Annotated in this window: 51 protein-coding genes and 1 pseudogene (1 of these 52 running past the window's edge); 27 read left to right on the top strand and 25 right to left on the bottom strand. The window is 71.6% G+C overall.

Annotated elements, in window-relative coordinates; all coding sequences use genetic code 11:
• Nucleotides 1-3883, bottom strand: partial view of an MMPL family transporter gene (locus tag AB0C26_RS27455; RefSeq protein ID WP_360253293.1) — the 5' portion only. The gene continues 1013 nt to the left of window position 1, outside the view; only the first 3883 of its 4896 coding nucleotides appear in the window; the start codon lies at nt 3881-3883; its stop codon lies off the left edge, out of view.
• Between the two features lie 61 nt (nt 3884-3944).
• Nucleotides 3945-4841 (bottom strand): hypothetical protein, encoded by an 897-nt coding sequence (locus tag AB0C26_RS27450; protein ID WP_360253291.1) that lies wholly within the window; start codon nt 4839-4841, stop codon nt 3945-3947.
• Nucleotides 4842-5054: 213 nt separating this feature from the next.
• On the opposite strand from AB0C26_RS27450, the gene AB0C26_RS27445 reads away from it, so the two are divergent.
• Nucleotides 5055-5675, top strand: coding sequence for an FKBP-type peptidyl-prolyl cis-trans isomerase (locus tag AB0C26_RS27445; RefSeq protein ID WP_360253289.1), 621 nt, complete (start codon nt 5055-5057; stop codon nt 5673-5675).
• Nucleotides 5676-5820: 145 nt separating this feature from the next.
• On the opposite strand, the gene yaaA is transcribed toward AB0C26_RS27445, so the two are convergent.
• The 3 genes from yaaA to AB0C26_RS27430 form a co-directional block, all read right to left on the bottom strand.
• Complete coding sequence (gene yaaA / locus AB0C26_RS27440) at nt 5821-6609, bottom strand: peroxide stress protein YaaA (RefSeq protein WP_360253287.1); 789 nt, start codon at nt 6607-6609, stop codon at nt 5821-5823.
• Nucleotides 6610-6618: 9 nt separating this feature from the next.
• Nucleotides 6619-6957, bottom strand: coding sequence for an STAS domain-containing protein (locus AB0C26_RS27435; RefSeq protein ID WP_360253285.1), 339 nt, complete (start codon nt 6955-6957; stop codon nt 6619-6621).
• 71 nt (nt 6958-7028) lie between these two features.
• A complete protein-coding gene (locus AB0C26_RS27430) occupies nt 7029-8669 on the bottom strand; it encodes a copper resistance protein CopC (protein WP_360253283.1) in 1641 nt (546 codons plus the stop codon).
• Nucleotides 8670-8789: 120 nt separating this feature from the next.
• Here AB0C26_RS27430 and pgm point away from each other — a divergent pair, with 120 nt between their 5' ends.
• Nucleotides 8790-10427 carry a phosphoglucomutase (alpha-D-glucose-1,6-bisphosphate-dependent) gene (pgm, locus tag AB0C26_RS27425; protein WP_360253281.1) on the top strand — a complete coding sequence of 546 codons (1638 nt, stop codon included), beginning with the start codon at nt 8790-8792 and terminating at the stop codon, nt 10425-10427.
• A gap of 74 nt (nt 10428-10501) precedes the next feature.
• Nucleotides 10502-12817 (top strand): EAL domain-containing protein, encoded by a 2316-nt coding sequence (locus tag AB0C26_RS27420; protein ID WP_360253279.1) that lies wholly within the window; start codon nt 10502-10504, stop codon nt 12815-12817.
• A 106-nt stretch (nt 12818-12923) separates the two neighbouring features.
• Here the strand turns inward: AB0C26_RS27420 and gndA are convergent, their stop codons facing one another.
• Nucleotides 12924-14363, bottom strand: coding sequence for an NADP-dependent phosphogluconate dehydrogenase (gene gndA, locus AB0C26_RS27415; RefSeq protein WP_360253277.1), 1440 nt, complete (start codon nt 14361-14363; stop codon nt 12924-12926).
• Nucleotides 14364-14539: 176 nt separating this feature from the next.
• On the opposite strand from gndA, the gene AB0C26_RS27410 reads away from it, so the two are divergent.
• The 3 genes from AB0C26_RS27410 (at nt 14540) to AB0C26_RS27400 (ending at nt 18730) form a co-directional block, all read left to right on the top strand.
• Nucleotides 14540-14854, top strand: a complete 315-nt coding sequence (locus AB0C26_RS27410; RefSeq protein WP_360253275.1) for a type II toxin-antitoxin system PemK/MazF family toxin — start codon at nt 14540-14542, stop codon at nt 14852-14854.
• Nucleotides 14855-15017: 163 nt separating this feature from the next.
• The gene (locus tag AB0C26_RS27405) at nt 15018-16865 is read left to right on the top strand and encodes a SpoIIE family protein phosphatase (protein ID WP_360253273.1); all 1848 of its coding nucleotides are present in this window, start codon (nt 15018-15020) and stop codon (nt 16863-16865) included.
• A gap of 35 nt (nt 16866-16900) precedes the next feature.
• Nucleotides 16901-18730, top strand: coding sequence for a GGDEF domain-containing protein (locus AB0C26_RS27400; protein WP_360253271.1), 1830 nt, complete (start codon nt 16901-16903; stop codon nt 18728-18730).
• On the opposite strand, the gene AB0C26_RS27395 is transcribed toward AB0C26_RS27400, so the two are convergent.
• The 4 genes from AB0C26_RS27395 to AB0C26_RS27380 all read right to left on the bottom strand — a co-directional run bounded on the left by AB0C26_RS27395 (nt 18731) and on the right by AB0C26_RS27380 (nt 23722).
• Entirely contained in the window at nt 18731-19639 is a 909-nt protein-coding gene (locus AB0C26_RS27395; protein ID WP_360253269.1) for an RICIN domain-containing protein, read from the bottom strand.
• A gap of 65 nt (nt 19640-19704) precedes the next feature.
• Nucleotides 19705-20415, bottom strand: coding sequence for a 3-keto-5-aminohexanoate cleavage protein (locus AB0C26_RS27390; protein ID WP_360253267.1), 711 nt, complete (start codon nt 20413-20415; stop codon nt 19705-19707).
• A gap of 25 nt (nt 20416-20440) precedes the next feature.
• Complete coding sequence (locus AB0C26_RS27385) at nt 20441-23182, bottom strand: AAA family ATPase (protein WP_360253265.1); 2742 nt, start codon at nt 23180-23182, stop codon at nt 20441-20443.
• Nucleotides 23183-23191: 9 nt separating this feature from the next.
• Complete coding sequence (locus AB0C26_RS27380; RefSeq protein WP_360253263.1) at nt 23192-23722, bottom strand: nitroreductase family deazaflavin-dependent oxidoreductase; 531 nt, start codon at nt 23720-23722, stop codon at nt 23192-23194.
• A gap of 182 nt (nt 23723-23904) precedes the next feature.
• On the opposite strand from AB0C26_RS27380, the gene AB0C26_RS27375 reads away from it, so the two are divergent.
• The 3 genes from AB0C26_RS27375 (at nt 23905) to AB0C26_RS27365 (ending at nt 26032) form a co-directional block, all read left to right on the top strand.
• Nucleotides 23905-25158: an erythromycin esterase family protein gene (locus AB0C26_RS27375; RefSeq protein WP_360253261.1), complete on the top strand. Its 1254-nt coding sequence runs from the start codon at nt 23905-23907 to the stop codon at nt 25156-25158.
• An 83-nt stretch (nt 25159-25241) separates the two neighbouring features.
• Nucleotides 25242-25571, top strand: a complete 330-nt coding sequence (locus AB0C26_RS27370; RefSeq protein ID WP_360253259.1) for a metalloregulator ArsR/SmtB family transcription factor — start codon at nt 25242-25244, stop codon at nt 25569-25571.
• The gene (locus AB0C26_RS27365) at nt 25568-26032 is read left to right on the top strand and encodes an SRPBCC family protein (RefSeq protein ID WP_360253257.1); all 465 of its coding nucleotides are present in this window, start codon (nt 25568-25570) and stop codon (nt 26030-26032) included. The genes AB0C26_RS27370 and AB0C26_RS27365 overlap by 4 nt, the downstream gene beginning before the upstream one ends.
• Here AB0C26_RS27365 and AB0C26_RS27360 read toward each other — a convergent pair.
• The 4 genes from AB0C26_RS27360 to AB0C26_RS27345 form a co-directional block, all read right to left on the bottom strand.
• Nucleotides 26019-26405, bottom strand: a complete 387-nt coding sequence (locus AB0C26_RS27360) for a nitroreductase/quinone reductase family protein (protein ID WP_360253255.1) — start codon at nt 26403-26405, stop codon at nt 26019-26021. The two genes, AB0C26_RS27365 and AB0C26_RS27360, sit on opposite strands and share 14 nt — an antisense overlap.
• A 135-nt stretch (nt 26406-26540) precedes the next feature.
• Nucleotides 26541-27314 carry a methyltransferase domain-containing protein gene (locus tag AB0C26_RS27355; RefSeq protein ID WP_360253253.1) on the bottom strand — a complete coding sequence of 258 codons (774 nt, stop codon included), beginning with the start codon at nt 27312-27314 and terminating at the stop codon, nt 26541-26543.
• A 48-nt stretch (nt 27315-27362) separates the two neighbouring features.
• Nucleotides 27363-28754 carry an MFS transporter gene (locus tag AB0C26_RS27350; RefSeq protein WP_360253251.1) on the bottom strand — a complete coding sequence of 464 codons (1392 nt, stop codon included), beginning with the start codon at nt 28752-28754 and terminating at the stop codon, nt 27363-27365.
• 24 nt (nt 28755-28778) lie between these two features.
• Nucleotides 28779-29624 (bottom strand): phosphotransferase, encoded by an 846-nt coding sequence (locus AB0C26_RS27345; protein WP_360253249.1) that lies wholly within the window; start codon nt 29622-29624, stop codon nt 28779-28781.
• 157 nt (nt 29625-29781) lie between these two features.
• Here AB0C26_RS27345 and AB0C26_RS27340 point away from each other — a divergent pair, with 157 nt between their 5' ends.
• From AB0C26_RS27340 to AB0C26_RS27330, 3 genes are read left to right on the top strand one after another with little or no spacing between them, the layout of a single operon-like run.
• Nucleotides 29782-31044: a hypothetical protein gene (locus AB0C26_RS27340; RefSeq protein WP_360253247.1), complete on the top strand. Its 1263-nt coding sequence runs from the start codon at nt 29782-29784 to the stop codon at nt 31042-31044.
• 10 nt (nt 31045-31054) lie between these two features.
• Nucleotides 31055-32104, top strand: a complete 1050-nt coding sequence (gene pstS, locus AB0C26_RS27335) for a phosphate ABC transporter substrate-binding protein PstS (protein WP_360253245.1) — start codon at nt 31055-31057, stop codon at nt 32102-32104.
• 23 nt (nt 32105-32127) lie between these two features.
• Entirely contained in the window at nt 32128-32745 is a 618-nt protein-coding gene (locus AB0C26_RS27330; protein ID WP_360253243.1) for an SMI1/KNR4 family protein, read from the top strand.
• Nucleotides 32746-32787: 42 nt separating this feature from the next.
• Here AB0C26_RS27330 and AB0C26_RS27325 read toward each other — a convergent pair whose 3' ends face one another.
• The 5 genes from AB0C26_RS27325 to AB0C26_RS27305 form a co-directional block, all read right to left on the bottom strand.
• Nucleotides 32788-34458, bottom strand: coding sequence for a helix-hairpin-helix domain-containing protein (locus AB0C26_RS27325; RefSeq protein WP_360253241.1), 1671 nt, complete (start codon nt 34456-34458; stop codon nt 32788-32790).
• Nucleotides 34459-34655: 197 nt separating this feature from the next.
• Nucleotides 34656-35927 (bottom strand): PHB depolymerase family esterase, encoded by a 1272-nt coding sequence (locus AB0C26_RS27320; protein WP_360253239.1) that lies wholly within the window; start codon nt 35925-35927, stop codon nt 34656-34658.
• 29 nt (nt 35928-35956) lie between these two features.
• Nucleotides 35957-37267, bottom strand: a complete 1311-nt coding sequence (locus AB0C26_RS27315; RefSeq protein WP_360253237.1) for an endo-1,4-beta-xylanase — start codon at nt 37265-37267, stop codon at nt 35957-35959.
• An 89-nt stretch (nt 37268-37356) separates the two neighbouring features.
• Nucleotides 37357-38424: a hypothetical protein gene (locus AB0C26_RS27310; protein ID WP_360253235.1), complete on the bottom strand. Its 1068-nt coding sequence runs from the start codon at nt 38422-38424 to the stop codon at nt 37357-37359.
• Nucleotides 38425-38458: 34 nt separating this feature from the next.
• Nucleotides 38459-39232 (bottom strand): IclR family transcriptional regulator C-terminal domain-containing protein, encoded by a 774-nt coding sequence (locus AB0C26_RS27305; protein WP_360253233.1) that lies wholly within the window; start codon nt 39230-39232, stop codon nt 38459-38461.
• A 109-nt stretch (nt 39233-39341) separates the two neighbouring features.
• Between AB0C26_RS27305 and AB0C26_RS27300 the strand changes: the two genes are divergently transcribed.
• From AB0C26_RS27300 to AB0C26_RS27270, 7 genes are all read left to right on the top strand, one after another.
• Nucleotides 39342-40295 (top strand): ABC transporter substrate-binding protein, encoded by a 954-nt coding sequence (locus tag AB0C26_RS27300; protein WP_360253231.1) that lies wholly within the window; start codon nt 39342-39344, stop codon nt 40293-40295.
• Nucleotides 40292-41062, top strand: coding sequence for an ABC transporter permease (locus AB0C26_RS27295; protein WP_360253229.1), 771 nt, complete (start codon nt 40292-40294; stop codon nt 41060-41062). The genes AB0C26_RS27300 and AB0C26_RS27295 overlap by 4 nt, the downstream gene beginning before the upstream one ends.
• On the top strand, nt 41059-41823 hold the full coding sequence (locus AB0C26_RS27290; RefSeq protein WP_360253227.1) for an ABC transporter permease: 765 nt from the start codon (nt 41059-41061) through the stop codon (nt 41821-41823). Before AB0C26_RS27295 ends, AB0C26_RS27290 begins: the two co-directional genes overlap by 4 nt.
• A gap of 9 nt (nt 41824-41832) precedes the next feature.
• Nucleotides 41833-42621, top strand: a complete 789-nt coding sequence (locus AB0C26_RS27285) for an ABC transporter ATP-binding protein (protein WP_360253225.1) — start codon at nt 41833-41835, stop codon at nt 42619-42621.
• 51 nt (nt 42622-42672) lie between these two features.
• The gene (locus AB0C26_RS27280) at nt 42673-42936 is read left to right on the top strand and encodes a GlsB/YeaQ/YmgE family stress response membrane protein (RefSeq protein WP_360253223.1); all 264 of its coding nucleotides are present in this window, start codon (nt 42673-42675) and stop codon (nt 42934-42936) included.
• A gap of 61 nt (nt 42937-42997) precedes the next feature.
• Nucleotides 42998-43369, top strand: coding sequence for a YciI family protein (locus tag AB0C26_RS27275; RefSeq protein WP_360253221.1), 372 nt, complete (start codon nt 42998-43000; stop codon nt 43367-43369).
• Nucleotides 43366-44559: a DUF6596 domain-containing protein gene (locus AB0C26_RS27270; protein ID WP_360253219.1), complete on the top strand. Its 1194-nt coding sequence runs from the start codon at nt 43366-43368 to the stop codon at nt 44557-44559. Before AB0C26_RS27275 ends, AB0C26_RS27270 begins: the two co-directional genes overlap by 4 nt.
• Nucleotides 44560-44732: 173 nt before the next feature.
• Here AB0C26_RS27270 and AB0C26_RS27265 read toward each other — a convergent pair whose 3' ends face one another.
• The 5 genes from AB0C26_RS27265 to AB0C26_RS27245 all read right to left on the bottom strand — a co-directional run bounded on the left by AB0C26_RS27265 (nt 44733) and on the right by AB0C26_RS27245 (nt 49552).
• Nucleotides 44733-45812, bottom strand: coding sequence for a hypothetical protein (locus AB0C26_RS27265; RefSeq protein ID WP_360253217.1), 1080 nt, complete (start codon nt 45810-45812; stop codon nt 44733-44735).
• Complete coding sequence (locus tag AB0C26_RS27260; protein WP_360253215.1) at nt 45809-46513, bottom strand: TIGR03943 family putative permease subunit; 705 nt, start codon at nt 46511-46513, stop codon at nt 45809-45811. Before AB0C26_RS27260 ends, AB0C26_RS27265 begins: the two co-directional genes overlap by 4 nt.
• A complete protein-coding gene (locus tag AB0C26_RS27255) occupies nt 46510-47532 on the bottom strand; it encodes a permease (protein ID WP_360253213.1) in 1023 nt (340 codons plus the stop codon). Before AB0C26_RS27255 ends, AB0C26_RS27260 begins: the two co-directional genes overlap by 4 nt.
• A gap of 79 nt (nt 47533-47611) precedes the next feature.
• Nucleotides 47612-48769, bottom strand: a complete 1158-nt coding sequence (locus AB0C26_RS27250; protein WP_360253211.1) for a 4-hydroxybenzoate 3-monooxygenase — start codon at nt 48767-48769, stop codon at nt 47612-47614.
• A 39-nt stretch (nt 48770-48808) separates the two neighbouring features.
• Entirely contained in the window at nt 48809-49552 is a 744-nt protein-coding gene (locus AB0C26_RS27245) for an IclR family transcriptional regulator (protein WP_360253209.1), read from the bottom strand.
• A 71-nt stretch (nt 49553-49623) separates the two neighbouring features.
• On the opposite strand from AB0C26_RS27245, the gene pcaH reads away from it, so the two are divergent.
• From pcaH to AB0C26_RS27205, 8 genes and pseudogenes are all read left to right on the top strand, one after another.
• Nucleotides 49624-50352: a protocatechuate 3,4-dioxygenase subunit beta gene (gene pcaH, locus AB0C26_RS27240; RefSeq protein WP_360253207.1), complete on the top strand. Its 729-nt coding sequence runs from the start codon at nt 49624-49626 to the stop codon at nt 50350-50352.
• A complete protein-coding gene (gene pcaG, locus AB0C26_RS27235) occupies nt 50349-50870 on the top strand; it encodes a protocatechuate 3,4-dioxygenase subunit alpha (RefSeq protein ID WP_360253205.1) in 522 nt (173 codons plus the stop codon). The genes pcaH and pcaG overlap by 4 nt, the downstream gene beginning before the upstream one ends.
• A complete protein-coding gene (locus tag AB0C26_RS27230; RefSeq protein WP_360253203.1) occupies nt 50867-52018 on the top strand; it encodes a lyase family protein in 1152 nt (383 codons plus the stop codon). Before pcaG ends, AB0C26_RS27230 begins: the two co-directional genes overlap by 4 nt.
• Nucleotides 52012-52710, top strand: a pseudogene (locus tag AB0C26_RS27225) (alpha/beta fold hydrolase); the annotation flags it as partial. The gene AB0C26_RS27230 and the pseudogene AB0C26_RS27225, both read left to right, overlap by 7 nt.
• 93 nt (nt 52711-52803) lie before the next feature.
• On the top strand, nt 52804-53145 hold the full coding sequence (gene pcaC, locus AB0C26_RS27220; RefSeq protein WP_360254014.1) for a 4-carboxymuconolactone decarboxylase: 342 nt from the start codon (nt 52804-52806) through the stop codon (nt 53143-53145).
• Nucleotides 53142-53792, top strand: a complete 651-nt coding sequence (locus tag AB0C26_RS27215) for a 3-oxoacid CoA-transferase subunit A (protein ID WP_360253201.1) — start codon at nt 53142-53144, stop codon at nt 53790-53792. The genes pcaC and AB0C26_RS27215 overlap by 4 nt, the downstream gene beginning before the upstream one ends.
• Complete coding sequence (locus AB0C26_RS27210; protein WP_360253199.1) at nt 53789-54415, top strand: 3-oxoacid CoA-transferase subunit B; 627 nt, start codon at nt 53789-53791, stop codon at nt 54413-54415. Before AB0C26_RS27215 ends, AB0C26_RS27210 begins: the two co-directional genes overlap by 4 nt.
• A gap of 142 nt (nt 54416-54557) precedes the next feature.
• The gene (locus AB0C26_RS27205; RefSeq protein WP_360253197.1) at nt 54558-55403 is read left to right on the top strand and encodes a phosphatase PAP2 family protein; all 846 of its coding nucleotides are present in this window, start codon (nt 54558-54560) and stop codon (nt 55401-55403) included.
• Here AB0C26_RS27205 and AB0C26_RS27200 read toward each other — a convergent pair.
• Nucleotides 55355-56986, bottom strand: coding sequence for an amidohydrolase family protein (locus tag AB0C26_RS27200; RefSeq protein WP_360253195.1), 1632 nt, complete (start codon nt 56984-56986; stop codon nt 55355-55357). The genes AB0C26_RS27205 and AB0C26_RS27200 overlap by 49 nt on opposite strands.
• Nucleotides 56987-57272 lie beyond the last annotated feature (286 nt).

The raw sequence follows: 57272 nt of genomic DNA, 5'->3' as shown, positions 1-57272 counted from the left end.
GCGCCTCGACCGGGGTCACCGAAGGTGTCTCGGCGGCCAGTGGCGTCTCGGCCCCGGCCACCGAAGGTGTCTCGGCCGCGAGAGGCGTCCCGGCCGGGCTCATCGACGGCGTTCCGGCGGCGAGTGGCGGCCGGGTGGGGGTCGTCGTGGGCGTTCCGGTCGCGGATGGCGCCTGGGCCGTAGTGACCGAAGGTGTTTCGGCGGCGACAGGCGTCTCGGTCGGGGCTACCGATGGCGGAGTCGGTGCGGGGGCCGTGGGTGAGGCTTCGGCCGCGGGTGTGGGCTCTGGGTCGGGGAGAGGCTGGCGGCGCGGCAAAGGGGTGGACAGGGTGGGCGTCGTGGGGGTGGCTTCGGGGGGTGTGGCCGGGCGCTTCGAAAGGAGCGTGGGCTCGGCGGGGGTGGGGTCCTGCGGCCGGGCTTCTTCGATCTGCGCGGCGGGGATGCGGCGGGTCGAGGTCAGGTCGGGGGCGGTGAAGCGGGTTGTCGCTTCGAGGTCGGGGGTTTCGAAGCGGCTGGTGACGTCGAGCCCGGGGTCGTCGGGGGGCGGGGTTGTGGTGCGGGCCGCTTCGAGGTCGGCGGGGGTCAGCGCTCGGGTGCGTTCGAAGTCGGTGCCGGTGCCGGTGGCCGGGGGGATCGGGGGGAGGGCCAGCGGCTCGCGGTAGAAGGTGGGGGCCTCGGGGCGGTCGCCGAAGAACGGGGTGGGCGCTGAGGTCTCCACCGGGTCGGGTTCGGCCGGTAGGGCGAAAGCGCTGGTGAAAGTGCTTGTGGAAGAGGTGAAGAAGAACTCGTCGGGTGCCGAGTAGTCGGTGTAGTTGCTGCTGCTGTAGGTGGAGCCGTTCGAGGGCTCGGACGGCAGGAGGAAGCCGGTCGAGCTGGGGTAGACCGAGCCGTGGGGGAGGTCGTCGTCCTCGATGATCTCGGCGTCGATGATGTCGTCGTCGGGGTCGGAGGTGGTGTCGGTGGTCGACTCGACGGAGACCGGGTCGGGGGCGTGGGCGTAGGCGGCGTCGGCCTCGTCGGCGGCCATCTCGGCCTCGGCGCGTTCGATGCCGGCGCGGACGGCCTCGGCGGCCGCGGCCTCGACCAGCCTGGACTCGACCGAGTCGGCCGAGGGCTGCTCGAGGGCGGTGCCGGCCGGGGCGGGAACCGGGGACGAGGGCGCCTCCTCGACGGCCGACGGGGCCTCGGCCGGTGACGACGCGTCCGCCGAGGGGCCGGCGGCGTCGGACTCGGTAGCGGCGGTGCCGGTGCCGGCTTCGGAGGAAGCGTCGGACGGGGAAGCGTCCGGCCCGGAAGCATCGGACGAGGAAGCATCGGACGAGGAAGCGTCGGACGGGGAAGCGTCAGGCTCGGAAACGTCGGACGGGGAAGGGTCAGGGGAAATGTCGGAAGGGGAGGCGACGCTGCCGGCGCCGATCACCGGGTAGGCGGCCGTGCGGTCGTCCGTGCCGAGGTCGGCGACCACAGCGGTCGCGTCGGACGCGGTGGCGGAGGGCGAAGCGGCGGCCGGTTCGGGCTCGGTGGGCGGGAGGTCGGGGATGATCTCGGCGTCGATGGGCTCGTCGTCGGTGACGCGGGGGAAGACCTGGGTGGCGGCGGCGTCGGTGGAGGTGGAGGTGGGGGTGGAGGGGGCGCCGGACGGGAGCGCGTACGGCGAGGAGGCGCCGGGCAGGGCCCGCGGCTCGTCGAAGAACGGGGTCAGCCAGGTCGGGGCCGGGCCGGCCGGCAGGGCCAGCACCTGGGTGTCGTCCGTCGCGGCGTGGCGGCCCGTCGGGAGTTCGCCCGCGTGTTCGGACAGGCCGGCTCGCTCCTGGAGGCGCTTCAGGGGGCCGGGGGCCCACCAGGCCGCGTTGCCCAGCAGGCCCAGGACGGCCGGCACCAGAAGCATGCGGACGACCGTGGCGTCCAGGACCAGGGCGACGATCATGCCGACGCCGACGAAGCGCATGGTGGTGACCGAGGAGAGGGCGAAGGCGCCGGTGACCACGATCAGCAGCAGGGCGGCGGCGCTGATGACGCGGCCGGTGCGGGCCAGGCCGGTCGTGACCGCCTCCTTCGAGGTCGCCCCCTGGGTGCGGGCCTCGACCATGCGGGAGAGCAGGAAGACCTCGTAGTCGGTGGACAGGCCGAACACCACGGCCGCCATCAGGACCACGATGCCCGCCTCGAGCGGGGCCGGTGTCACGTTCAGCAGGCCGGCCAGGTGGCCGTCCTGGAAGATCCAGACGAGGACGCCGAAGGTGGCGCTCAGGCTGAGCGCGCTCATCAGCACCGCCTTGATCGGCAGCAGGATCGAGCCGAAGGCGAGGAACATCAGGATCAGGGTGGCCCCGACCAGCAGGCCGACCATCAGCGGCAGCTTGTCGGCGGTGGCCTGGAGGCTGTCGATGTTGCGGGCGGTCGTGCCGCCGACCAGCAGCTCCACCCCGGCCGGGACCGGCAGCGCCCGGATGCTGTCGACCACGTCGCGCGACTCGGTGCTGAACGGGTCGGTCGACGACAGGGTGGCCGTGAAGACCGTCGTGTTCTTCGCCCGCTGGGCCGGGGTGAGCTGCGCGATGCCCTGGATCTGGCGGAGCTGGACCGCGAACTTGGAAGTGTCGCCGGTGCCGCGCAGCACGATCTGCACGCCGTCGCCGGCGAACTGCGGGTAGCTGGCCTGGAGGGTTTCGATCGCCTGGCGGGCCGAGTCGCCGGCCGGCAGGGTGCGCTCGTCGGCCTCGCCGAAGCGGACGCCGCCGATCGGCAGGGCGAGCAGCAGCAGACCGGCCAGGATCGGCACCGCGACCACGACCGGGCGGCGCAGCACGCCGGTGGCCAGCCGGGCCCAGAACGACTTGTCGGGATCGCCGCCCGAGAAGGGCAGGCGGACCGGCAGCTTGTCGACGCGCGGCCCGAGCACCGCCAGGACCGCCGGCAGCAGGGTCAGCGACAGGAGCGCGGCCAGGCCGACGGCGGCCAGACCGCCGTACGCCAGGGAATTGAGGAAGCCCTGCGGGAACAGCAGCAGCCCGGCCAGCGCGATCATCAGCAGGGTGGCCGAGAAGAGCACCGTGCGCCCGGCCGTCGCCACCGTGCGCCGCACCGCCTCGGCCGGTGAGCGCCCGGCCGCCTGTTCCTCGCGGAACCGGCCGACCATGAACAGGCCGTAGTCGATGGCCATGCCCAGGCCGAGCAGCGAGGCCACGTTCACCGCGAACGAGTTGACCTCGTGGTGCGCGGCGATGGCGTGCAGGATGCCGAGCGAGCCCAGCACCGCCGCGCCGCCGACCAGCACCGGCAGGGCCGCCGCGACCAGCGAGCCGAAGATGAACAGCAGCAGGATCAGGGTGATCGGCAGCGAGATGGCCTCGGCCTTGCCCAGGTCGGACGTGGAGCGCGTGGTGGACGCGTCGGCCAGCACGGCCGTGCCGGCGAGCTGGACCTTGGCGCCCTCGACGGCGAACTTGTCGTCGATCTCGCGGTACGCGTCGAGCTTGGCCCCGTCGTCGGCGCCGGCCAGGGTGACCACGGCGACGGCGCTGGACTTGTCCTTGGCCGCGTACTGCGGGCTGCGCGTCTGCCAGTACGACGTCGAGCCGGTCACCGCCGACTTGGGCAGCGCGGCCAGCCGCTCGCGGACCCGCTTGCCGAGCGCGGCGTCGTCGATCTTGCCCTTGGTGGGGGTGTAGATCACGACGAGGTCGCCGCCCCGCGCACCGAACGCCTCCGTGACCGCCTCGGCGGCCCGGGAGGACTCACTGTTCGGGTCGTTGTAGCCGCCCTCGGACACCTGCCCGAAGACACCGAGCCCCCAGACGCCCGCACTGATCACCGCGACGAGCGCGACGGCCAGCACCGGCCACCGGAAGCGGGCCACCCACGATCCAAAGCCCGCGAACACCTAGTAACCCCTTTTGTCGCCTACGGCCGGCGCTTCCCGGCCGGCCCGATATGCAAGCACGTCATCGAAGCGTCGCCGCTTCCAGGGCCACCCCGCCGCACCCCTTGCCGTAGGTCGCGTCGGTGGTCCAGCTCAACCGCACCTGCCCGTTCTTCGGTGCGTGGTACGCCACGGTCAGCACCGCCGTCCGCAGCGTTCCGGTGCGCTGATCGAGCACGATAGAGCCGCCGGCCGTGCCCGTGGAGAGCCGGGCGGTCAATTTTCCGCGGGCCGCGAGCGAACCCACGTACAGCCGCAAGGTTCTCGTGTCCGGACCGGCCGGCACCGAGAGGGTGAAGCCGTTGTCCTTTCCGCAGGTGCGGATGCCGGTGTTCGTGCCCGTGCTGGCCGCCACCGGGCTGCCACCGGCCCAGCTGAACCGCTGCGGGCTCAGCTCGTGGCGGAACCGCGGCGCGGTCGGCGCCCCCTCCAGGATCTTGAAGCCGCCCCCGGCCGCCCGTTCCAGGGAGAACGTCCCGTTCAATCCCCAATGCACCCAGTCGGCCGCGCCCTCGGCCGACAGGTCGACCGCCGCCGGCACGTCGGCCTGCGTGATCACGACGCGGCCCGGGTCGGGCGTGGGGCTGCGGAACACCGGCGACTTGGGCGGCGTCGGCGACGGTGACGGCGACGCGCTGCCCAGCGGGATCAGGCCGGGCGAGCCGGCCGAGGGCAGCGTCAGGTCGCCCAGCGCCGGCGCCGGGGGGTCGACCGGCGGCAGCGCCTCGTCCCTGTGCACCATCGCCCGGGTGGCCACGAAGCCGAACCCGATGACCAGCAGCACACCGGCCAGGATCACCGCGGCCGAGGACAGCACCTCCTTGCGGCGCCCGCCGGTGTCGAGACCGTCCAGCGGCGGCGCGTCGTCCCGCCGTCGGGAAACGGCCCGATGGCCCGTCGGGCGTCGGCGCGGGGACAAGCGGAACTCCATCAGGGGGATTGGGGAGGTGCCTTAACAGACGCACACGATCTCACTTCGCCGTGTGACGGTGAAGAGCGGGATGCGTGACCGTCCGGACGGGGGATCACCCCCCTCGGCGGTTCGGAGGAGGTTTCACGCGGCGTGTTCGCGTGAAGCGCGTATCGTGTCCGAAGTTTCCGGACCGGCGTGATACAGGAGAGTCGACGACACATGAGTTCCCAGACCGCTCGCCCCGTCAACACCGACTCGAAGAAACGGCGCAGCCAGGCCATCGGCGGTGCCGTGGCCGGTGTCGCCGTGATCGCGGTGCTCGTCGCCGTCTTCGTGACCGTGCGCTCCGGCGACGACGACAAGAACAGCGCCCAGCCCGCGGCCGCCGCTCCCACCTCGGCGGCCGCGCCGGCGGAGGCCGCGCCCACCGAGGCCGCGCCCACCGAGGCGGCCCCGCCCGCGCCGACCGCCGCTCAGGTCGAGACGCCGGCCGCGCTGGCCAAGGAGCCCGAGGTCAAGGCCGGCGAAGGCAAGCTTTCCAAGCTCAACGTCACCGTGCTGGTCCCCGGCACCGGCCCCGCCGTGAAGAGCGGGCAGACCATCACCGCCAACTACAAGCTGGTCGACTACGCCACCGGTCAGGTGGTCGACTCGTCGTGGTCACGCGGCGCGCCGTTCGACGCGCCGATCGGTGTCGGCCGCGTCATCAAGGGCTGGGACCAGGGCATTCCCGGGCAGAAGGTCGGCAGCCGCATCCAGATCGACGTGCCCAACGCGCTCGCCTACCCCGAGCAGGGCAAGGACCTTCGCTTCGTCGTGGACATCCTCGCGGCGCAATAAGACATTCAGCGATACGGGATCAGCGGGTTCCGTCAAATCCGGGCGGAACCCGCCGTAGCGACCGGCTGGGTGCAACTCACCCTCCTCACCGGCTTCCGGCCGGTTCGCCGGGTCGCGGTCAAGGCAAAGTCACAACCGAGCGCGGTCAGAGCGCCTCGACCACCACGTCGAGTTGGCGGGGCTTCCCGGCCGAAGCTGGGTGCTCCTCGACCCGGTACTTCAGGTCACGGAGCGCTCCGATCAGCTCGCCGGTCGACGCCGGGGTCACGCCGGCCTCGGCCAGGGAGCGGACGATGCGGCCCTTGGTCGCCTTGTTGAAGTGGCTCACCACCGAGCGCTTGGCCACCCCGTCCACCACCCGCTCGTGCAGCACCCGGACCGTCGCCGCGTCGGCCCCCGGGGTCCACATCGCCCCGTACGCGCCCGAGCGCAGGTCCAGAATGGGCCCCGCGAGCGGATCGAGCGCCTTCGGCAGGACCTTCCTCCAGTACGCGGTCAGCCCGCCCACCGACGGCAGCGTCACCCCGACCGAGCAGCGGTAGGCCGGGATCCGGTCGTCCAGGCGCACCACACCCCACAGCCCGGAGAAGACGACCGCCCGCTCGTCGAGCCACGACCGGGCCGCCGGCGCCAGCGACGGGGCGTCCAGAGCCTCGTACAGCACCCCGCTGTAGATCGAGGCCGCCGGCGCCGCCGGTGCCTCCAGCAGCGCCGCGTTCAGCGCGATCTCGGACGTCTGCCCCGCGCTCAGCCCCAGCGTGGCCAGGGACTCGGCCACCGACCGGGCGCTCGTCCGCTTGCACATCGCCACCAGCCGCGACAGCACCCGCTTGCGGGCCGGCGCCAGCGACGGCAGCCAGTGCCCGGACGGGTCGACGGGAGAACCGGAGGTGGCGGGGGTCTTGCCCTCGGACGGCGGCAGGAGGATCAGCACGCAGGAAGGTTAGTCCGGGTTGCGGTCGGCCAGCGCGTCGGCCACTGTCGGATAGACCGAGATGCGCGGGGTCAGCCCGACCGTCTCCAGCAGCCGCCCGAGGAATTCACTGGGCGCGGCCAGCCGCAGCCAGCCGCCGTCGGCCCGGGCCCGGTTGTGGCCGACGACCAGCGCGCTCAGCCCGGTCGAGTCGCAGAATCCGACCCCGGACAGGTCGACGATCACCATCGGGGCCGGCCGGTCGAGCACCTGGTCGAGTGTGGTGGTCAGGACGGTGTTGCTGTCGATGTCGAGATCTCCCCGCACGGTGATGACCACCGACTCGTCGGAGTTATCCACCACGGACACATGCACTGGTTCCTCCCCGCTTCCGGCCGCTGAGGGCGTAGCCGAGGTACTGCCCAATCAGCGCGTGAAAGTCACCTGGACGCGGGAACGGAACCGGCCGGAACGGCGACAGTCGTCTTCACCGTCGCTTGGTCGAGCTCACCGATACGGACGGTGAACTTGATCTCGTACGTGCCCGGGAACGGGAAGGCGACGGCCCCGACCGCGTGGTGCCGGGGGATCAGGCCGAGCAGCGGCTGCGTGACCGGCTCGACGTCGTGGTCGAGCAGCCGGGAGGTGACGCTCCACTCGTCGGCCGGCAGCGGCGCCCCGGCCGGCGTGTAGACGAACGCGTGGATCGTGTTGTTGTCGCCGATCTCGACCGGGTAGATGTTGAACTGCAGCGTGTAGAGCGGTGAGGTCAGCGTCTGCGACACGCCCTCCTCGCGGACGGCGCCCTGGTCGACGGCCGCGCTGCGCCCCGGGTTGACCTGCACCAGCACCGAGCTCAGGCCGAGGATCACGACCGTGGCCAGCACCTCGACGCCGACCGTGCGGCGCAGCCCGGCCGCGCCGGGCGCGCGGTGCACCAGCCTGCGGGCGAACCACGCGAACGCCAGCGTCACCGCGAGCACGGCCACCTTGGCCAGCAGCAGCCGCCCGTACCCGGTCTGCCAGAGCGCGCCGGCCGAGCCCACCTGGACCACCGCCTGCACCACCCCGCCGGCCACCAGCCACACCACGGCCAGCGCGGCCCAGCGCGACCAGACCGGCAGCACCACGCCCAGCACCCGCGGATCGGTGCGGCGCAGCAGGAAGACGGTGAGCGTGACCAGCCCGCCCAGCCACACCGCCATGGCCGCGATGTGCACCACGTCGGACGCGACGATCACCCCGGCCAGCGGGGAGGCGGCCGCGTGCCCGGTCAGCGGCCACGTCGTCATCCCGGCCAGCGCCAGCAGCACGACGGCCAGTGAACGGAGCCGGCCCGCGCCGCCGCGCAGCACCGGCGGCAGCAGGCCCGCGATCACGGCCAGCACGCCGATCCGGGCCAGCAGGGTCACGCCGTACGAGCTGGACAGCACCTCGCCCAGCTCGCGGCCGGAGACGTCCCACAGGGCGGCGCCGCTGCTCGCCGGCGCCTGCGCCCACAGCGAGGCCAGCGTGGCCACCCCGATCAGCCCGAGCCCCGCGTACACGGCCTTGATCGCACCCGCCCGGGAGCGGCGCGCGGGCCACAGGACCGCCAGGAACAGGGCGGGCCCGGCGGCGAGCGTCAGACCGGCGTACCCCAGAAAGCGCGTGACCGGTGTGACCAGCGTGACCGACCGATGGGTCCCGGCCTGGCCGGGGTCGGCGGGCCGCGTCGAGGGCGCGCCGACCGAGAATGTCAGCGCGCCGCCCACCGGATGGCTGTCGGCCGAGATCACCCGGTAGCTGACCAGGTACGTGCCGAGCGGCTGGTCGGCCCGGCGCACGGGAATGCGCAGCGTGGAGCCGGTCGCCCGAGCCGCACCGGAGATCCGCTTGCCGTCGGGCGAGATCACCTGGATGCGCCCGCCGACCGGCGTGACCGCCTCGCTGAAGGTGACGACGATCTCGGTGGGGGAGGTCCCCACGATGCTGCCCGGCGCCGGAACGGCACCCAGCAGCGACGCGTGCGCCTGGGCGGGGGAGGCCGGCACCGCGAGCACACCGAGGGCCACCAGGAGCAGGAGGAGCACGCGCTTCACAGGTGGTAGTTCGGATAACGGGCCGAAATGGTTCAACCGCTTACCGGGCCGATGCCGCGGGTAGTCGGTATGGATACGCTCACGCCAGGTCCGCGTACCGCCAGGAAAGAGGAGACCGTCATGTCCGTCAACCCCCGCGCCGGGAAGCCCGCCGAGCCGCGCGACCTGATCGACGTGCCCAAGGTCGTCTCCCGCTACTACACCGAGCATCCGGACCCCGAGGTGGTGGGTGAGCGGGTCACGTTCGGCACCTCCGGGCACCGGGGCTCGTCGCTGCGGAACGCGTTCAACGAGGACCACATCGCGGCCACCAGCCAGGCGATCGTGGAGTACCGCAAGGCGCAGGGCACCGACGGGCCGCTGTTCGTGGGCCGCGACACGCACGCGCTCAGCGAGCCCGCGATGATCACCGCGATCGAGGTGTTCGCGGCCAACGACGTCACCACGCTGATCGACAGCCGCGACGGCTACACGCCGACGCCCGCGGTGTCGCACGCGATCCTCACCTACAACAGGGGCCGCACGTCCGGGCTGGCCGACGGCGTCGTGGTGACCCCGTCGCACAACCCGCCGGACGACGGCGGCTTCAAGTACAACCCGCCGAGCGGCGGCCCGGCCGACACCGACGCCACCAAGTGGATCCAGGATCGGGCCAACGCCCTGATCGCCGCCGGCCTGAAGGACGTGCGCCGGATTCCCGCGGCGAAGGCCCGCGACCAGGTCGGCACGTACGACTTCCTCGACTCGTACGTGGGTGACCTGGGCGCCGTCATCGACATGGAGGCGATCCGCGCGGCCGGCGTGCGGATCGGCGCCGACCCGCTCGGCGGGGCCAGCGTCGCCTACTGGGGCGCGATCGGCGAGCGGTACGGCCTGGACCTGACCGTGGTGAACCCGAACGTCGACCCGACCTTCGGCTTCATGACCCTCGACTGGGACGGCAAGATCCGGATGGACTGCTCGTCGCCGTACGCGATGGCGTCCCTGATCGCCCAGAAGGACCGCTTCCAGCTGGCCACCGGCAACGACGCCGACGCCGACCGGCACGGCATCGTCACCCCCGACGCGGGCCTGATGAACCCGAACCACTACCTGGCGGTGGCGATCAACTACCTGTTCGGCGCCCGCAAGGACTGGCCGTCGGGCGCCGCCATCGGCAAGACCCTGGTCTCCTCCTCGATGATCGACCGGGTCGCCGAGAGCCTGGGCCGTCGCCTCGACGAGGTGCCGGTGGGCTTCAAGTGGTTCGTGCCGGGCCTGCTCGACGGCTCGATCGGCTTCGGCGGCGAGGAAAGCGCCGGCGGCTCCTTCCTGCGCCGCGACGGCGGCCCGTGGAGCACCGACAAGGACGGCATCCTGCTCGACCTGCTCGCCTCCGAGATCGTCGCGGTCACCGGCCGGACGCCCAGCGAGCACTACCGCGACCTGACCGCCAAGTTCGGCGAGCCGGCCTACGCCCGCATCGACGCCCCGGCCACCCGGGAGGAGAAGGCCGTGCTGGCCAAACTCTCGCCCGAGCAGGTCACGGCCAAGGAGCTCGACGGCGAGCCGATCACGGCCGTGCTGACCACCGCGCCCGGCAACGGCGCCGCCATCGGCGGCCTCAAGGTGGCCACCGCGTCCGGCTGGTTCGCCGCGCGCCCCTCCGGCACCGAGGACGTCTACAAGATCTACGCCGAGTCGTTCAAGGGCCCCGACCACCTCGCGAAGATCCAGGAGGAGGCCCGCGCGGTCGTCAGCGGAGCGCTCAAGAGCTGATCTTCTCAGCAACGGCGTTTCGCGGCCGACAGGTAGGCGGTAGGGACCTGCCTATCCGGGAGCCGTAGACACGCATGACTGAGGCCGTGAAGCCCGCCGCGATCCGCGCGGGCGGCGGCGCCCTGGCGCCGCTGCTGGTCGCGGCGGTCGCCACGCTGGCGGTCGTCGCGTGGCTGGTCGTGCGCGACCCCTCGGACGTGGTCTACGGCTACCTCGGCGGCCCGATCGCGCTGGTCGCGGCCACCTTCTCGCTGCAGCGGCTCGGTTCGACGGTGGTGCTGCCCCGGGTGGTGCGGGCGTTCTGGCGCCAGCTCGGGCACGCCGCGTTCATCCTGCTGGTCGGCTCGTCCACGGCCCTGGCGCTGGCCAACAACAACGCGGGCATGTCCCTCTACGTCGCCGTGCCGCTGCTGACCGGCGTGCTCTGGGCGATGACCGCCTTCCTGCGGCTGCCGATGGGCGACCGCACGGCGCTGGGCTGGTCGCGGGTGCTGCTCGACGGCGCCACCGTGGCCGTCGCCGGCACGCTCGTGTTCTGGTACGTCGTGCTCAGCTACGCCTCACCCGGCGCCGACCTGGTCACCCGGGCCGCGGCCGGGGTGGTCGGCGTGGCCGGCCTGCTCTGCCTGGTGGTGATCGGCAAGGCGGCGGCCCGCCCCGACGCCCCGGTCGACGCGCTGTCGCTGCGGATCCTGACCATCGCCCCGATGGTGGCGGTCGCCCTGGCCGTGCTGCTGATAGCCGGCGACGACACGTCCCGGCTGGTGCTCTCGGTGCTGGGCAGCCCGCTGGTGGCGCTCTCCTTCGCCGCGGCCGCCTTCCGCCAGCGCCGGGTCATCGAGCGGACCGCCGTGCTCAAGGCGCGCGGCCGCCGGTCCGTCTACGAGCTGCTGCCGTTCGTGGCCGTGCTGGCCACCGCCGCCCTGGTCACCGCGGTGTCGGCCCAGGAGATGGCCGGGCGCGACCTGACCGTCATCGTCGGCGCCGTGCTGATCGCCGCCCTGGTCGTGCTCCGGCAGCTGCTGGGCCTGCGCGAGAACCGCCAGCTGCTGGCCGGCCTGAAGGAACAGCAGGCCCAGCTCGAGCGGCTGGCCATGACCGACCCGCTGAGCGGGCTGGCCAACCGCACCCGGTTCAGCGCCGTGCTGGCCGAACGCCTGGCCGCCCACCAGCCCGCGACGGCGCTGCTGATCGACATCGACGACTTCAAGACGATCAACGACTCGATGGGCCCGGCCATCGGCGACCAGCTGCTCTACCAGATCGCCCAGCGCCTGCGGGCCACCAGCGCCGACGGCGAGCTGCCGGCCCGGCTCGGCGGCGACGAGTTCGCCGTCCTGCTCGACGTGGAGGAGCCGTCGTCGGCCGAGGCCACCGCCGGGCGCATCCTGGCCGCCCTGGCCGAGCCGTTCCGGGTCGGCGAACACCAGCTGCTGGCCCACGCCAGCCTCGGCATCGCCATCGCCGGTCCCGGCGACACCGCGGACGAGGTACTGCGCAACGCCGACATCGCCATGTACGCGGCGAAGGAGGGCGGCAAGGCGGCCTGGACCCGCTTCGAGCCGAAGATGCGGGCCGACGTGGTCAGCCACGCCCGGCTCGGCAGCGAACTGCACAACGCCATCATCCGGCGTGAGCTGTACCTGCTGTACCAGCCCGTCTTCGACATCGTCACCGGCCGGCTGCACGGGGCCGAGGCGCTGGTGCGCTGGAAGCACCCGGTGCGCGGCTTCGTCTCGCCGGGCGACTTCATCCCGGTCGCCGAGCGCTCCGGGCTGATCGTGCCGCTCGGCTCGTGGGTGCTGCGCGAGGCGTGCGAGCAGCTGGCCCGCTGGCGCCGGGAGCACGGCGACGGGGCGATCAAGGCGATCAACGTGAACGTGGCGGTGCGCCAGCTGCGCGAGTCCGGCTTCGTGGACGAGGTGGCGGCGGTGCTCAGCGAGACCGGGCTGCTGCCGCAGAACCTGGTGCTGGAGGTGACCGAGTCGTCGGTGGCCGACGGCCGCCAGGTGCGCGAGACGCTGCACGCCCTGCACGAGATGGGGGTGCGGCTGGCGCTGGACGACTTCGGCACCGGCCAGTCGTCGCTGTCGCTGCTGCGGGCGTTCCCGGTGGACGTGCTGAAGCTCGACAAATCGTTCGTCGACGGCATCACGGACGGCGAGGACCGGGGCCGCCTGGCGGTGGCGGCGGCGGTGGCCCAGCTGGCGGAGTATCTGCAGCTGTCGGCGGTGGCCGAGGGCATCGAGTCGCTGGCGCAGCTCGAACGGCTGCGCGAGATGGGCTACCGGCTGGGCCAGGGTTTCTACATGGCGAAGCCGCTGCCGGCCGAGGACGCCGGCGCGCTCATGAGCGCGAACGCGCCGGCCCCGGTGATGTACGCCGCGTGACGCCCACGGCCCGCCCTCCCAAGGGGGCCCCCGTCCCGCACCAGTCTGACCGAAAAGCGCGAGATCGTGCGGGCGGGCTGTGGACGACCGCGGAACTGTGGAAAACCTAGGCCGAAACTTCCTTGCGGTCGTCGGTCGCCCACAGTGTGTGGAACGAGCCTTCCTTGTCGACGCGGTGGTACGTGTGCGCGCCGAAGAAGTCCCGCTGGCCCTGGATCAGGGCGGCCGGCAGGCGCTCGGCCCGCAGGCCGTCGTAGTAGGCCAGCGCCGACGAGAAACCCGGCGCCGGGATGCCCTGCGCCGCCGCGGTGGCCACGACCCGGCGCCAGGCGTCCTGGGCGCCGCTCACGGCGTCCAGGAAGTACTGGTCGACGAGCAGCGTCGCCAGCGACGGCGACTTGTCGTACGCCTGCTTGATGAAGTCGAGGAACTTGGCCCGGATGATGCAGCCGGCCCGCCAGATCTTGGCCATCGCGCCCGGGTCGATCTCCCAGCCGTACTCCTTGCTGGCCGCCTGGATCTGCTGGAAGCCCTGCGCGTAGGCGACGATCTTGGAGGCGAACAGCGCCTGCTCGACGTCGGCCTGCAGGTCACCGGCGTGGGCGCCGGTGGTCGCGGACGGGCCGGGCAGGCCGGCGTCGGCCGCCGCCTGGCGCACGTCGGCGCCGCCGGACAGGGCCCGGGCGAAGACCGACTCGGCGATGCCGCTGACCGGCACACCCAGGTCAAGGGCCGCCTGTACGGTCCAGCGGCCGGTGCCCTTCTGCTCGGCCTGGTCGAGCACCACGTCGACGAACGGCTTGCCCGAGGCCGCGTCGACCTGCTTGAGCACCTCGGCCGTGATCTCGATCAGGTAGGAGCCCAGCCGGCCCTCGTTCCAGCCCTGGAAGACGTCGGCGATCTCGGCCGGCGTGTGCCCGCCGACGCGGCGCAGCAGGTCGTACGCCTCGGCGATGAGCTGCATGTCGGCGTACTCGATGCCGTTGTGCACCATCTTGACGAAGTGGCCGGCGCCGTCCGGGCCGACGTGCACGCAGCACGGCTCGCCGTCGACCTTGGCCGAGATGTCCTCCAGCAGCGGGCCGAGCGCCTCGTACGACTCCTTGGAACCGCCGGGCATGATGCTCGGGCCGTGCAGGGCGCCCTCCTCGCCGCCGGACACGCCGGTGCCGACGAAGTGCAGGCCACGCTCGCGCAGGGCCGCCTCCCGCCGGCGGGTGTCCAGGTAGTGGGCGTTGCCGGCGTCGATGAGCATGTCGCCCTCCTCGAGCAGAGGGGCGAACTCGTCGATCACGGCGTCGGTCGGCGCGCCGGCCTTCACCATGATCACCACGCGGCGCGGGCGCTCCAGGCTGGCCACGAAGTCCTCGGCGCTCTCGGACGCGATGAACGTGCCCTCGTGACCGAACTCCTCCACCAGTTCCTTGGTGCGGTTGTACGACCGGTTGTGCACCGCCACGGTGTGCCCGTGACGGGCGAAGTTGCGGGCCAGGTTGCGCCCCATAACCGCGAGGCCGGTGACCCCGATCTGAGCCTTCTCCGTCATCACTGACACCCTTCAGTCGCTCTAGCCACGCGCTCATTCTTACGGGTTAATTGCGACGGTGGTTCGACCGTGTTCCGCGGTTCTCATTTATTGGCGGCGCGGCACGTGGGCTGGACGCCGCCTGAGATCGGCGCGGCGGTAGGCTTCAGCGCATGTCGAGCGGGACCCACTGATCGATGAAGCGCGGCGAGATCTGGACCATCGGCAACCGGACGGATCTGCGCTACCGCGTGCTCGTGCTCTCCGCTGACACGTTCAACGACCGGAACAACGCCTCACCGTTCTGCGCGCCCATCGTCCGCCAGCGCGGTGTGACGGAGCTTCCGCCGTACGCGGTCGCCCTCACCGAGCAGGACCCGATCACCGGCGTCGTGGTCGTCAACCGGATGCGCCGCCTGCCCGCCGCCATCGGTGCGGAGCGTATCGGCATGGTCACCGGGCAGAGCATGGCCCGTCTCACCGAGGCCATGCGGTCGCTGTTCGAGCTCTGAACACCGTTCCTCGAGCCCGGAAAACCGTTCGGCCCACCCCATTCGTGTGACGGCGGGCGTTGTTCGCCGCAGGGAGGGCCCGCTCCGTATGAACGGCCGATGACGACCCCGGTCCGGCTGACGTATTCAGGAAGCCGGAGTCGTACGGGACGGGAGTGATCGGGTGGGACAGGCGTATGCCGCCGCGGTCGAGAGTTTGCGGCCCGCGGTGACCACCGACCCCGGCGAGGCCGGCCGGCTCACCGTCGAGCGCGCGGTCGGGCTGCTGGCCGGCCGCGCCCGGTGCCGCCTGGCCGAGGCCCACCGCCACCTGCTGCGGATGGGCGCCGAGCAGGGCCGCGACCTGATCGAGGTGGCGAGCGGGGTGATCCGCTCGCTCGACGTCTCCGACCCGGACACCGCGCCCATCTCCGGCCTGGAGACCGGCCGGCCCCCGGTTTCGCCGGCCGGCCCGGTCCGGCGGTTCGCGCCCTGGCTGGGCATGGTTCAGCGGGTCCTCGACGTGGTGCCCGGCATGGCCTGCTTCCTGACCCCCGAGCGCGATCCGTCCGGCCGGCTGGTCGATCTGGTCTGGGCGGCGGTCAGCCCCGAGGCGGTCGCGCCGAACGGCCTGCGCGGCAGCCAGCTGCTCGGCCTGCGCATCTCCGAGCATTTCCCCGAGGCCCTGGCGAGCGACCGCTGGCAGGCCTACCAGCAGGTGCTCGACGCCGGTGGCCCGGCCGTGCTGGGGCCGTTCCGGCACGGCGACGGGCTCTACACCGTGCGCGCCCACCGGCTCGGCGTGGGCCTGCTGCTGAACTGGACCCGGCACGACGAGCGGCCGGGCGGGGTGAGCGACCGGCTGGCCGGCACCGAGCTGCTGGGCAACCTCGGCTGGGGCGAGTGGGACCTGGTCAGCGGCGAGATCTACTGGTCGGAGCAGGTCTACCGGATCTACGAGCGCGACCCGCGGCTGGGCCCGCTGAGCCGGGAGGAGTCCGACGCGCTCGCGGTGCCCGAGGACGAGCCGCTGCGCGAGGCGGCCCGGGTCGCCTTCGAGCGCGGCGAACGGGTCGACGTGACCACCCGGGTGCGGATCGGCGGGCGGACCAAGTTCCTGCGTACGGTGGCCGACGCCAGCCGTGACGCCGACGGCCGGCCGCTGCGCATCTTCGGCATCGTGCAGGACATCACCGAGCGGGAGACCAGCGCCCAGCGCCTGGCCGACGTGGAACGCCAGCTCGACGAGCAGCGCCGGGACCTGGCGGCCGAGCACGAGCTGGCGGCCAAGCTCCAGCGCATCATCCTGCCCCTGCCGGACGGCCCGATCGAGCTGCCCGGCCTCAAGGTGGCCCTGCGCTACCTGCCGGCCGGCGAGGAGAGCCTGGTCGGCGGCGACTGGTACCACGCGGCCGAGCTGCGCGACGGCTCGGTGCTGCTCGCGGTCGGCGACGTCGCCGGGCACGGCACCCGCGCCGCCAAGACGATGGCCCAGCTCCGGCACGCGCTGCGGGCCCTGGCCGTGACCACCGGCGACCCCGGCGAGCTGCTGCGCCACCTGAACGCGCTCACCTGCGACCTCGAGCGGGAGACGCCCGAGCTGGCCGCCACCGCTGTCGTCGCCCGCTACGACCCGGCCCGCCGGGAGATCGTCTGGGCCCAGGCCGGCCACCCGCCGCCCCTGCTGAGCCGGGACGGCCGCACGGCGCCGCTGGAGAGGCCGGCCGGGCCGATGCTGGGCGTGCTCGACGACGCCCGCTACGAGACCGCCCGGCTCGACCTGCGCCTGGGCGACCTGCTGCTGCTCTACACCGACGGCCTGGTCGAGCACCGCCACCGCGGCCTCGACGACGGGCTGGCCACGGTGATCCGGACGGTCGACCAGGCCGTGCGGGCCAACCCCCGCCAGCCGCTGGGCGAGCTGCTGTCCCGGCTGCGCCAGGCCAACCCGGGCGACGACACCTGCATCCTGGCCGCCCGGCCGGTAAGCGGGGAAACCAAAGATCTTCGGCGCTACTTGTCGGGAGTCTGACCCACCGGGGCCGGATCCGGGAGATCATGTCGCCCGTGACGGGTCGTACGTTCGGGGTTCTCTCGCCCTTCGTCGGTGGCGACTACTACGGCGCGATCATCGCCGGGGTGAACGACGCCGCCGTGGCGGCCGGCGACCGGATCATGGCCATCCAGACGCTCGATCCCGGCTCGTACAGCGCCGACCGCAGCGGGCTGCCGGACTTCCGGCGGCCGGTGTCCTGGAAGCATCTGAACGGTCTCATCGTGCTGCCGGGGGCGCTGCACGCCTCGTACGCCAGAGGGGCCCGCCGGGCCGGTCTGCCCGTGGTGTCGGTGGGGCAGAAGCTCGACGAGTGCGCGGCCGTGCTGGCCGACAACCGCTCCGGCCTGCGCGACGCGGTCGGGCACCTGCTCGGGCACGGGCACGAGCGGATCGCCTACGCCGGTCACCTGGCCCACTTCGACCTGCGGGAACGCCTCGAGGGTTACCGTGAGGCCCTGCTCGCGCACGGCATCGAACCGGATCCGGAGCTGGTGTTCGACTCGGGCGACAACCACGAGAGCGGCGGCGAGGTGGTGGCCGACGTGCTGCTGCGCCGGGGCGTGCCGGTCAGCGCGGTCGTCTGCGGCACCGACCGCAACGCCATCGGCCTGATCGGCCGCCTGGCCGGCGCCGGATACCGGGTGCCGGGCGATGTGGCGGTGGTCGGTTTCGACGACATCGTCGACGCCACCTACATGCGGCCCAGCCTCTCCACGGTCCGCCAGCCGGTCGAGGATGTCGGCACGACGGCCCACCGGCTGGTCTGCGCGCCGGACGACACCGACAGCGCGTACGTCGCGACGACGTTCGTGCGGCGCGGCTCGTGCGGCTGCCCCGGCATCGGGCTGCCGGTCAGCGAGGAGCGGACCCGGTCGCTGTTCGGCGAGGTCCGCTACCTGCAGGAGACGTTGAACGTGCAGCACGAGCTCGGCATCGACCTGCTCGGCGCGCACGAGCGCGACCCCCGCGCGCTGGCCTGGCTGCAGCGCACCGCGCTGACCGCCGGCTGCCTCGGGCTGTGGAACCACTCGGCGGTGCCGGCCCGCGACACCGAGCTGAGCGTCGTGGGGGAGTACCCGGGGCGGCCGGGCTGGGCCGGCGAGCAGATGCGGGTCAGCGAGTTCCCGCCGGCCGGCCTGTTCGCGATGGCCGACGGCGCCGCCGGCGAGATCGTCTTCGTGGTGCCGGTGCGCAGCGGCCTGCGGGACTGGGGTGTGCTGGCCGCGATCGGCACGGTCCAGCAGAGCACCCCGGCCGGCCGGGAGATCATGAACCACTCGGGGGCGCTGCTGGCCACCGCCCTCGACCGGGGCGCGATGGTGGCGGCCCTGCGCGAGCAGGAGCAGAAGCTGCGCGACGCGGCCCTGCACGACGCGCTGACCGGCCTGCCCAACCGGGTGCTGCTGGCCGACCGGCTCGAGCAGGCCGGCCTGCGGTCGCAGCGCCGGCCCGACCACCGGTTCGCCGTGCTGCTGCTCGACCTGAACGGGTTCAAGGCGGTGAACGACTCGCTCGGCCACGCGGCCGGCGACGTGCTGCTCATCGAGGTGGCCCGCCGCCTGACCGGTCTGCTGCGCGAGTCGGACACGGTGGCCCGGCTCGGCGGCGACGAGTTCGTGGTGCTGCTCGACGGCCTGCGCGAGCCGGGCGCGGAACGTGTCGTCCGGGACGCCATCGCGACCAGGCTCTGCGAGCCCTACTGCATCGACGGCGAGCAGATCGAGGTCGGCGTGAGCATCGGCGTGGCCCTCTCGGGCGACGGCTCCACCGACCCCGACCGCCTGCTGCGCGAGGCCGACGCCGCCATGTACCGGGCCAAGCCGGTCAGCCGCAAGCGCTAGTCAGGGCAGACTCCAGGTCTGCTCGGCGGAGCCGGCGCACTCGGTGACCTTGGTGGCGGCGCCGGAGCGGCCCGGGTCGGTGAGGCACTTGCCGTTGGCGGCGATCAGAGACCCACCTTCGCCGGTACGCCACGACCCCGCCCCGTCGCAGGAGCCGACTCGCACGGTCCCGTCGCCGCCGGGGGTGGCGCACTTGCCGTCGACGTGCAGGGTGCCGTCGGTGGCCAGGGTGAAGGTCTGCGCGTCGCCGCCGGCGCAGCCGGCCACGTTGACCGGGCTGCCGTCGATGCCGAACAGTCCGCCCCGGGTCAGGCAGCGGCCGCTGGCGGCGGTGATCGCGCCGGTGCGGTCGACGGCCGGGGCCGTGGTCGGCGCCGACGTCGGCGCGGCCGGGGAGGTCGCCCCCGGCACCAGGGGCTGGAGGGACCCGCTCACCGCGATGCTGGGGGTGGCGCTCACGCTCGCGCTGGCACTCGCGCTGGCCGACGGGCTCGCGCTGGCCGAGGAGCTGGCGCTGGCCGAGGCGGCGGCCGCGCTCTTCGACGCGGCGGCCACCGAGGAGTCCGGGATCGGGGCCCGGGCCGGCATCGCGGGCAGGGCGGCGCCCGGCTGCGGAAGCTCGGGGCCGGAGCCGAGGCCGAAGACGAAGAACGCGGCCACGCCGGCGGCGAGCAGAGCGCCACCGGCGAAGATGGCCAGCCGCAGAATCGGGATGTCGGTCCGCCTCGGCGGCTTGCTCTCCTCTTCCGCGGGCTCCTCGACCGTGGGCTGCACAACGGTCGAGGCGTCGTCCCCGGGCTCGGGCCACTTCTCCGCGTCCTCGACGGCGGTGAACTCGGTGGTGTCCACGCTCGTCGAGACGTACGGGCGAACGAGTACAGGATCCTCGCGATCCGGCGTATCGGTCATCTTGCTCCCTCCGGCCGGATCAAGATACGCGACATTCGCCCGAATCGATCAACCGATACCGCACTTTAACCGTACGTATTCTCGTGTTTCCGGCGCGCGTCCGTCCACACTGTCCGGGCGCGCCGGACGAGCGCCGCGTTGTCCGCCGCCGGCGTGCCGTCGGTCAGCGTCAGGGTGTCCTCGAGCCCGATCCGGGTGGGCAGGCCCAGAGCCCCGGCGTGCGCGATGAGCGGCCAGCAGGCGTCGTTCTCGCCGTGCAGCAGCGCCTCGGGAACCCGCCGCAGGATGGCGTCGGCCGCCGCCACGGCCGCGTCGGCCGGCACGTCGATGATCTCGACGAGGATCCGCAGGAGCGGCAGCCCTTCGAGCGCGTCCACATCGGCCGGTGACCAGACACCCGCCTCGACACCGACCCCGGAGCCGTCGAGGAGACGTACGAGATCGGCGAAGCCCGGCTCGTGGACGTTCACCGAGGCGAAATCGGGCCGCACCCGCCACCCGGCGACCAGTTCGGCCCGCCGCCGCGGATCGCCGCCGGTCATCCAGATGCCCGTCGACACCCCGACCGGAAGCCCGGGGCAGGCCGCGCGGATCGCCGTGACGGCGGCGCCGATGTCGTCGCCGTGCAGGGACTCCCGCCCATCGGCGTCCCGCGGGTGCACGTGAACGGCCGCGGCTCCGGCCTCGGCCGCCTTCTCAGCGGCGTCGGCCAGCTCGTCCGGAGTGATCGGCGCCGGCGACGGGCGGCCACCGTTGAGGCAAGCTTTGATCCACACACCAGCCATGGTGCACGACGGCCGCTCACCGCCCGATGACGCCGGCCACCTCGGTGCGGGACGCGATGCCCAGCTTGCGCAGGATGCTGGAGACGTGCACGGCCGCCGTCTTGGGCGAGATGTAGAGGCGCCGGGCCAGCTCGGTGTTCGTCAGCCCGTCGCTGATCAGCACGGCCACCTCCCGCTCGCGCGGCGTCAGGGCGGCCGGACCGGTGACGGCCTCCGGCGCGTCGGCCGGGGCCAGGCCGAGCCGGGCCCGGACCTGGTCGAGCTGGGCCACCCGCCAGCCGCCCCACCCCCGCAGCAGGGACGCGGCCACCTCGACGTGCGCCGTCGCCTCGGCCCGCCGGTCCTGGGCCAGCAGGCAGCGCGCGGCGCCGGCCCGGATCGTGCCGCGCAGCGCCGGGCCCAGCGCCGGATCCTCGGTGATCGACTCGTAGCCGGCCAGGGCCTCGGCCAGCCGGCCGTGCACCTCGGCCAGCTGCGCCTCGACCAGTGTCCGGTAGGCGTCCCACACCTCGGCGTCGAGCAGCACGGCGGCCGTCCGGTCGAGCCGGTCCACCGGCAGGCCGAGCTCCAGCGCGGCCGAGACCAGGTCGTGGGCCTGCTCGCCGCTGCGCCAGTTCTGCTCGGCCAGATCGGCCATCAACTCCTTCAGGGCCGCCTCGGCCCTCGGCAGGTCGTGCCGGCGGCAGGCCAGGTGGAAGGCGAGGCCGGGAATTGTGGTCGGCGGGTTGTTCGGCAGCATGGCCAGGTCGTCGATGATCTGGTCGACCCGGTCGAACTCGCCGGCCTCCAGGTAGAGCCCGGCCAGGAAGACACCGTGGAAGTCGGCCCAGCGGCCGCGGCGCTGGTAACCGCGATCCTGCTCGCGGCCCTCCTCCAGCGCGGCGATGGCCGCGCGCAGGTCACCGGCCCGGATGGCCAGCCGGGCCCGGCCCTGGAAGTACGTGGCCACCGACAGCGACTCCAGGCCGGCCCGCTCGGCGTCGACCCGCATCCGCTCCAGGATCTCGGCGTGCTCGGCCGGCGAGGTGGGCGGCGCGTCCTGGACCAGCTTGTTCAGGGCCCGGGCGGCCAGCACCCACTCGCCGGCCTTCTCGGCCTCGTCGACCAGGGCGGACAGGATCTCCCGGCCCTCGGCCGAGCTCTGTGCCCGCTCGGTCAGCGTCGAGCCCTTCTCCAGCAGCGCGGTCAGCCGTACGGCGGGCAGGTCGAACTCGGCCGCGAGAGCCAGCGCCCGGTCGCACCAGAGCAGCGCGTCCTCGAACTCGTCACGCAGGTACGACGACTGGGCGATGGCCGTCATCGCGCGGGCCTGGGCGGCGCCCGGCGGCAGCTGCGCGATCAGGGTCTCGATGTCGCCGGTCAGGGCCCGCATCTGGTCGTATTCGCGGGACTCCCAGGCGATGCGCACCAGCAGGTAGAGCGCCTCGGCCCGGTCGGTCGCGGCCGGGGCCAGGCCGTGCCAGCGCCGCCCGTAGCGCAGGGCGTCGTCCAGCAGCCCGGCCAGCCACGACGCCCGGGCCGCGCCGGCCAGCAGATCGGTGTCGTCGGGCACCTCGTCCAGGCCCATCTCGGCCAGCTGCAGCGCCTGGTAGGCGGAGCCGATCGACAAATAGAGGGCGGTGCCGCCGCGGGCCGCCGCGATCATGTCGTCGTACCGCCCGGCGCCGCGCGCGTGGTGGGCCACCATGGCCGGGTCGGAGGTCCCGCCGCGCAGCAGCACGTCGAGCGCGGCCTCGTGCAGCCGGCGCCGCTGCCGGCCGAGCATCTGGTCGGCGATCGCCTCGCGGACCAGCGCGTGCCGGAACGCGAACTCGTCCTCACCGGACTCGACCAGCACGCCCCGGGTGACCAGGTCGCGCAGCACGGCGATGAGCTCGTCCTCGCCGGCGCCGGTCACGTCGGCGAGCAGGTCGAACGGGATGCGGTGGCCGAGCACGGTCGCCGCCTCGACGATCCGGTGGCTGAGCGGTTCCAGGTCGTCGACCTGGCGGCGCAGCACCTCGGCCAGGCTCCACGGCAGCGGCTGCTCGACGAGCGCCTCCACGGCGTACCCGGGAAGGGCTCGCAGCAGTTCCTCCAGGAAGAAGGGGTTGCCGCCGGTGCGGTGATGCAGCGCCGTGGCGGCCCGTAACGGCGCCGGCGCGCCGGTGACCGCGGCGAGCAGGGCCGCCGTCTGGGCCGGGGTCAGGCGATCCAGCCGCACGTGGGTGACCGCGTGCCGCCGTTCCAGCCGCGCCAGCAGTCCGGCCACCGGCTGCCGCCGGTCCACCTCGTCCGGCCGGTACGTGCCGATCAGCAGCCGCGGGCCGCGCTGGTCGGCGATCCGCTCGAACAGGGCCGCGCTCTCCGAGTCGGCCCAGTGCAGGTCCTCGAAGACGATGACCGCCGGCGCGTCCCCGATCAGGTCGGCCAGGATGGCCAGCCCCGTGTGCAGCCGCTCGACCGGGCTCCGGCTGGCGTCGGCCAGCGCGGCCAGCTGCTCCTCGTCGACCTCGGGCCGACCGTCGATGGCGTCCAGGAGCACCTCGTACGGCCGGGACAGCGACCCCGGTTCGGCCTGTCCGACCAGCACCACCGTCTCGGGCGGAACCTGGGCCAGCACCTCGTGCACCAGCCGCGTCTTGCCGATGCCGGGCTCGCCGGCGATCACCGCGACCGCCGCGCCCCCGGACGCCGGCGGAGCGAGCCGCACCAGCCGGCGCAGTTCGCTCTCGCGCCCGATCATCACCGGGCTGGCACCGCCACGGAAGGTTCGCACGAGGCCAGGTTACCGGTGCTCCGTTCCGTGCCGCTCGGGCTGGATCGCCGGTTCGAGCACGTAGACGGGCATGTCGCGGTTCGGGGCCCGGCGGGCGTACTGGGCCCATCCGGGGTAGATCTTCAGGCCCTGCTCCCAGATGCGGTCGCGGCGGTCGCCGGTGGCCAGGACCGCGGTGACCTCGCGGGTCTCGTTGTCGACGACGACTGTCGCGTGTGGGTTCGCCCGCAGGTTGTAGTGCCATGCCGGGTGGCGGTCCTGGCCCCAGTTCGAGGCGATCACGGCCAGGCCCTCCGAGGTGGGCAGGCCGAGCAGCGGGAGGGTGCGCCGGGCGCCGCTGCGGGCGCCGGTCGTGGTGAGCATGACGACGGGCAGGCCGGTGACGAGGCTGGCGAAGGTGTGCCGGCCGTCGGTGAGCCGGAACAGGGGCCGGTCGATGCGATGCAGGAACCGGGCGAACGCCCACGAGGCGGGTGCGGTCGCGCACACGCGGCGCATCGCCTGGCGGGTCGCGCCGGCCCGCGCGTAGTTGTAGGTCATGGTGCGAGATCCCAACGGGGCATGGAGGCGGTCGGGGGGACCACCGCGTCCGCCGCAGAGTAGGACATCACCTCGGCGGCGGCCTCGAAGAGGGACATCATCGCATTGTGCGCGCCCACCGCCCGTACGTCTGCCGGGTATGTCGGACGTATGGGGCGAAACGGCGAGGGTATCGCCAAGGCATGCACCGGTACGGAGATGAGGTGGCGGCGATCGCCCGGCCCCTGGTCGACGAGGGTGATCTGGACATCCTCATCGATCGGATCGGCTCGGCCCGGGTGGTGATGATCGGCGAGGCCAGCCACGGCACGCACGAGTACTACGAGTGGCGCTCCGCGCTCACCCGGCGGCTGATCGCCGAGCGCGGCTTCTCGTTCGTGGCGGTCGAGGGCGACTGGCCGGACTGCGAACGGGTCGACGCGACCGTGCGGGGCGGCAGCGCGCGGCCCGAGGAGGCGCTGAAAGGTTACGAGCGGTGGCCGACCTGGATGTGGGCGAACGAGGAGGTGGCCGACTTCGCGCTCTGGCTGCGCGCCTTCAACCTCAACAACGGGCGCGGCGCCGGCTTCCACGGGCTCGACGTCTACTCGCTGTGGGAGTCGATGCGCCTGATCCTCACCTGGCTGCGCGAGCACGACCCGGCCCAGGTCCCGGCCGCGCTGGCCGCCTACCGCTGCTTCGAGCCGTTCGCCGAGGACCCGCACGCGTACGCGTGGGCGACCCGGTTCGTCAACGCCTGCTGCGAGGACGACGTCGTCCGGATGCTCATCGACTTGCGCGGCCGCGACCTGGCGGTGTGGCAGAACGCCGAGGTGGTGGCGGGAGCCGAGCACTACTACCGGTCGATGATCGCCGGTGGCCCGGCCTCGTGGAACATCCGCGACCGGCACATGGACGCCACCCTGGCCCGCCTGCTCGACCACTACGGCGACGGCGCCCAGGCGGTCGTCTGGGCCCACAACACCCACGTCGGCGACGCCAACGCCACCGACCAGGCGGCACACGGCGAGGTGACGATCGGTTCCCTGGCCCGCGAGCGCTACGGCGCCGACCAGGTGGCGCTGGTGGGCTTCGGGGGCTACCGGGGCACGGTGATCGCCGGCCGCGACTGGGGCTCACCGATGGAGGTCATGCCGGTGCCGCCGGGCCGGTCCGGCTCGCTCGAGGAGATCCTGCACGCGGAGGCGCCCCCGCGGGCGCTGTTCGTCTTCCCGCCGATCGCGGATCGCCCCGACTTCCTCGTCGACCCGCTGTCGCATCGCGCGATCGGCGTCGTCTACCGCCCCGAACGCGACAACTGGGCCAACTACGTCCCGTCGGTGCTGGGTGACCGCTACGACGCCTTCCTCTGGTTCGACGAGACCTCGGCCGTACGCCCGTTGCACCCGTTCCACATCGACGCCCGCGAGCCGGAGACCTACCCCAGTGGTGTCTGACCCCTTGACGGACAGCCGTCGCAGCGTAATCTAAACCCATCGGTTGATAAACCGAGAGGTTTAGAGAGTGGGTAGAGCTGATCATGACCGCGGACCCGATCGACGGCGTCTTCGCCGCCCTGGCCGATCCGACGCGGCGGGCGATCCTGGCCCGGCTGGCGACCGGGGACGCCACGGCCGGTGAGGTGGCCGCCGGGTTCCCGATCAGCCCGCAGGCGATCTCCAAGCATCTGAACGTGCTGGAGGCGGCGGGCCTGATCGCGCGCACCCGCGAGGCCCAGTGGCGACGGTGCAGCATCGTGCCGGCGCCGCTGCGGGCGGTCGCGGAGTGGGCCGAGCAGTACCGGCGGCTGTGGGAGCAGCGCTACGACACCCTCGACACCTACCTGGAACACCTTCAGGAGGAATCGTGAGCATCACCGTCCAGACCCCCACCGACACCACGATCGTCATGTCCCGCTCGTTCACCGCCCCCCGCGAGCTCGTCTACGCCGCGCACACCCAGGCCGAGCACCTGCGGCACTGGTGGGGCCGGGGCAACCCGCTCGACGTCGAACTCGACTTCACGGTCGGTGGCAAGTGGCGCTTCGTCGAGCACGCCGACGGCCGGGAGCACCCGTTCCGCGGCGAGGTCCGCGAGATCGACCCGCCGAACGGCTTCACCTGGACCTTCGAGTACGAGCCGATGGCCGGCCACGTCGCCGTCGAGAAGTTCGTGTTCACCGAGTCCGGCGGCGTCACGACGGTCACCTGCACCAGCACGTTCAGCAGCCCAGACGACCGCGACGGCATGCTGAAGAGCGGCATGGAGGTGGGCGCCGAGGAGTCCTACCGGGCCCTCGACGCCCACCTCGAGAAGATCAAGCAGGGGTGAGTACGACCACCGGGATGATCCGGGGTGTCTTGGCCTGATAATCGGCCCAGCCCGGATCGTCGGCGGCCGCCTCGGCGAAGGCGCGGTCCCGGTCCGCCCCGGCCAGCGGGGTCGCCACGGCGTCGTAGGAGCGTGTGCCGTCCTCGACCCTGACCCGGGGGTCGGCCAGGACATTGTGGAACCAGTCCGGGTTCTTCGGCGCCCCGGCCGCGGAGGCGATGACCACAATGCCGCTTTCGTACGGACGGCAGGCCAGCGGCGTGGTGTGCTGAGCCCCGGTCCGGGCGCCGCGAGTGGTCAGCAGGATGAGCCCGGCCCGGCCCCGGCCGGCGCGGAACTCGTCGATGATCTGTTTGTTGTACGGGTTGGGCATGAGTCGCTTTCTGCTCGGTGTCGACGGACGTCTCATCACCGAACAGAAGGCGGCCCCCGGATCAAATGTCGGCCGGGTGCCCCACTAAGTCATGGCCCGAGGCCGACCCGGCAGTCACGAGAGTGACCTTAGCGGTCACACGCCGCCGGTCACCACCCGGATTCTCGTGGTGAAGGTGGTCGGCCAATCGAGATAGTCGGCCACGGCGGCGGTGGCTTCGGGCCGGCGTTCCGGCGGTACGGAATCGAGCAGCCGCCGCCCGGCATGCGAACCGATCCAGCCGATCAGCTGCTCGGCGTCGCGGAAGTGGCTCCTGATGTCGAGTTCGCTCACCTTCGTACGGGAGAAACCGGCCTGTGCCATCGCCGAGCGCAACGATTCCACCGAGCCGAACATGGCGTGGTGGCTGTGGTCCGGCGGCGGATCGTCGCCGATGCGGGCCAGGATGCGCATGACGTTGCGGTGGCGGGGGTCGGGCGCGGCGAACGAGCTGAAGGCGAGGCGGCCGCCGGGCTTGAGGAAACGGCGATAGGTGGCCAGGGCGCCCGGCGGATCGGGCAGGAAGAACAGCACCATGGCGGCGGTGACGACGTCGAGGGACCGGGCCGGGAAGTCCGGGTCCTGAGCGTCGCCGAGCCGCACGGTCACATTGCGCAGCGAGGCGGTGGCCGCGGCGGTGCGCGACACCATGCCGGGCGCGAGATCGATGCCCGTGACATGACCGGTCGGCCCGACGAGCCGGGCGGCCGGCAGCAGGGCGGCACCCCGGCCGCACCCGACATCGAGGACGCGGTCGCCGGGCCTCGGCGCGGCGGCCCGGACCACCGCTTCGGCCATCGGCTTGAAGAAGTCGACGCCGACGCTGTCGTACTCGCCGGAGACGCGGTCGAACACGTCGATGATGTTCATTGGGCCAGCATGGCAGCCGGGCGCATCCCCGGGGGAGACGGCACTTCGTCAGGTCTGGTGGGTGGGCGTTCCCGACGTGAGCCGGGTGGTGGATCGGGCCCAGCGGCCCGTCGTGATCAGAGCGAGGAGCAGAACGGCGACGCCCAGGCCGACGATGATCCACCAGCCGGCGTGGCTGGCCTCGGCGAAGCCGGCGGTACTGCCGGCCACCACCGCGCCGATCACGGCCACGCCCAGGGAGGTGCCCACCTGGCGGCTGGTCGAGGCGATGGCGGCGGCCACGCCGGCCTGCTCGCGGGGCATGCCGGAGACGGCGGTCTGGGTGATCGGGGAGTTGACCATGGCGAAGCCGAAGCCGAACACGACGTAGCAGGCGAACAGCAGCCAGACCGGGGTGTCCGGGGTCAGCTGGGTCAGCGGCAGGATGCCGGCGACGAAGGCGACGCCGGCCAGCGTTAGCGGCAGCCGGGTGCCGCGCGAGCCGACGATCCGGCCGGAGAGAGGGGAGAAGACGACGGTCATGGCCGCGAACGGCAGCGTGTACAGGCCGGCGTGCAGGGCCGACAGGCCCCGGGTGTCCTGCAGGTAGAGCGTGTTCAGGAACAGGAAGCCGGCCAGGGAGCCGAACGCCGACACCGCGATCAAGGTGGCCCCGCTGAACGGCACGCTCTTGAAGAAGCGCAGCTCGATCAGCGGTTCCGCGCGCCGCGGCTCGTAGAGCAGCAGTGCGGCCAGGGCGAGCGCGCCGAGCAGGAAGCAGCCGAGGATTTTCGGCGAGGTGAAGCCGGCGCCGGGACCCTCGATGATCCCGTAGGTGACCGAGGCGAGCAGCACGAACACGATGACCTGGCCGACCGGGTCGAGCCGGCGCGGGTGCGGCGCCCGCGATTCCGGCACGAACCGCCACGCCAGCAGGAAGGCGGCCACGCCGACCGGCACGTTGACCCAGAAGATCGCCCGCCAGTCGATCGCGTGCACCAGGAAGCCGCCGAGCACCGGCCCGACGGCCAGGCTGACCCCGACGACCGCGCCCCAGACGCCGATCGCCCGGGCCCGCTCCTTGGCGTCGGTGAACGTGTTCGTGATGATCGACATGGCGACCGGGTTGAGCATCGAGCCGCCGACGGCCTGCACCATCCGGAAGACGATCAGCCATCCGAGGCTGGGGGCGAGACTGCACAGCAGCGAGCCCGCGGTGAACAGGGCAAGCCCGGTCTGGAACACCCGCCGCCGCCCGATCCGGTCGGCCGTCGACCCGGCCAGCACGAGCAGACTGGCCAGGACCAGGGTGTACGCGTCGATCGTCCACTGGAGCCCCGACAGCGACGCGCCCAGATCGTCCTGCAGCGACGGCAGCGCGATGTTCACGATCGTGTTGTCCATGCCGACGATGAACAGACTGCAACAGCAGATGGCAAGAACCAGATAACGACGCGACACAAGATCGTTTATACGCGTACGCCCTCAGGCGTACCCACCGAAGCGCGCCCAGACCGCATCGTGGTCGTCGTCGAGAACCGTGCGCACCCGCCGGGCCAGCTCATCACCGGCGGGCGGCCGCGCCAGCGGGTAGACGGCCAGCTGAAGATCTCGCAGCCGCCGCAGAGCAGGCCACGCCGGCGAATCCCGAACGTCGAACCCGTACACCTCCACCAGCCGCCCATAGTCACCCGGGTCACGCCGAAACCGCTCCACCCCGTGGGCCGCCGGCACGAGATCGACCTCGGGCGGCCCCCATGCCACAGTGTCGAGATCGCACAGCACCGCCCCACGCCCCGGATCCCGAAGCAGATTGCCGGTGTGCGCATCCCCATGCACCGTCCCCACCCCTAATTCACCGAAGGTCGGGCCCGCTGCCAATTCGTCCGCAATTTCGCGGCATATAGCGGCCAGCCGACCGCGCAGATCCTCGGTTGTCAGGCCGAGCGCGGCTGGGGCCCAGTCCGGCGGCAACGGGCGGTTCACAGCGGCGTGAATCGTGCCGGGCAGATCCCACGGCGGTAACTCGATCGGCAAGCGGCAACGATGCAGCCGGCGCAACGGCTCCGCCAGGGCGGCGGCCGGGAAGCGTTCCGGCGGTGGGGGCGGCAGCAGGTGCCAGGCGGTGGCCGACCAGCCCTCGGCCCGCGCCGGTTCCGGGGTCCACAGCCGCACGGTGGGCGCGCCCGCTTCGGTGAGCGCGGCTGCCACCCGTACCAAATGGGAATCGGAAAGAGAATCGGGGGACAGCCGGATCACCACTCGAGCGCGGGGAAAACGGATGACCGCGTGGACCGAATGTTGCAGCGGATCGGCCTCGGCGAGGTCCAAACCCCATTTCCGGCATATCGCGGCCAAGGGTGCTTTACGCAGGTGAACGCGGGGTTCAGATGACATGCGGGGAGCCCTTTCATGGACGTGAGGTAAACGGCAGGAATTCGATCTTCCGGCGATCGGAAAATTGCTGGCGTGCATTACCGTGGCCGTTGTGCCAGCAGTTCTCGAAGGGCTTCGGAAAACGGGAACCCCGGCCCGCCTGCGCCGCTGGGTGACCGTCATCGTGCTGACCGCGGCCGCCCTGCTCGTCAGCACCAGCCTGCTGATGGCCCGGGTCCAGGAGCAGGTTCGGGTCATCGGTGACGACGCCGCGCCGCAGGCCGCCACCGCCGCCGATCTGTACTTCGCGCTCAGCGACATGGACGCGCAGGTCGCCCGCCTGGTCCTCAGCAACGGCAAGGAGTCGCTGGCCAACAGCCAGACCGACGCGCTCGGCACCTACCGGGAGCGCGGGCGCCAGGTCGACGCCGACCTTCAGACGCTCATGGCCTCCTCGGTCGGCGTCCTCGACCTGATGGACGGCCTGTCCACCTACCGCGAGCGGGTCTGGCAGGCCCTGACCGCCGGTCCGGGTGCCGCCGGTTACTACACGCAGGCCACCAACGTGCTTCACCTCGACCTGCTCCCCGAAGCCGAGCGGCTCCGCACCCTCAGCGAACAGAGGCTCGACCGGGCGTACGCCGCCAAACAGACCACGCAGATGTGGGCCGTGGCCCTGGCCGCGCTTCTGGGTCTCGCCCTGATGGTTCTGCTTCTGGCCTTCCAGGTCTGGCTGGCCCGCCGGTTCCGCCGATTGTTCAACCCCGCCCTGATCGTCGCCACCCTGCTCACCGTGGCCCTGGCCGGGCCGGCCATCGCCGTCCTGGTCGTGCAGGAGCAGCGGCTCGGCGCGGCCCGCGACGACAGCCTGCGGCCGTTCCTGGCGCTCTCCTCGGCGCGGGCCGTCAGCTACGACGCCGCCGCCGACACCAGCCGCTACCTGATCAGCGACAAGCTCGCCTTCTACAAGCACGACTTCGACCGTAAGGCCGATTTCCTGGACGGCGAGGCGGGGCTGCGCGCCGTTGCGGCCGGGAGCGACGTCAGCCCGTACGACACCGATCAGGTCGTGACCCGATGGCGTGCCTACCGGCAAGCGCACGGGCGGATCCTCACCCTGGCCGACCAGGGCCGCGACGCGTCGGCGATCGGCTACCTGACCGGCATCCGCCGCGGTGACGCCGTGTTCGACTTCTCCTACTACGACGCCGCGGTCGCCGCGATCGCCGACGAGCGCCGGGACGCTTTCGACGACGCCCTGCGTACGACGTCACGGTTGCTCACCGGCTGGACCTGGATCCCGGTCGGCGTGCTCGGCCTGGTGATCCTGCTGGTGCCGTTCTCCGTCCGCCGGCGATTCGCCGAATACCGATGAGGGAGTGTCAGTGAGACTCCGCGCGCTGGCCCTGGCGTTGCTGCTGGCCGTGGGCGCCTGCGGCGCGCCGCGCACCGACGGCGACGCGGCGCCGATCGCCTGCGCCGAGGGCTCCGTCACCGCGCAGGGTTCGTCGGCGCAGGCCACCGCGATCAGCGCCTGGATCAAGAACTACCAGGTGAGCTGCCCGAAGGCTTCCCTGGTGTACGCCAGTACCGGCTCCGGGGCCGGCCTGCGCGCCTTCTACGGCGGCACCGGCACCTTCGTGGGCTCGGACTCCCCGGTCGCCGCCGCCGACGTGGCCAAGGCGACCGCCCGCTGCGCCTCCGGCCCCGTGGTCCACCTGCCCATGGTGATCGGCCCGATCGCGCTGGCCTTCACCGTGCCCGGCGTGGACGAACTGCGCCTGGCCCCGGCCACGATCGCCGCCCTCTTCACCGGCAAGATCAGGACCTGGGACGACCCACGGATCACAAAGGACAATCCCGGCCTGACCCTGCCCTCGACTCCCGTCCGCACGATCCACCGCGCCGACAGCTCCGGCACGACCGACAACTTCACAAGGTTCCTGGCGGCCACCGCCCGGGCCGACTGGCCCTTCCCGCCCGGCCCGGCCTGGCCCGCCCCCGGCGGCCTCGCCCAGCACGGCAGCAACCGCGTGGTGGCGGCCATCGAAAGCACCGACGGCGCGATCGGTTACGTCGAGTCCTCGTACGCCCGCTTCCACCACCTCCCGACCGCCCACGTCGGCAACGCCGCCGGCGTGTTCGTCCCGCTGACCGACGGGGCCGCCGCCCGCACGGTAGCCGCGGCCAAGGTCACCGGCGCCGGCCACGACCTCCAACTCCAGATCGACTACACCACCAAGGACCCCTCGGCCTACCCCCTGGTCCTGGTCACCTACGAGATCGTCTGCCGCTCGGGCACACCCGCCCTGGTCAAGAGCTTCTTGACGTACGCCGCCAGCCCCACCGGCCAGCAAACGGCGACAAGCCTGGGCTACGCGCCCCTACCGGACTCCTTACGCGACCGAGTATCAGCTGCCGTCAATTCCCTCTGACGTTCCCATGCGATTCTGTCCGCGTGGAACTCCTCCTGGAAACGCTTCGAGCCCGGGCCTACGATCCCGCCTGGCGTTTCGACGACGCTCCCGTTCCCGTCGAGTGGGCGACACGGCACTATGGGGAGATTTCCCGGGAGGGCCGCGCCTTCCGCAGTGACGGCATGGTCTTCTATGCGGCCGGCGCGGTCGAGGCGATCGAGTACTACCGGGACGCACCGCGGGGCCCGCTCCACCCGCCCGCCACAGCGGCCGATGTCGAGAACGCCGAACGGCAGATCGGGCGACCGCTGCCCGAACTGCTCAGGCGCCTGTACAGGGAAGTCGCCGACGGCGGGTTCGGCCCCGGTCCCCGCGGTTTCACCAGGATCGACGAGGTGGGCGCGCTCCATCGGCGGGATCGGGAGCACGGCCGGCCCGAGTCGTGGTTCGAGCTCGCTCCCGGCGGCTGCACCATGTACTGGTACACCGACTTCGCAAAGCCCGGCAACCCGGTCCTGCTGTACGACGCCGACGGCTGGGACCCGCACGACGGCGAGAGCCCCCGGGACGGCGTCCGCCAGGTCACTCCGTCGCTCCACGAGTGGCTCGGAACGTGGGCCGAGGGCGGCGACATCTGGGCCGCGGCCCGGAAACAGTGATGCCCGGCGAGTGTGACTCGCCGGGCATCGGGGCGGTGCCGGTCAGTTGCCGGTGTCGAGCAGCTGCTTGGCCTTCTCGGGCCAGGTGGCCACCGACGGCGCCGACCGCAGCCCGCCGGCCAGAATCGCGGCGCGCAAGGTGGTCGCGTCGGCGTCGGCGATTTGGCGGTACGTGGTGAAGCCACCCGCCGCGAGCGCGATCGCGATCTTCGGCCCCACACCGGGAATCTTCGTCAGGTCGTCCGGCTCAGCCACCGCAACCGCCACCGGCGCGACGGCAACTTCCTCGGCCTCGGAGACACCCGGCACAGCGGCAACGGTCTCGGCGACCGGGGAACTCGCCGGCTCGGCCACGGCCGCGACAGCAACCGGCGCGGGAACCGCCGCGACCTGCTCGCTCTCCGCCACACCGGGAACGGCCGCAACGGTGTCGACAGTGGACACCGGCACCTCGGCCGCCACAGGCTCCGCAACCGGCCGAGGCCGGGGCGCCCGGGTCCGCTTCGGCTTGACCATCGGCGCCGCTGCCTCCTCGGACACGGGCACCGCAGCGACCGGCTCAGTCCCGGCCCCGTCAGCGACCGCCTCGTTCTCCGAGACCGCGACGGCCGGCTCGGTCTCCGCGACGGTCGGCTCGGGTTGCCCGATGGCCGCAAGGGCCGGCTCGGGCTCGGCGTTGGCAGCGGCCGGCTCGGTCTCCGCAACGAGGGCAGCGTCCGACTTCGGCTCCGCGATGTCGGCGGCTACCGGCTCGGCGATGGCCGGCTCCGGCTCGGCTACGACCGCGCCGGCGGGCTCGGCGACCGGCTCGAGGTCGGTGACCGACTGCGGCCCCGCGACCACGGTCGGCTCGGCGCCGACGGGCTCGAGGTCGGCGGCCGGCTCGGCCTTGGAGGTGACCGGCTCGAGGTCGGTGACCGGCTGAAGGTCGGCGGCGGCGCCGGAGGCGGTGGCCGACTCAAAGGCGGCGGCCGGCTTAAGGGCTGTGGCCGGCTCGGAGGCGGCGACGGGCTCGAGCTTTTCGGTCTGTTCGGGCTCTACGGGCAAGTCCGTGGCGGCGGCCGAGTTGGTTTCGGTTTCGGGCTCGTCGGCCTGGTTCGGCTCGATCGCCGGGACGACCGGTTCCAGCTGGGTGGCGGCTTCCGGCTTGGTGGTCGTCGGCTCGTCATCGTCGGCGGACTCCGCCGGAGCGGGCTCGTCGTCAGCAGAAGACGAGGCGGGCTCGTCGGCGGAGGACGCGGCGGGCTCGTCGGCGGAGGACGCGGCGGAAACGGGCGCGGTGACGGAAAGCGTGGTCGTGGCCGGCTCGGTCTGCGCGTCGTCAGGGGAAGGTGCGGCGACCTCGTCGGCGGGCGTCGCGGGAGTGGGCTCGTCAGTGGTGGCGGGCTCGGTGGGCACCGGCGAGGTGGAGGCCGGCGAGGTGGGGACCGGTGAGGTGAGGACCGGTGAAGTGGGGACCGGTGAGGTGGCGATGGGGTCGGGGTCGGCCGTCGTGGTGGGGGACAGGGCTGAGGTGGGCTCCGGCGTGGTGGTGGCTTTGTGGTCCTCGGTGGCCGGAGTGGGGGTGGTGGCCACGGCCGCCGTGGGGGCGGAGGTGGGCTGGGCGGCGGCGACGGGCGTAAGCGCGGGCTTGCCGGTCTTGCGGGTCGGGCGCAGGAGCCAGCCGGCGGCGAAGCCGATCACGACCCCGGCAATTAGGTAGACGAATGCCATCAAGGGCCTCCGGACAACGAGGAATTCAGATTTAGCGCGCAGCTTTGCACATCCCGCCGTTTGGACACCATGAGGGTGGTACCGACGGGACGACAAAGCTCACCGGCCGTCAGTGATTCGTCACTAATGGATGAGAAATTAAAAGGGCGCCGCCGCGGGGGACGGTCCCGCGGCGGCGCCTGCCTGATCTCGGGAGATCAGGTGGAGGAGCAGGCTGCCCCGTTCAGCGTGAAGCCGGACGGTGCGGCACTGTTCCCAGTGTGTGTGGCCTGGAAGCCTATGGTGATTGAGGCCCCGGGGGCCAGAGCCCCGTTGTAGCTGGCGTTGCGGGCGGTGATCGGGCCCGAGGCCGGACTGTAGGTGGCGTTCCAGCCGGACGTGATGGTCTGGCCGGTGGGCAGGGTGAAACCGAGGCTCCACCCGTTGATCGCCGCGGTGCCGGTGTTGGCGATGGTGATCTGCTCGGTCAGGCCAGTGTTCCAGGAATTGACCGCCGCCGTGACCCGGCACGTCCCCGGCGGCGGGGTGCTCGGGGGCGGGGTGGTCGGCGGCGGGGTGGTGGTGGGCGGGGGAGTCGTCGGCGTGGTGGAGTCCAGGCCGAAGAACGTGATGGCTAGGCGGGCCATGCCGCTCAACGGCAGTGAGTGCCCCACCCCGGCCACGCTGATCCCCTCGACCGGGGCCTGGGCCGACGACGAGCCGTACCGGGTGCGGGTCCAGCCGGACTGCGGCGAGTCGGTCAGCGCCGGCGTCTGGCTGACGCCGTGCACGTTGGTCCACTGCTTGATGGCCTCGCCGAAGTTCGGATACCGCAGCGTCGCGTCGGTGGTGCCGTGCACCAGCTGCACGCGCGGGCGCCGGCCGCTGTATCCGGGGTAGGCCGCCCGTACGAGATCGCCCCACGCCTGTGGGGTCTGGGAGATCTGACCGTTGGCGCAGGCCGAGTTCCAGAGCGACCCGTCGGTTGTGGCGAAGCAGCCGAACGGCACGCCCATGTACGACGCGCCGGCCGCGAACACGTCCGGGTAGTCGCCGAGCAGCACGTTTGTCATCATGCCGCCCGACGAGGCCCCGGTGACGAACGTGCGGTTCGTGTCGGTGCCGTACCGCTGCTGCACGTAGCGGACCATCGACACGATGCCGGCCGGGTCGCTGTTGCCGTCGTGCCGCAGCGCGCCCGGGCTGGACACGTCGAAGCACTGGCCGCTGCGCGTCGCCGACGGGTAGATCACGATGAAGCCGTACTGGTCGGCCAGCGACGCGAACTCCGTACCGGAATAGAAGGCCGGGCCTGTTCCCGTGCAGTAGTGCACCGCGACCAGCAGCGCCGGCGTGGCCGGGAGCCGGTCCGGCACGTACAGATGCATCCGAAGGTTCGTGGGGTTGGTCCCGAAGCCGGTGACCTCCTGGAGCGACGCCGCCGAGGCCGGGGCGGCGGCGAGCGAAACACCGATGACGGCGGTCGCCATGAAAGCCATGAAAGACAGCAGACGCTTGATCATGACTGCCCCGCGCAGGTAGCGGTGGAGGGGCCGGTGCCGGTGCCCTGGAAGCCGAACTCGGTCGAGCCGCCGGCGGCGACCGACCCGTTGTAGGAGACGTTCGTGAAGGACGACCCGCTACGCGAGGCGTTCCACGTGTTGGTGACGGCGGCGCCCGACGGCAGCGTCACCGCGACGGTCCATCCCCGGAGCGCGGAACTTCCGGCGGCGATGCGGATGGTGGCCACGAAGCCTCCGTTCCACTGGTTGAGCGTGATGGCGGCCGTGCACCCGGACTCCGACGGCGGGGGAGTGGTGGTGGGCGGCGGAGTGGTGGTGGGCCCGCCGTTCAGCGCGTCCAGAACCGCCGTGTAGGCCGCCTTCTTGTTCCCACTGCCGTCGAAGAGGAGCGGGGTCCCACTGGCGCGCCACGAATCGGAGTCGCGGATGCCCCACACGGTGATCCCGTTGCACCGGGTCACGGCCAGGCAGGCCCGGGTGGCCGCGGCGAACGACGAGGCCTGGGCCGTGCCCGAGCCCTCGATGTCGAGCTCGGTGATCTGCACGTCGACGCCGAGGTCGGCGAAGCGCTGGAGGTTGGCCTGGTAGTCGGCCGGCAGCGGCGACTGCGCGTTGAAGTGGGACTGGAAGCCGACGCAGTCGATCGGCACGCCGCGCGTCTTGAAGTCCTGCACCATCGCGTAGACCGCGTTGCTCTTCGCGTTCTGCCCGTCGGTGTTGTAGTCGTTGTAGCAGAGCTTGGCCGCGGGGTCGGCCGCGCGCGCGGCGCGGAAGGCGACCTCGATCCAGTCGTTGCCGGTGCGCTGGAGGTTGGAGTCGCGGCGGGCGCCGTTGCCACCGTCGGCGAAGGCCTCGTTCACCACGTCCCACGAGTCGATCTGGCCCTTGTAGTGGGTGGCGACCTGGGTGACGTGGTTGACCATGGCGGTGCGCAGGGCGGTGCCGCTCAGGTTCTGCGCCCAGGGCGGCTGCTGCTGATGCCAGGCCAGCGCGTGACCGCGTACCTTCTTGCCCTGGGAGGTGGCGAGGTTGACGATCTGATCGGCGGAGCCGAAGGAGAACGTGCCCTGGGACGGCTCGGTGGCGTCCCATTTCATCTCGTTCTCCGGGGTGACCGAGGTGAACTCGGTGCTGAGGATGTTGGCGTAGGTGGTGTCGCTGAGTTTGTACGCGGCGACGGCCGTACCGAAGTAGCGGCCGGTGGCCGCCGCCGAGGCGCCGAGCGTGGTGGCCGCGTCGGCGGAGCCGGCGAGGAATACGCCGGCGGCGGGGATGAACAGCGCGAGGGCAAGGAAGCGGGATCTCATGCCGAAGCCTTTCCAAACGCATGAAGCGGCGGAGGCTTGCCCGACCTCGTTGCCGCAGCAGAAGACAGTGACCCGGATCGATCGAAACTTTAACGACTAGTTCCGGAAGATACAACGGCGGATTCCCGTAACTTTCGGCTCTCGTAGGCCGGGCGGTAGCGGTCGTCCAGCAGTGTCAGCAGACTCAGCAGGACGACGAAGAAGAGGGTGGCGCCCACGTTGAGGTCGCCGCGGCCCAACAGCCACGCGGCCACGAGGACGAGCCCGGCGTTGAGCACGAGTCGGGCGGCGAAGGCGCCGGCCATGGTGGCCGCCTTGAGCGAGGTGCCGGCGATCCCGAGCGTGACCGCGGCGTTCACCACGACGAAGGCGGCGACGCCGAGGAACAGTTCCAGGCCGGTCGAGCGCAGATCCGGCAGGAGTTCGCCGAAGATCACGCTGAGCAGGCCGATCAGGACGACCTTCTCCAGAGTGGCGGCGGAGAGCAGCCGCGGGGCGGTGCCGGGGCGGGGTGGCAGCGGGTCGGCGTGCACGTGCCACGACCAGTCCGGGCGCGGCAGGCGCGGCCGGGCCCAGATCCAGACGCCGATCGCGATGCCCACGGCGACCAGGGCGACCACCGCGGCGGCGACCGGATAGGCGGCCACGGTGTCGGTGACGTCGAGCTGGGCGATGTGGATCCACCACTCCTGCGGCAGCTTCACGAAGATCCAGATGGCGGCGGCCAGCAGGCACCACCAGCGGAAGCCGTATCGGGTGGGGTTCCAGCGAAGGCGGATCACCTCGTACGCGATGAAGAAGTACTCGAAGGTGTTGGGGAAGATCAGCAGGATGGCCCGCCAGCCGGTGAACTCGAACAGCACGACCCCGGCCAGCCGGTAGAAGTACAGGACCCGGGCGATCGACACGGCCGGCATGCTGGCCCAGTTGCGCAGCGTGGCCAGGTACGCGATGGCGAGGTAGTAGACGTCCATCGCCTTGTCGTAGTTCTGGTAGCCGGGCGGGTCGTACCCGAAGGTCTGGAAGATCGTCTGGTCGACGCCGTCGAGGATGAGCGCGGCCAGGATGGCCGGCAGCGGATAGCGCGGGATGAACAGCGGAACGATGAAGCGGGCAGCCACCACTGCCAGGAACACTGTCGTCGCCCCGGCGCTCATGGATAGACCGTCGTTGGGCCGGGCGCGCCGCGCCTCACCCGATCCGGATGATTGCGGTGCGCCGGAGGTCGGCGTCGATGGCGGCGGCCGTGGCGAGCAGCGGCGGCAGGAACCGGCGTCGCATGACGTCGACTGTCGCCCGGGCGGCCTGGACCGATACGTTCACCGCGCCGGCCACCGCTCCCGAGCGGTCGTGGATGGGGGCGGCGATCGCCCGCAGCCCCTCCTCGAGCTCCTGGTCGACGATCGAGTAGCCCTGGGCCCGTACCTTGTCGATCTCCGCGGCCAACGACGAGGCCGAGGAGATCGTTCGGTTTGTCAGCTTTTCCGGGCGGACACGGGCGAGATAGGCGTCTAAATTGGAGGATCCCGCCAGCAGTACCCGCCCCATCGACGTCGCGTACGCGGGAAAGCGGGTGCCCACGGTGATGGCGACCGCCATGATCCGCGAGGTGGGTACCCGTGCCACATAGACGATGTCATCACCGTCGAGAACGGAGAGTGACGACGACTCGTGCAGCTCGGCGGCCAGTCGCTCCAGGTGCGGGGCGGCCACGTCCGGCAGCGTCAGGCTCGACAGATAGGCGTACCCGAGGTCGAGTACCCGCGGCGTCAGCGAGAAGAGCCGCCCGTCCGTCCGTACGTATCCCAGATCGGCCAGGGTCAGCAGGAAGCGGCGCGCGGCGGCCCGGGTGAGGCCGCAGATCCTCGCCACCTCGCTCAGGGTGAGCTCGGGATGGTCGGCGTCGAAGGCGCGGATGACCGCGAGGCCGCGCTCGAGCGACTGGACGTGATGGGGTTCCCTCATAGATCGCTATCCAATTGATAAAGATCATTGACGTGACACGGGGCACATCCTAGCGTTCCTTATGAGAACGTTTGTTCGCAATGCGCACACCATAAACCGGAGGAACGTTATGCGGCGTGTCCTGATAGGTGTAGCTATAGCGACCCTCGTCGCCGGCGCAGGGGCATGTGGATCGTCTGAAGACAGCGGTGGTGACAGCGTCGACCAGGTCAAGGTCGGCGTCATCCCGATCGTCGACGTGGCCCCGATCTACCTGGGCCAGCAGAAGGGCTTCTTTGCCAACCGCAAGATCAACCTGACCATGGAGAGCGGCCAGGGCGGCGCCGCCATCGTGCCCGGTGTGGTCAGCGGCCAGTTCCAGTTCGGCTTCAGCAACTTCACCTCGCTGCTGCTCGCTCAGACCAAGAACGTGCCGATCAAGGCGGTCTCGGCCGGCGTCTCGTCCGTCGGCGAACAGGGCAAGGACTTCGGCGCCGTCGTGGTCAACGCGAACAGCCCGGTCAAGACCGCGGCCGACCTGGCCGGCAAGAAGATCTCGGTGAACACGCTGAAGAACATCGGCGACACCACCGTGCGCGAGTCGGTGCGCAAGGCCGGCGGCGACCCGTCGAAGATCAATTTCGTCGAGATGCCGTTCCCCAACGCGCCGGCGGCTCTCGCCGGCGGGCAGGTGGAGGCCTCCTGGCTCGTCGAGCCGCAACTCTCGCAGGCCAAGGCGGCCGGCGCGCGGATCGTCGCGTCCAACTTCGTCGACGCCGCGCCCAACCTGTCGGTGGCCGCCTACTTCACCTCGGCCAAGCTCGAGGGCGAGGACGCCGACCTGGTCAAGCGCTTCACCGAGGCGATCAACGAGTCCCTCACGTACGCCGACTCGCACCCCGACGAGGTGCGGGCGATCCTCGGCACGTACACCAAGATCGACGAGAAGACCCGGGCCGCGCTGATCCTCCCCAAGTGGCCGACCGAGATCAACAAGGACTCGGTGCAGACCCTGGCCGACCTCGGCGCCAAGGACGGCATCTTCGACGGCGCGACCCCCGACCTGTCGAAAATCTTGCCGTGAGATCCAAGGCCCTGCTCGGCCTGGCCGGCCTGGCCGGGCTGCTCCTGGTGGTCGAGCTGCTGCCGCGACTCGGCCTGGTGGACGACAGTTACCTGCCGCCCACCAGCGAGATCGCGGCGGCGCTGGCCGGCGAGCTCGGCACCACCGCGTTCTGGCAGGCCGTCGGCGACACCCTCACCGGGTGGGCCCTCGGCCTGCTGATCGCGGTCGTCGCGGGCGTGCTCATCGGCATCGTGGTCGGCGCGGTCCCGGTGCTGCGCGCGGCCACGGCGTCCACTATCGAGTTCCTGCGCCCGATCCCCTCGGTGGCGCTCATCCCGCTGGCGGTGCTGCTCTACGGCACCGACCTGGGCTCGGTGCTGCTGCTCGTCGTCTACGCCTCATTCTGGCAGGTGCTGGTCCAGGTGCTGTACGGCGTGGCCGACGTCGACCCGATCGCCGACGAGACCGCGCGCAGCTTCCGCTTCAGCACCTGGGCCCGGATCCGCAACGTGCTCTGGCCGACCGCACTGCCGTACGTCTTCACCGGCATCCGGCTGGCCGCCTCGGTCGCGCTGGTCCTCGCGGTCACGGCCGAGCTGGTCATCGGCGCGCCCGGCCTCGGCAAGCTGATCGCGGTGGCCCAGACCTCGGGCGCGGTCCCGGACATGTACGCCCTGATCGCGGTCACCGGCCTGCTCGGCGTGGCCATCAACCTGGCCGCGCGGGTCTTCGAGCGCCGCTCCCTGTCCTGGCATCAGTCGGTCCGCGGGGAGGTCCCGGCGTGAAGCGTTTCCTCTATGTCGCCGGCCTGCCCCTTCTGCTGGCCCTGGGCTGGTTCTTCCTCAGCAAGGGCAGCGAGAACTTCTACGCGCCGCCGCTAAGCGACATTTTGCGCGCTTTCGTCGATACCTGGATGCCCGAGCGCCTGCGCGCCGACGTCTTGCCGAGCCTGGTGCGGCTTCTGTCCGGATATATCATCGCAGCGGCGGTCGGGGTGGCGCTGGGGGTCGCGATCGGACTCAACCGGCGGCTCCGAGCCACAGTGGAACCGGTGCTCGAATTCTTCCGCGCGATCCCGCCGCCCGTCCTCGTCCCGGTGATCATGCTGTTCGCGGGCATCGGCAACGGCATGAAGATCATTGTGATCGTCTTCGGCTGTGTCTGGCCGATCCTGCTCAACACGGTCGAGGGGGTCCGGGCAGTCGACTCGGTCCAGCTCGACACCGCAAAGGCTTATGGCGTACGCGGCCTCGCGTCGATCCGTACGGTAATCCTCCCCTCCGCCTCGCCGCAGATCGCGGCCGGGCTGCGGCAGGCGCTCTCCATCGCGATCATCCTGATGGTGATCAGCGAGATGTTCGCGGCCAGTAACGGCCTCGGCTTCACCATCGTCCAGTTCCAGCGCAGCTTCGCCATCCCCGAGATGTGGAGCGGCATCCTGCTGCTCGGCCTGCTCGGCTTCGCCCTGTCGCTGCTGTTCCGGCTCGCCGAGGGGCGTGCCCTCCGCTGGTACCACGGTCTGCGCGACGCGCAGCGCAAGTCATGAGGGATCGTCATGCTTGAAGTGCAGGGATTGCGCAAGGTCTACAACACCGGCGGCCGCGAGGCCGAGGCGCTGCGCGACCTGACGTTCACCGTCGAGAACGGCGACCTGGTCTGCCTGGTCGGCCCGTCCGGCTGCGGCAAGACCACACTGCTGCGCTGCATCGCCGGCCTGCTCACCCCGACCTCGGGCGCCGTCCGGCTCGACGGGCACGAGGTCAGCGGTCCACCGCCGGGTCTCGCGATGGTGTTCCAGGAGTACGGGCGGAGCCTGTTCCCCTGGATGACCGTGCGCGACAACGTGGCGCTGCCCCTGAAACAGAAACGGGTTCCCCGCCCGCGCCGCGACGAACTCGTCGGCCAGGCGCTGGAGGCCGTGGGCCTGGCCGGCACCGAATCGGCGTACCCGTGGCAGCTCTCCGGCGGCATGCAGCAGCGCGTGGCCATCGCCCGCGCGGTCGCCTACGAGCCGTCGACCCTGCTCATGGACGAGCCGTTCGCCGCCGTCGACGCGCAGACCCGGGCCGACCTGGAAGACCTCGTCCGCGCCCTCTGGCAGCGCCTGAAGGTGACGGTCCTGTTCATCACCCACGACATCGACGAGGCGGTCTACCTGGGCCGGCGCGTCATCATGCTCTCGTCGTCACCGACCGTCGTCCAGGACGAGATCACCGTCGACCTCCCGGCCGAACGGGACCAGCTGCACACCCGCGCCGACCCCCGCTTCACCGAGCTCCGCACCCACGTCTACGAGCAGATCCAGGCGGCGAAGCGGGGAAGGACGGAACCGGCTGAGGGCTAGGCCACCTGGCGCGGGAGGTCCATGCTGGGTGGTGACCCTTCGGGAGGCAGCATGGAGATCACCGGGATCTTTACCGCCATCATCATCGGTCTCATCATCGGAGCGCTGGGACGACTGGTCGTTCCGGGCAAGCAGAACATCCCTATCTGGCTCACGCTGGTCATCGGTGTCGTGGCCGCCCTGGTCGGCACGTTCATCGCGGCGCTGGTCGGCGTCGACGACACGCGGGGCATCGACTGGATCGAGCTGATCCTGCAGATCGCGCTGGCCGCCGGCGGCGTCGCTCTGGTGGCCGGCGTGCGGCGGCGGCCCTGACGATGTAAAGACCTCATCGGTGGCTCCGACTCATGGATGACACCTCGAGAAGGAGCACACCATGAAGTTCGTGATCGGTATGCACATCAACCCGGCCGTCCTCGACGCGCTGACCGACGAGGAGAAGGCGGCCATCGGTGACGGCCACGGCGCCCTGCTGGCCGAGCTCAAGGAGTCCGGCGAGCTGATCGTCACGCAGGCGCTGGCCGACCCGTCCCAGTCGGCCGTGGTGTCGGTCCGCGACGGCCGTACGGTCGTCACCGACGGCCCGTTCGTGGAGGCCAAGGAGTATCTGGGCGGCTTCTACCTGGTCGACTGCGAGAGCCGCGAGCGGGCCCTTCAGATCGCGGCCCGGATCCCCGACGCCGCCCTCACCGGCCTCGCGGTCGAGGTACGGCCGGTGATGTTCTACGACGGGGCGCTTGAGGCGTGACCCGCTCGGCGATCGAGGACCTGCTGCGTGAGCACACGCCGCAGGTCCTCGGCACGCTGGTCCGGCGCTACAGCTGCTTCGAGGACTGCGAGGACGCCGTACAGGAAGCGGTCCTGGCCGCCGCCGTGCAGTGGCCGTCCTCCGGGGTGCCGGCCAACCCACGCGGCTGGCTGACGACGGTCGCCGGCCGCCGGCTGATCGACCAGATGCGCAGCGACCACGCCCGCCGCTCCCGCGAGACGGCCGACTCCCTGGCCACCGTGCCCACCGACGTCCCCGGCACCGACGACACGCTGACGCTGCTGCTCCTGTGCTGCCATCCGGCGCTCACCCCCGGCTCGCAGATCGCGCTGACCCTGCGCGCGGCCGGCGGCCTGACCACGGCCGAGATCGCCCGCGCCTTCCTGGTGCCCGAGTCCACCATGGCCGTCCGGATCAGCCGCGCCAAACGCCTGATCAGGGACGCGGGAGGCCGGTTCAGCGAGCCGGCGCCGCTCACCGCCGTGCTCCACGTCCTCTACCTGATCTTCAACGAGGGCTACACCGCCGTCCACCGGGCCGACCTGGCCACCGAGGCGATCCGCCTGACCCGCGCCGTCCACACCCAGCGGCCCACCGACAGCGAGGTGACCGGCCTGCTGGCCTTAATGCTGCTGACCCACTCCCGCCATGCGACCCGCACCACCCCGGCCGGCGACCTGGTCCCCCTGGACGAGCAGGACCGTACGGCCTGGAACCGCTCTTTGATCGCCGAAGGCCTGACCCTGGTGAGGGCGGCGCTGGCCGGCCCCACGCTCGGCCCGTACCTCCTGCAGGCCGCCATCGCCGCGACCCACGCCGACGCCGCCACCGCGGAGGAGACCGACTGGCGCCAGATCCACGCCCTGTATCTGATCCTGGAACGTATAGCCCCGAACCCGATGGTCACCCTCAACCGGGCCATCGCCTTGGCCGAGTTGAAGGGTCCCCAGGCCGGCCTGACTCTGCTGGCCACCCTGGACACCGACGACCGCCTGGCCCGGCATCATCGCCTGCTGTCCGTCCGCGCCCACCTCCGGGAAAAGGCCGGCGACCCAGCCGCCGCCCACGACCTCTACCGCCGAGCCGCCCGAGCCACCACAAGCCTCGCCGAACAGCGCTACCTCGAGTCCCGCGCCGTCCGATGCCGCACGCCCCTGTCGCCCAACTGAGCGTCCGGACAGCACCCTCTTTCGCGTTGTCGCCTACCGACGGGAAGGAGCTCGGCTCGTCGACATCTGCGCGATCTTCAACGCCGAAGGAGTCACCACGCCGGCGGGCGCGGCTGTGTGGTACCCCTCGCATGTCTCGCGCCTGCTCCGGACACGAGCGGCCCGGCAGCTTCTCACACCGTGCGCAGGTCCAGGGAGTGCCAGGTGATCTCGTCGTTGGCGGTGGTGGTGGACCACCAGAGCATGCCGGCTCGGAAGAAGGCGCCGTCGGCGTTGGGGGCCACGTCGACGGTGCGGCCGGTGGCCACGTCGTAGACGACCAGGGCGGCGGCGCCGGCCAGGTCGGTTTCGGCTGTGGGTTCGGCCAGGATCTCGAAGCGGTCCAGCACCGCCACGTCGGTGATGGCGGACTGGGCGGCGCCTCCGGCTATCCGGCGCCGGTCGGTGCCGTCGGGGCGGACCAGGTCGATGCGGGCGACCACGTCGCCGCCCAGGACCATGGCCCGGCACCAGACCGGGCCGCAGGTGAGCTGTTCGGTGCCGTTGCTGACGATCGGGTGGTCGCGGGTCGTGGTCAGGTTGCGCAGGCTCGGGGTGCCGGACGCGCTGCCGTCGTCGACCAGCCACGGCCAGGCGGACAGGGACCACTGTCCGGGCTCGAGCCGCACCCGGACCGGGCCGCCGGTCACCGGGACCGAGCGGATCTCGGTCTCCTTGGTGGAGTCGCCCTTGGCCGGGGCGGCCGTCCAGTGGACGCGGCCCTCGGCGACCACCAGGTCGTACTGGTTGCCGTAGAAGACCGCGTTTCCGGTGTCGGCCGTCAACAGGCGGGCCGTGTTTCCGGACAGGTTCGCCGTCCAGATCTTCACCGTGGTCGAACCGGCCGTCGACTCGGTCCAGAACAGCTGGTCGCCGCTGACCGTGAACGCCTCGAACTGCGGGTTGCCGTCGAGTGGCACGCGGCGCAGCTCGCGCACGCCGGAGCCGGAGCGCAGCAGCAGCCGGGCCTGGTCGCCGCCGGGGGTGGGCGCGGTGCCGACCGCCGTGGTCGCGTCCAGGTAGATCGACGGGTTGAACAGGGGGCCGTCGGGCAGGGCGGCCGGGAGGTCGGCGCGGGCGGCCGACGGCCAGGCGACCGACGCCGGCGACCGTGGCGGTGGCGGCGCGGGGGTGGTGGGGCCCGGCGTGCCGATCAGGAGGAAGGCGCCGGCGGCGAGGGCGATGGACAGAGCGAGCCCGGAGAGGCGGGTCATGCGTACGGCTGCTTCGGCTCGGGGACCTCTTCCCAGGTCTTCACCTCGAGGTAGGCCACGTCGACGTTGTTGACCGGGTCCTTGCCCTTCTGCGGCGTGTACGTGCCGACGAGCGCGACCCAGGTGTCGACGGGCACGTCGATCGGCGCCCGGCCGGTCAGGCCGATCTTGATGGGGCGGCCGTCGGCGGCGCAGCAGGACAGGACGATCCGGGCCAGCATCGGTTTGCCGTCGGGGGCGGCCGTGATGAAGCCGGTGAGCCGCACGTCCCGGTCCTTCATGCTCTGGCCGCCGTCGTACAGGGCCCGCGACGCGTAGTCGACCAGCCCGACGTCGACCGGGGAACCCTCGGGCAGCGGCGGATAGTCCGCGTTGTCGAGGGACTGCGCGGTGACGCTGCCGGCCTGCGAGGCCGCGTAGGAACCCAGAGCCGGAGGCGCGACCAGCAGCAGCCCGAGTACGGGCAGGATGAGCAGCCAGCCGACCCGCGGCTCGTGATGATCGTGCTCAGCTTCGGCGGACGGGGAACGGAACGAATACCAGAGGGTCATCACGGCCGCCGCCACCAGCAGCAGCCCCGCCCCGATCAGGAACGGGCGGAGGCCTTCCTTGACGTACCGCAAATAAAGATCGGTGAAGGACGCCCGCAGGATGGCCCCGCCGAACAGGAGCATCACGACGGCCTGGGTCAGTTTGCTCATAGCAGGATCGCCCCCACCCCGGTACCGATGCCGAGCGCCGCGACGAACGTCGCCGGCGCGAAACGGAACGTGAAGCGGCGGCCGAAGACGCCGGCCTGCATCGAGATCAGCTTGAGGTCGACCATCGGGCCGACCACCAGGAAGACCAGCCGCGAGGTCAGCGAGAACTGCGACAGCGACGCCGCCACGAACGCGTCGGCCTCGCTGCAGATCGACAGCAGGACGGCCAGCACGGCCAGCGCGATCACCGACAGCACCGCGTTGTCGGCCAGGCTCTGCAGCCACGCCGCCGGGACGATGACGTTGATGGTCGCCGCCGCGGCCGCGCCGAGGACCAGGAAGCCGCCCGCGTGCATGACGTCGTGCCGGCAGGCCGCCCAGAACGCCCGCGCCCGGGACAGGTCGTCGAGCTCGGGCCGGTGCGGCAGCTTGATCAACTCCTGCTTGCCGAGGCGGAGCCAGAGCCATCCCATGAGTACGGCGACGGCCAGGCTGGCCACGCCCCGGGCCACGGCCATCTCGGGCCGCCCCGGGAAGGCGATCACCGTGGCGGTCAGCACGATCGGGTTGATGGCCGGCGCCGCCAGCAGGAAGGCCAGCGCGGCGGCGGGCGTGACCCCGCGCCGGATCAGCGACCCGGCGATCGGCACGCTGCCGCACTCGCAGCCGGGCAGCGCCACCCCGGCCAGGCCGGCCGCCGGCACCGCGAGCGCCGGGTGTTTCGGCAGCGCCCGCGCCCAGAACGAGCGGGGCACGAAGACCGCGATCACCGCTGACAGCACGACGCCGAAGACGAGGAACGGCGCCGCCTGCACCAGCACCGACACGAAGACCGTGGTCCAGGTCTGCATCCGGGCGCCGTCGACGAGCCCGGCCAGCTGATCGCGGAAGAGGACCAGCAGCACGAGCAGCGCCGCCAGCACCTCCAGCGAGCCGATCTTCCGTTCCGGTCGCGACGCGCCGGCCGGCGGCGGTGAGGGCGCAGTCCAGTCGATGTCCTGCAGGCGGTTCAAGATCACTCCAATGCGGTCGGCCGCGGCCAACATACCGCACTCCGCACCGGCGTTAACCTGCGCATATGTCAATCAGTGCATGTGTTCAGAAGCCGATCGGCAGGCCCGCGTAGTTCTCGGCCAGCCCGCGCGCGCCGGCCTCGCTGGAGGCCACCCACCGCAGCTGCGACAGCTGGAGCTGAGCGTCGAACGGATCGTCGCCGGTGTGCAGCATCGTCGTCATCCACCAGGAGAAATGCGTGCAGCGCCAGACCCGCCGCAGGGCATCGTCCGAGTACGAGTCGGCCAGCGCGGCATCGCCTTCACGCAAAAGGGAGATCAACGCCCGCGACAGCAGCGTGACGTCGGCGATCGCCAGATTGAGCCCCTTGGCCCCGGTCGGTGGCACGATGTGGGCCGCGTCCCCGGCCAGAAACACCCGTCCGTGTCGCATCGGGGTCTGCACGTAGCTGCGCATCGGCAGCACGCTCTTGTCGGTGATCGGCCCCGGCGTCAGCTTCCAGCCGTCCTGCCCGTGCCCGAGCCGGGTCGCCAGTTCCGCCCAGACGCGGTCGTCCGGCCACGAGGACGGATCCGTGCCGTTCGGCACCTGAAGGTAGAGCCGGCTCACCGTCTCGGAACGCATCGAGTGCAGGGCGAACCCGTTCGGATGCCAGGCGTAGATCAGCTCATCGGTCGAGGGCGCCACATCGGCCAGGATTCCGAGCCAGGAGTACGGATACACGCGCTCGAAGGTCTGCGCGGGCACCGCCTGGCGGCTCGGCCCGAAGGACCCGTCGCAGCCCGCGACGGCGTCCGCGTCGAGCCGCTGCTCCTCCCCGTCGGCGTCCACGAAGGTCACGTGCGGCCGGTCCGACTCCACGTCGTGCAGCTGGACGTCGGTGACCTCGTAGAACACCGCGGCCGTACCGGCGGCGACCAGGTCCTTCTGCACCTCGGTCTGGCCGTAGACCCAGACACTGCGCCCGGTCAGGTCGACGAAGTCGAGGTGGTGCCGTTCGCCCGGCCACTGCAGGTAGATGCCCCGGTGCTCGTGCCCCTCGGCGCGCAGCCGGTCCCCGAGACCCATCGATTCCAGCAGCTCGACGCTGGAGCTCTCGAGGATGCCGGCGCGGATGCGCGAGGCCACGTACTCCTGGGAACGGGTCTCGAGCACCACCGCGTCGACGCCGCCGCGATGCAGGAGGTGGGCGAGGAGCAGTCCGGCCGGGCCGGCGCCGATGATGGCGACCTGGGTGCGCATGCGCTCAGCCAACGGCAGGCGGGCGAAAGCGGCAAGGCCCTATTTCCACTGGGCGGAAGCCAACGTCCGGCCGATGCCCCGCGCCGCCACCTGGAGCGCCGAGATCAACCGCGCCTGTTCCCGCCGCAGGTCCGGCACGACGATGCCCAGCGCCGCCACCACCTGGTCGGCCTGGCCGCGCACCGGCACGGCCACCGAGCACGCGCCCAGGCTCATCTCCTCGCCGGTCGTGGCGAAGCCCGTCGTCCGCACCCGTTGGAGCTGCTCGGCGAGCAGCGCCGGCTGCGTGATCGTGTAGGGCGTGATCCGGGTGAGACGCCCGAATGCTTCCGTCCGCACGTCCTCCGGGGCGTACGCCAGAAGCACCTTGCCCACCCCCGTGGCGTGCAACGGAAGCCGCGAGCCGATCTCGCTGACGACCGGGACCGACACGTGCCCGGCGAGCCGGTCGACGTAGAGCACCTCCCCGCCGTCGCGGACGGCGAGATGCACCGTGGCCAGCGTGGCGCCGTAGAGATCGTGCAGGAACGGCGAGGCGGCCTGGCGCAGGCCGGACTGCACGGGGGAGAGCAGACCGAGGTCCCACAGCCGGCGGCCGATCACGTACTGCCCGGTGGAGAGCCTGGTCAGCGCGCCCCACCGGGCCAGCTCGCCGACCAGCCGATGGGCGGTGGCCAGCGGCAGTCCGGCGCGGCGGGCCAGGTCGCTGAGCGTGAGGCTGCGATGGTCGGCGTCGAAGGCGCCCAGCAGATCGAGCACCCGGGAGGTGACAGTAGCGCCCATCGATACCCTGTCTTCCACTGAGCGGAAGGCAAGTATCGTCTCGGGGCCGCCGCCCGTCTAGCGTCCCCGGTGTGGAGACCCAGGCCGACATCAGCGCCGAGATAGCCGAGCTCCGCGGCCGCGGCGGGCCGCAACCGCAGCTCGACTACCCGCCGTACCGCAGCAGTGTGCTGCGGCACCCGACGAAGGACCGGGTCCTGGCCGATCCGGAGGGCGTCGAACTGTGGGCGCCCTGCTTCAGCAGCCGCGACGTCGCCGCCGACGAGGCCGACCTGACGATCCAGCGCGCGGGGGAGCCGCTGGGTGAGCGCATGGTGGTGACCGGCCGTGTCCTCGACGGGCAGGGCAATCCCGTACGTCATCAGCTCGTCGAGATCTGGCAGGCGAACGCCTCCGGCCGCTACTGGCACCAGCGTGATCAGCATCCGGCGCCGCTCGACCCGAACTTCGTCGGCGCCGGCCGCTGCCTGACCGACGCGAACGGCACCTACCGCTTCCAGACGATCAAGCCGGGGCCGTACCCGTGGCGCAACCACCTCAACGCCTGGCGGCCGGCGCACATCCACTTCTCGCTGTTCGGCACGGACTTCACGCAGCGCCTGGTCACCCAGATGTACTTCCCGAACGATCCGCTGTTCGACCTCGACCCGATCTACCAGTCGATCACCGACCCGAAGGCGCGCGAGGCCCTGCTGGCGTCCTACGACCACGAGCTGACCACGCCCGAGTACAGCCTCGGATACCGGTGGGACATCGTCCTGACCGGAACCCACCGCACCCCCCTGGAGGACCAGCCGTGACTTACGCTCCGGGGCAGACCGTCGGGCCGTTCTTCCATCTGGGTCTGCCGTACGCGGGTGACAACGAGCTTGTGCCGCCCGGCCGGCCGGACGCCGTACGCCTGCACGGCCGCGTCCTCGACGGGCAGGGCGACGGGGTCCCCGACGCCGTGATCGAGATCTGGCAGGCCGACCCGTCCGGCGCCGTCCCGAGGGAAGGCGGCTCGATCCGGCGCGACGGCTGGACGTTCACCGGCTGGGGCCGGGCCCAGACCGACCCGGACGGCCACTACTGGTTCTCGACGCTGGAGCCGCCGTCGTTCTTCGCGGTCACGGTGTTCGCCCGGGGCCTGCTGGACCGGCTGTTCACCCGCGCCTACGTACCGGCCGACGAGCTGGACGCGTTTCTCGAGGGGCTGCCGCCGGAAAGGCGGGATACGCTGATCACCACGCGCGAGGAGCGCGGCCTGCGCTTCGACATCCGACTGCAGGGCGAGGGTGAGACGGTGTTCCTGACCTTTCCCGGCCAGGCCCTATGAGCGACCTGCTCTGGCCCGGCGACGCGAGAGCCGACCCCCTCTGCACCGACGAGGCCGTCCTGTCCGCCCTGCTCCGGGTCGAGTCGGCCTGGCTGGCCGCCCTTCACCACCACGCCCCACCCGATCTCTCCACCCTCGTCGGACCGGCGGATCTGCCGGGCCTGGCGCGGGACGCGGAAGCGGGCGGCAACCCCGTCATTCCACTTGTCACGCTGCTCCGGTCCCGCTCCGACATCCGAGACATCCACGCCGGCCTGACCAGCCAGGACGTTCTGGACACGGCGATGGTGCTCGTCCTCACCGACGCCGCGGCCCGGATCCGCGCCGACCTGGCGGCGCAGGTCTCGCTGCTGACCGAGCTGGCCGACCGGCACCGCGGCACGGACATGGCCGGGCGCACGCTGACCCAGCACGCGGTCCCGATCACTTTCGGTCTCAAGGTCGCGGGCTGGCTGCAGGGCGTCCTCGACGCGCGGGACGCTCTGGACGCCGCCGAGCTGCCGATCCAGATCGGCGGCGCCGCGGGCAACCTGGCCGCGCCGACCGTCCTGGCCGGCGGCCCGGCGAAGGCCCGCGAGCTGGTCGCCGCCACCGCGGTCACGCTCGGGTTGCCGCCGCGCGAGCCGTGGCACACCAGCCGCGCCCCCGTCACCCGGTTCGGCGACGCGCTCGTGACCTGCACCGACGCCTGGGGGAAGATCGCCAACGACGTCCTGGTCGGCGCGCGGCCGGAGATCGGTGAGCTCACCGAGGCCCGGGGCGGCGGCTCGTCGGCCATGCCGAACAAACAGAACCCGGTCCTGTCGGTGCTGATCCGCCGGGCCGCCCTGGCCGCCCCGCCGCTGGCCTCGTCCCTGCACATCGCCGCCGCCACCGCGGTCGACGAACGCCCGGACGGCTCCTGGCACGTCGAGTGGTCCACCCTGCGGACCCTCGCCCGCCGCACCGTCGTGGCCGGCTCCCAGACCGCCGACCTGCTGGCCGGACTGCGAGTGGACGCCGTCCGAATGGCCACGATCCTGGCCGAGGCCCGCCCCGGCATCGACGCCGAGCAGCGAAAGTACGCCCCGGCGGGAGGGCCCTATCGGGGTGCGACCGACGAGATCATCGACGCCGTTCTGGCCCGAGCCGCGGAGAAGCCTTGCTGACATCCACCGTTCTCCTCGACGCGCCCGACCGGCCCCTGCTGCTGGTCGGACCCTCGCTCGGCACCTCGGTCCAGGCGCTCTGGGGGCGCTGCGCCCGGCTGATCAAGGGTCATCACGTCGTCGGCTGGGATCTTCCCGGGCATGGGCGCGGTGCTCCGGCGGCCGGCGCCTTCAGCATCGCCGACCTGGCGCGGGACGTTCTGGCCCTGGCCGGCGAGCTCCGGCCCGGATCACCGTTCCGGTACGCCGGCGACTCCGTGGGCGGGGCCGTCGGCCTTCAGCTGCTGCTCGACGCGCCGAAGCGGGTCGAGTCGGCCGCCCTGATCTGCACCGGCGCCAAGATCGGGGAGGCCGCGGGCTGGCGGCAGCGGGCCGAGACCGTACGGGCCGAGGGCACTCACGCCGTCGTCGCCGGCTCGCTTCAGCGCTGGTTCGCCCCGGCCTTCCCGCAACGGCAGCCCGCCGTCGCCGGTGCGCTGCTGGACGCGCTGCGCGCGGTCGACCGGGAGAGCTATGCGCTCACGTGCGAGGCGCTGGCCGCTTTCGACGTACGGCCGCGTCTGCCCGAGATCGTCGCGCCCGTGCTCGCGATCGCCGGAGCCGTTGACCAGCCGACCCCGCCGGAGGGGCTCGCGCAGATCGCGTCCGAGGTGCGCGACGGCCGTCTGGTCGTGCTCGAGGATGTCGCCCACCTCGCCCCGGCCGAGCAGCCGGAGCTGGTCGCCGGGCTGCTCGAGGAACACTTCGGCGGGCCGGCCACCCTCGAACGGGTGCGAGAAGCGGGCATGTCCGTACGCCGCCAGGTCCTCGGCGACGAGCACGTGGACCGTGCCGTGGCCGCGACGACCCCGTTCACCCGCGACTTTCAGGAGCTCATCACGGCGTACGCCTGGGGTGAGATCTGGACCCGTCCCGGCCTGGACCGCCGCAGCCGTTCGATGATCACCCTGACCGCGCTGGTCGCCCTGGGCCATCAGGAGGAACTGGCCATGCACCTGCGCGCCGCGCGGCGCAACGGGCTCACCGACGACGAGATCAAGGAAGTGTTGTTGCAGACCGCGATCTACTGCGGCGTCCCGGCCGCCAACACCGCATTCCGTATAGCGCAGAAAGTCCTGGCCGAATGACCGCGGAGATCATGCCGGCGCTCGAGGCGGTCGGGGCCGTCAAGGACGGCGACACCGTTCTGGTGGGTGGGTTCGGCATGGCCGGCATGCCGGTCGAACTGATCGACGCGCTCATCGAGCACGGCGCCTCCGGCCTCACGATCGTCAGCAACAACGCGGGAAATGGGGACACCGGGCTCGCCGCGTTGCTGGCCGCCGGTCGCGTACGCAAAGTGGTCTGTTCCTTTCCCCGGCAGTCCGATTCCTGGGTGTTCGACGGGCTGTACCGGGCGGGCGAAATCGAGCTCGAACTCGTGCCCCAGGGCAACCTGGCCGAGCGGATGCGGGCCGCCGGCGCCGGAATCGGCGCTTTCTACAGCCCGACCGCTGTGGGAACGCCGCTCGCCGAGGGCAAGGAAACGCGCGTCATCGACGGCCGGGAGTACCTGTTGGAATATCCGATTCGCGGGGACGTGGCGTTGATCAAGGCTTACCGATCCGACCGGATCGGCAATCTCGTCTATCGCAAAACGGCCCGGAACTTCGGGCCCGTGATGGCGACCGCGGCTGCTGTGACCATCGCTCAGGTGGGTGAAGTGGTCGGCGCACTCGACCCGGAAGCCGTCGTCACCCCGGCCATCTACGTGAACCGGCTGGTCGTGGCATGAGCCTGACGCGGGAGGAAATGGCGGAGATCGTCGCCCGGGACATTCCCGACGGCTCGTACGTCAATCTCGGGATCGGGCAGCCGACCATGGTCGCCTCCTATCTGCGCCCGGGCAGCGGCGTCGTCCTGCACACCGAGAACGGCATGCTCAACATGGGCCCGGTCGCCACCGGGGACGACATCGACCCCGACCTGACCAATGCCGGCAAACAGCCGGTGACCGAGCTGCCCGGCGCGTCGTATTTCCACCACGCCGACTCGTTCGCGATGATGCGCGGCGGCCACCTCGACGTCTGCATCATGGGCGCGTTCCAGGTCTCGGCGACGGGCGACCTGGCCAACTGGTCGACCGGCGCGCCCGACGCTATTCCGGCGGTCGGCGGGGCGATGGACCTGGCGATCGGGGCCAAGCAGGTCTTCGTGATGATGACCCTGTTCGCCAAGGACGGCAAGCCGAAGCTGGTGCCCTCCTGTACGTATCCGCTGACCGGAAAGGCCTGCGTGAGCCGCGTCTACACCGACGTGGCGACGTTCGCCCTGTCGCCGGAGGGCGTCCACGTCGTGGAGACGTTCGGCACCACGGTCGAGGAGCTTTCGGCCCGGCTGGACGTTCCACTGAGCTGACGTCCCTTTCACAAGCCTGAGGTGACGCTGTGAAGGTGACTGACTTCTCGCCGTAAAAATTTGCGTGTCCTGCAAGATCTGGAAGATGCTGGGGACTTGATCGCGTCCCGCGGGCTCGTCCGGAGGTGCCAGGGTGAACAGGGTGGCTGCCCGACGCGCGGCGCGCGAGTTACTTCTCGTCGCCGTGCTGTTCCTCGCCTACAAGTTCGGCCGCATCCTGGTCGAGGGCCACGTCGACGAGGCGATGCGCAACGCCGCCTCGGTCTGGGACTTCGAACGGCTGCTGCATCTGCCCAGCGAGTCGGCGCTGCAGACAGCGCTGCTGCCGCATGACTTCTGGGTACGGGCGGCGAACTGTTTCTACGCGTACGTGCACTTCCCGGCCACCGCGATCACCCTGATCTGGATGTACGTCAGACGGCCCGAGATCTACCTGTGGATGCGGCGCACCCTGGCCACGCTGACGGCGTTCGCCCTGGTGGTGCACGCGCTCTACCCGCTGGCGCCGCCGCGCATGCTCACCTCGGCCGGCATGGTCGACACCGGACGTCTCTTCGGGCCCTCGGTGTACGGGTCCCCGAGCACCGACACGCTGAGCAACCAGTACGCGGCGATCCCCTCCCTGCACGTCGGCTGGGCCGTCGTGGTGGCCCTGGCCCTGGCCGGGGCCTTCGCCGGCCACCGCTGGCGCTGGGTCTGGCTGGCCCACCCGGTGATCACGCTGCTCGTCGTGGTGGTGACGGGCAACCACTACTGGGTGGACGCGGTCGCCGCCATGGGCCTGCTCGCCGTGGTCCTCGCCCTGGTGCCGCGCCCGGTCGTGGCGCAGCCCGCCCTCGAACCCGCCACGATGCCGGCGCCCGCTCTCGAAACCGCGCCCGTGCCGGCGGCCTTGGAAGCGCCGCCGGTCCCCGCCGTGTGGCCCCGGGCCGTGCCCGTTCAGCGCTCGTCCGACTCCGAGACGAACACCCGCCTGCCGTCGACGTAGGTCTGCGCCACCGCCGTCTCCGAGATCTCCCGGGGCTCGCCGGCGAACGGATCGCGGTTCAGGACGACCAGATCGGCGCGCATGCCGGGACGCAGGCTTCCGGTGTCGTCGAGGTGATTCACGTAGGCCGAGCCGCTCGTGTACGCGCTCAGCGCCGTACGCAAATCAAGGGCTTGATCTTCCAGGAACCTCTCCCGGTCCTCCTCGGGCAGCACGCGATTGACGGCGACGTGCAGGCCCTGAATCGGATCCGGGGTGCTGACCGGCCAGTCACTACCGCCGGCCAGCCGCGCGCCGGCCCGGTGCAGATCGCCGAACGGGTACTGCCATCCGGCCAGCTCGGGGTCGAGGAACGGGATCGTGAGCTCGTCCATCTGCGGCTCGTGAGCGGCCCAGAACGGCTGCATGTTGGCGGTGGCGCCGAGCACGGCGAACCGGCGTACATCGTCCGGGTGTACTACCTGAAGATGGGCCAGATGCGGACGGGTGTCCCGCTGGCCGTTGGCCTTCCGGGCGGCCTCGACGGCGTCCAGGGCATTCCGTACGGCCTGGTCACCGAGGGCGTGGAAGTGCGTCTGGAAGCCGAGCGCGTCGAGCTCGGTCACGTAGCCCCGAAGCGCCTCCGGGTCGATGAAATCGATTCCTCGGTTGGAGGTAGTACACCCGCACGAGTCGCGATAGGGCGCGGTCATGGCGGCGGTGAAGTTCTCGGCGATGCCGTCCAGCATCAGCTTGATCGAGGAACAGCGCAGGCGGCCGACGGTGAGACGCTCCCGCTTGGCGACCAGCTCGGGGATCTGCTCGGCACCCCGGTCGCGGTCCCACCACAGGGCGCCGACGACGGTCGCGGTGAGCGCGCCGGTCCGGGCGGCTTGCTGGTACGCGTCGGAGATGTCGTCGTAGCCGTTGCTTGCCGCCACCATGGCGTCCTGCCAGGCCGTGATGCCGAGCGAATGGAGCAGGGCCTGAGCCCGCAGGAGACCGGCCAGCCGCTGTTCGGCGGTGGCGGCGGGGACGTCGACGAGGGACATGGCGCCCTCCTGGAGAGCGCCCACGGGGTCGCCGTTCCCGTCGCGGTCGATCCGGCCGGCGTCGGGGTCAGGGGTGTCGCGGGTGATGCCGGCGTACTCGAGGGCCCGGGTGTTGACCCAGGCGGCGTGGTGATCGCGGTTGAGCAGATAGACGGGACGGTCGGGGACGACGCGGTCGAGCAGGTGACGGTCGGGGATGCCGCTTTCGAAGCTCTCCATCGACCAGCCGCCGCCGACGATCCAGGCGGCATCGGGGTTGTCGTCCGCGTACTTCCGGATCCGGCGCAGGTACTCGTCGCGGTCGGTGGTGCCGGTGAGGTCGCACTGGCCGAGCTCGACGCCGCCCATGACGGCGTGGATGTGGGCGTCCTGGAAGCCGGGGATCAGGAGCCGGCCCTTCAGGTCGATCGTCTCGGTCCTGGGGCCGCGCAGGTCCCGGGCCGCCTGTTCGCCGAGCGCCGTGATGCGGCCGTCGCGCACCGCCAGGCCGGTGTCGAAGCCGTCTTCGGTGAAGACAGGACCATTGACGAAGACCAGGTCCGCGTACGCCATACGTGCTCCTCCTCGGGGTGTTTGGGGCATCCCATCACCCTCGGTCTCCTCCGTCAACGGCGTTGACATGGGCTCTGGCCTGGGGGGATGCACTCTTCCGGGCCCCGATTTGGCGTTGCGCCGTTCGAGGAGTAATGTTTTCCGAGCCGCCAGGGAGACGGGCGAGCGAGCGGGACCTTCACCAGGGCCCGGGCGCGGCCGTCCTGACGGAAATCATGAACTCAGCGGGGTTCGCTTTGCTGCGCCTTCGGGTCGGCGGTGCGGGTCGCGGTGGTGAATGGTGCCC

Source organism: Actinoplanes sp. NPDC048796 (assembly GCF_040650035.1).
In the GTDB taxonomy this organism is placed as follows: Bacteria; Actinomycetota; Actinomycetes; order Mycobacteriales; family Micromonosporaceae; genus Actinoplanes.
This window is presented reverse-complemented; position numbering and strand designations above follow the sequence as displayed.

Bases quoted from the DNA above. Each gene is read 5' to 3' on its own strand.
- AB0C26_RS27360 (WP_360253255.1), bottom strand. From the start codon at position 26,405: ATGCCCAACCCGTACAACAAACAGATCATCGACGAGTTCCGCGCCGGC.
- AB0C26_RS27395 (WP_360253269.1), bottom strand. From the start codon at position 19,639: ATGACCGATACGCCGGATCGCGAGGATCCTGTACTCGTTCGCCCGTAC.
- AB0C26_RS27200 (WP_360253195.1), bottom strand. From the start codon at position 56,986: ATGGCGTACGCGGACCTGGTCTTCGTCAATGGTCCTGTCTTCACCGAA.
- AB0C26_RS27275 (WP_360253221.1), top strand. From the start codon at position 42,998: ATGAAGTTCGTGATCGGTATGCACATCAACCCGGCCGTCCTCGACGCG.
- AB0C26_RS27210 (WP_360253199.1), top strand. From the start codon at position 53,789: ATGAGCCTGACGCGGGAGGAAATGGCGGAGATCGTCGCCCGGGACATT.
- AB0C26_RS27410 (WP_360253275.1), top strand. From the start codon at position 14,540: ATGAAGCGCGGCGAGATCTGGACCATCGGCAACCGGACGGATCTGCGC.
- AB0C26_RS27355 (WP_360253253.1), bottom strand. From the start codon at position 27,314: ATGAACATCATCGACGTGTTCGACCGCGTCTCCGGCGAGTACGACAGC.
- pgm (WP_360253281.1), top strand. From the start codon at position 8,790: ATGTCCGTCAACCCCCGCGCCGGGAAGCCCGCCGAGCCGCGCGACCTG.
- AB0C26_RS27315 (WP_360253237.1), bottom strand. From the start codon at position 37,267: ATGAGATCCCGCTTCCTTGCCCTCGCGCTGTTCATCCCCGCCGCCGGC.
- AB0C26_RS27250 (WP_360253211.1), bottom strand. From the start codon at position 48,769: ATGCGCACCCAGGTCGCCATCATCGGCGCCGGCCCGGCCGGACTGCTC.
- AB0C26_RS27280 (WP_360253223.1), top strand. From the start codon at position 42,673: ATGGAGATCACCGGGATCTTTACCGCCATCATCATCGGTCTCATCATC.
- AB0C26_RS27420 (WP_360253279.1), top strand. From the start codon at position 10,502: ATGACTGAGGCCGTGAAGCCCGCCGCGATCCGCGCGGGCGGCGGCGCC.
- AB0C26_RS27260 (WP_360253215.1), bottom strand. From the start codon at position 46,513: ATGAGCAAACTGACCCAGGCCGTCGTGATGCTCCTGTTCGGCGGGGCC.
- AB0C26_RS27370 (WP_360253259.1), top strand. From the start codon at position 25,242: ATGACCGCGGACCCGATCGACGGCGTCTTCGCCGCCCTGGCCGATCCG.
- AB0C26_RS27265 (WP_360253217.1), bottom strand. From the start codon at position 45,812: ATGACCCGCCTCTCCGGGCTCGCTCTGTCCATCGCCCTCGCCGCCGGC.
- AB0C26_RS27375 (WP_360253261.1), top strand. From the start codon at position 23,905: ATGCACCGGTACGGAGATGAGGTGGCGGCGATCGCCCGGCCCCTGGTC.
- AB0C26_RS27285 (WP_360253225.1), top strand. From the start codon at position 41,833: ATGCTTGAAGTGCAGGGATTGCGCAAGGTCTACAACACCGGCGGCCGC.
- gndA (WP_360253277.1), bottom strand. From the start codon at position 14,363: ATGACGGAGAAGGCTCAGATCGGGGTCACCGGCCTCGCGGTTATGGGG.
- AB0C26_RS27305 (WP_360253233.1), bottom strand. From the start codon at position 39,232: ATGAGGGAACCCCATCACGTCCAGTCGCTCGAGCGCGGCCTCGCGGTC.
- AB0C26_RS27230 (WP_360253203.1), top strand. From the start codon at position 50,867: ATGAGCGACCTGCTCTGGCCCGGCGACGCGAGAGCCGACCCCCTCTGC.
- AB0C26_RS27380 (WP_360253263.1), bottom strand. From the start codon at position 23,722: ATGACCTACAACTACGCGCGGGCCGGCGCGACCCGCCAGGCGATGCGC.
- AB0C26_RS27325 (WP_360253241.1), bottom strand. From the start codon at position 34,458: ATGGCATTCGTCTACCTAATTGCCGGGGTCGTGATCGGCTTCGCCGCC.
- pcaC (WP_360254014.1), top strand. From the start codon at position 52,804: ATGTCCGTACGCCGCCAGGTCCTCGGCGACGAGCACGTGGACCGTGCC.
- AB0C26_RS27445 (WP_360253289.1), top strand. From the start codon at position 5,055: ATGAGTTCCCAGACCGCTCGCCCCGTCAACACCGACTCGAAGAAACGG.
- AB0C26_RS27300 (WP_360253231.1), top strand. From the start codon at position 39,342: ATGCGGCGTGTCCTGATAGGTGTAGCTATAGCGACCCTCGTCGCCGGC.
- AB0C26_RS27215 (WP_360253201.1), top strand. From the start codon at position 53,142: ATGACCGCGGAGATCATGCCGGCGCTCGAGGCGGTCGGGGCCGTCAAG.
- AB0C26_RS27320 (WP_360253239.1), bottom strand. From the start codon at position 35,927: ATGGCGACCGCCGTCATCGGTGTTTCGCTCGCCGCCGCCCCGGCCTCG.
- AB0C26_RS27245 (WP_360253209.1), bottom strand. From the start codon at position 49,552: ATGGGCGCTACTGTCACCTCCCGGGTGCTCGATCTGCTGGGCGCCTTC.
- AB0C26_RS27310 (WP_360253235.1), bottom strand. From the start codon at position 38,424: ATGAGCGCCGGGGCGACGACAGTGTTCCTGGCAGTGGTGGCTGCCCGC.